Raw genomic sequence first — 54106 nt, 5'->3', positions numbered from 1 at the left:
TCTGGCGTTGACTTTTGGCACGCTGTTGAGTTCTCAAGGAACGGACGCTTCCTTTGTGCCTGTTTCACCAGGCTCTCCGGGCGCTTCCCTTCGGTGTTTCACACTCTATCAGGCCTTTTCCGTCCTCCGAACCGCTGCTTTTCTGCAGACATGCAGAAGCGCGCAATTCTTGAGTCGCGATCAAGACGCCAGGAGTGCCGCCCACCTCAACCGGACGCAGTTGATTGCGTCCTGGCTGTCCGGGGCAGGTCTCAGACAGTACAGCGCTGCTGTGGGCGAGGCAAATCGATTCAGCGTGACGCGCGGTCCGCAACCGGCGTCTCTCACGGGGAACCGTCAGTTCTTATGACTTACGCTTCTGAACGGTGCGCCGTCCAGGACAGGTAGTGACGGCGGCCTGATGAATCTCCACCCCTGGGAGGCTTCCCATGACCACCGTGACGTCCCCTCTTGCCGGACGCGCCATCGGACTCGCGGCTGTGCCCGACCCGGTGTTCTCCGGAGCGATGGTGGGTCCCGGTACCGCCATCGATCCGGTGCGTGAGCCGTCTACTGCTGTCTCGCCCGTGGACGGTGTTCTCGTATCGCTGCACCCGCACGCGTTTGTCGTCGTCGACTCCGAGGGGCACGGCGTGCTCACCCACCTCGGTATCGACACCGTTCAGCTCAACGGCGAGGGCTTCGAGCTGCTCGTGAACAAGGGTGACACCGTCGCCCGCGGCCAGGAGGTCGTGCGCTGGAACCCGGCCGCGGTCGAGAAGGCCGGGAAGTCGCCGGTCTGCCCGGTCGTTGCACTGGAGGCCACGGCGGACTCGCTCGGTGAGGTGCGCGAGGACGGCGACATCAAGGCGGGCGACCAGCTCTTCGCCTGGCAGTAGCCGGGCGCCGTCGCGTACGGCAGGTAGGACATCCACCGCGGCGGTTCGGCCGTCGCATCAACCGGAGACGGGTGCAATGGAGACAACGCTGCGAGGCGTCGGCGTGAGCCACGGTGTGGCCATAGGCGAGGTGCGGCACATGGGCACGGCGGTTCTCGAGCCGCCGGCCAAGCAGATTCCGGCGGACGAGGCGGAGCGCGAGCAGGGGCGTGCCCGTCAGGCCGTGGAAGCTGTTGCTGCTGACCTGATAGCGCGGGGAAACCTGGCGGGTGGCGAGGCGCAGGCCGTGCTGGAGGCACAGGCGCTGATGGCTCAGGACCCCGAGCTGATGGCGGATGTCGAGCGGCGGATCGCCGTCGGCTCCACCGCCGAGCGCGCGGTGTATGACGCGTTCGCCGCCTACCGGGCGCTGCTGGCGGGGGCCGGTGAGTACCTCGCGGGCCGGGTGGCCGACCTCGATGACGTGCGCAACCGGATCGTCGCCCGGCTGCTGGGTGTGCCGATGCCGGGGGTGCCGGACAGCGACGAGCCGTATGTGCTGATCGCGCGCGATCTGGCACCGGCCGACACCGCGCTGCTCGACCCGACGCTGGTGCTCGGGTTCGTGACCGAGGAGGGCGGGCCGACCAGCCACAGCGCGATTCTTGCGCGGGCGCTGGGTGTGCCGGCGATTGTCGCGCTCCCGGGCGCGGGTGAGCTCGTCGAGGGCACGGTCATCGCGGTGGACGGCAGCACCGGTGAGGTCTTTGTCGAGCCGACCGCCGAGAAGCGGGCGGCGCTGGAGCAGGCCGCGGCGGAGCGGAGGGCGGCGCTGGCGGCGTCGTCCGGTCCGGGTGCCACCTCCGACGGGCACAAGGTGCCGCTGCTGGCGAATGTCGGCGGTCCCGGTGACGTGCCCGCGGCGGTCGAGGCCGGGGCCGAGGGTGTCGGTCTCTTCCGTACGGAATTCCTGTTTCTGGACGACAGCAAGAACGCGCCGTCCGAGGAGAAGCAGGTCGATGCGTACCGCAAGGTGCTGGAGGCCTTCCCCGAGGGGCGGGTCGTGGTGCGGGTGCTCGATGCCGGTGCCGACAAGCCGCTGGACTTCCTGACGCCGGCCGATGAGCCGAACCCCGCGCTGGGTGTGCGGGGACTGCGGACCCTCCTCGACCACCCGGATGTGCTGCGTACGCAGCTCACGGCGCTGGCCAAGGCGGCCGAGGGGCTGCCGGTCTACCTCGAGGTCATGGCACCGATGGTGGCGGACCGGATCGACGCCAAGGCCTTCGCGGATGCCTGCCGGGAGGCTGGGCTGCGGGCGAAGTTCGGAGCGATGGTGGAGATTCCGTCGGCGGCGCTGCGGGCGCGGTCGATTCTTCAGGAGGTCGAGTTCCTTTCGCTGGGGACCAACGACCTGGCGCAGTACACCTTCGCCGCCGACCGTCAGGTGGGTGCCGTCGCCCGTCTGCAGGACCCCTGGCAGCCGGCGCTGCTGGATCTTGTGGCGGCTTCGGCGGAGGCGGCGAAGGCCGAGGGCAAGAGCTGTGGTGTCTGTGGTGAGGCGGCCTCCGATCCGCTGTTGGCGTGTGTGCTGACGGGGCTCGGGGTCACCAGTCTTTCGATGGGCGCGGCGTCGATTCCGTACGTACGGGCGACGCTGTCCAAGCACACGCTGGCGCAGTGCGAGCGGGCGGCGGCCGCGGCGCGTGCCGCGGACACCGCCGACGATGCGCGGGCTGCCGCGCAGGCGGTGCTCTCCGGGGAGTGATCACGCGCGGCGCGGTGCGTCGCAGGAGTGTTGATGGCCGTCCCGCCCTTGTGGCGGGGCGGCCATGGTGTTGTACGGAGCGTGGCGCGGTCAGCGGTGGTGGTGCGGGTCGGGTGGAGGTGTGAGAGGGAGGCCGGGGGCGTGGTCGACTCCGTGCTCGGGTGGGATCGGTTCGCCGGTGTCGGAGTCGGTGCAGTAGGCGGTGAAGACCTCGGCGGCGCCGAGGGGGCGCAGCCAGGAGTCGCCGAGGGACCAGCCGCGGACCGTGTCCCGGTCCCGGTCGACGGTGGCGGCGCGGTCGGCGGGAGCGGTGGTGGTCCGGGAGACGAGGCCGCCGGGGGTGCGCAGGGCGAAGCCGACGGCGAGGACCGTGCAGAAGACGAGGGTCTCGGATTCGGCGAGCCGGGGCCGGGCGCCGTCGGGGCTGGTGGCGTGCAGAACCGCCAGCAAAGAGGGCTCGCCGACCGCGACCGAGCAGACGAGGTGGTGGGTGCCGTCGCCGAGGGCGGCCAGGAGGTCCTGGAGGGCCTGGGTGGCGCGGGCGAAGGCGGCGTGGGCGAGGTCTTCGCCGCACTCCTCACAGCTGCCCGCGCGGGACAGGAGGCCTGAGGCGCGGTCCCAGGTCGCCTGGCGGTCGGCTTCTTCGACGAGTAACGGGAGCAGCTGGGTGAGCGGCTCGCCCTGGTAGGTCAGCGTGGCGCCGGTGCGGGCGACTTCGGCGGTGTAGCGGCTACGGCTGTCGGGGCGGTCCGGGTCCAGGGCGAGGTCCCCGCAGTATTTCTCGTAGGCGGCCGGGTCGAAGAGGCTGACGGTCGTGAGCACGCCCTGGGAGGCGAGGCCGCGCAGCAGGGTCTCCACCTGCCGGAGGTAGCTGCGGTGGTCGTCGAACGGGAAGGTGCGGTAGCGGCGCATGGCCGTGAAGTCCTGCTCGTCGGCCAGGACGGCGGCGCTGCTGGGGATTTCGCGGCGTAGTGCGCGGCGGGCGGTGGACGGGTCGGTGTGCCGGGATGTGGATGTCATGACTCCCCCTGAGTGAGATGCGCCGGCTCGGTGTGAGGTGTGGCGGCCGAACATCACTTGTCACTGAGAGTAATCGAGGGGTCTGACAATGCGCCGGGCGCCGGACCGGAGGGCGTGGGCACCCGGCGGTCCGGCGCGGCCGGGGCCTACTGCGCGCTGTCGGCGGCGGCGCGGTCGCGGGCCACCCGCTCGTAGAACCGGAGCAGTTCGAGGTTGTCGACGGAGCCGGGGTTGACGGCCTTGTCGAGCGGGGTGCCCTGGAGGAGGCGCTTGACGGGGACCTCGATCCGCTTGCCGGTGAGGGTGTGCGGTACGCCGGGGGCTTCGATGATGTCGTCGGGGACGTGGCGGGGCGAGAGCTCTTCCCGGATGGTCCGCTTGATCCGGTCGCGCAGGTCGTCGTCGAGGGCGGCGCCGGGGGCGAGGTGGACGAAGAGCGGCATCCAGTAGCCGCCGTCGGGAAGCTCCAGGCCGATGACAAGGGATTCGCGGATCTCGGGGAGCCGCTCGACGGCCTCGTAGATGTCGGCGGATCCCATCCGGACGCCCTGGCGGTTGAGGGTGGAGTCGGAGCGGCCGTGGATGACGACGCTGCCGCGGGAGGTGACGGTGATCCAGTCGCCGTGCCGCCAGACGCCGGGGTACATGTCGAAGTAGCTGTCGTGGTAGCGGGTGCCGTCGGGGTCGTTCCAGAAGCGGGTGGGCATGGACGGCATGGGCTTGGTGACGACGAGTTCGCCGACCTCGTCGACGGCGGGCTTGCCCTGGGGGTCCCAGGCCTGGAGGTCGGTACCGAGGCAGGCGGCCTGGAGTTCGCCGATGTGGACGGGGAGGGTGGGGACGGCGCCGGCGAAGCAGCTGCAGACGTCGGTGCCACCGCTGACCGAGGCGGTCCACAGGTCGGCGCCGCTCTCCGCGAAGCAGTCGTGCAGCCAGCGGAAGCCGTCCGGCGGGAGCGGGGAGCCGGTGGTGGCGACGCAGGTGATGGCGGAGAGGTCGAGGTCGCGGGCCGGGTGGATGCCGGCCTTGCGGCAGGCCATCACGTAGGCGGCGGAGGTGCCGAAGACGGTGGCGCGGGTGCTTTCGGCGACCCGCCACTGGGCGGCGATGTCGGGGTGGCCGGGGCTGCCGTCGTAGAGCACGATCGTGGACCCCACCAGGAGGCCGGCGACGAGGAAGTTCCACATCATCCAGCCGGTGGAGGTGTACCAGAAGAACCGGTCGTCGGGGCCGAGGTCGCAGTGCAGGCCGGTCTGCTTGAGGTGTTCGAGCAGGATGCCGCCCTGGGACTGGACGATGGCCTTGGGCAGACCGGTGGTGCCGGAGGAGTACAGGACCCACAGCGGGTGGTCGAACGGGACCTGCTCGAAGACCGGTTCGGTGTCGTTCGAGGTCAGGTCCGACCAGTTCAGGGCGCCTTCGGGAGCGGGGGTGCCGAGCAGCGGGATGTGGACGACGGCGCGCAGGGTGGGCAGTTCGGCGCGGAGTTCGGCGACGGTGTCGCGGCGGTCGTGTTCCTTGCCGCCGTAGCGGTAGCCGTCGACGGTGAACAGGACGACCGGTTCGATCTGCTGGAAGCGGTCCAGCACGCTGCGGGCGCCGAAGTCGGGGGCACAGGAGGTCCAGACGCCGCCGACCGCGGCGGTGGCGAGGAGTGCGACGACGGCCTGCGGGATGTTGGGGACGTAGGCGCTCACCCGGTCGCCGGGGCGGACGCCGAGGCGGCGGAGTTCGGCCGCCAGCGAGCCGACCTGGGCGCGCAGCTCCGCCCAGGTGACCGGGGTGGGCTCATGGGTCTCGTCGACGTACAGCAGCGCGGGGGCCTCGGCGCGGGCCGGGTCCTCGGCGGCCCGCAGGGCGTGCTCGGCGTAGTTGAGGGTGGTGCCGGGGAACCAGCGGGCGCCGGGCATCGCGCGGTCGGCGAGGACGGTCTCGTACGGGGTGGCGAAGCGGACGTCGAACCACTCCGCGGTGGCCTGCCAGAAGGCGGGGAGGTCGTCGACGGACCAGCGGTGGAGGTCGGCGTAGCTCGTGGCGGGGTCGCCGGGGGTGGGTGCGGGCGCGCCGTGGTGGGCGGCCGCCCAGGTGTGGAAGCGGGTGACCTGTGCGCCGGCGATGCGGTCCGGGCCTGGTTGCCAGAGGGGCTCCGGCTGCGGGGCGGACTGCGGTGCGGTGGTCATGATGCGGCTCCCGGGCGGTACGCGTCGTAGGCGTCGGGCGCACACGGTGGTGGGGAGGTCCCCCGGCCCCTTCTCCGGGCGTGTGCGCGTGACACGGCTTGCCTGGACGATGCCATGTGATCGACTTGTGCACCAGGGTGGGCTCCCCACATTCGGGGGGTGGCGGATGTGGTGCCGGCACGTCGTGCGGGCCGGTTCCGGGGCGCGTGGCGGGGACATACGGCGGGATTTGGCCATCGGAGGACGATCCGGGGGCCTGAAGGTGGCCGAGCGTGACCCCGTGCAGGTGAACGGCAGTTGAACGGTGCCCGCGCACCCGGCCGTCAATGGCAGGCTGACCGGCATGGACGGGCGGGATCTGGTGCGGTCGGTACGGATGATCACGGCACTCGGGCCGGCGCAGGGGCTCCGGTCCGTGCGGGCGGCGTGGCGGGCACGGCGGGCGGATGCGCTGGCGTTGCCGCGGCGCACCGCGGAGCGGGCGCGGGTGCCGGGGGCGGCCAGTGGCGCGGAGCCCCAGCCGGGCGGCGGGCTGATCCACTTCGCGCGGTCGTCGCTGCGGGTGCGGGTGGCCTCGGGCGGTGCGGTGTTCTGCGGCTGGGACGGCGCCGAGCCGGAGCCCTCGTATGCGCTGGCCGGGGCGTGTCCGGAGGTGGACGCGCGGGCGGTGCTGGAGCCCGATACCGAGGGCGGCTGGCGGGTGGTCTCCGAGCGGGTGCTGGTGGTGGTGTCCCGGCACGGCGCGGTGGAGGTGCGGACACCCGGCGGGGCGGTGCTGCGGCGGGAGTTGCCGCCGCGCTGGTGGGACCGTATGGGCGGGGAGGGTGCGGGCGGGCGGCCCGAGGGCGGCGGCGCCTCGCGCTGGGTGCAGCGGGCCGAGGTCGCGGCCGATGCCCGGTTCTTCGGGCTCGGCGGCCGGGCGCACGGGCCGCGGCTGCGGGACGGTGCGTACCGGTTGTGGAACACGGATCCGGGCGGTGCCTTCGAGCCGGGCGACGATCCGCTGTCGCTGACGATGCCGGTGCAGCTGGTGGTGGCGGACGCCGGTACGCATCTGGTCTTCCACGACAATTCGTGGGACGGCCGGGTGACGCTGCGCGAGGGCGCGGAGGGCGCGGGCTCGGGGCATGACCGGCCGGGCACCTGTGAGCTGCGGATGGACGGCGGCCCGCTGCGCTACTGGGTGCTGGTCGGCACCCCGGCCCGGGTGCTGCAGGGCTGGACGGCGTTGACCGGGGCGCCCGCGCTGCCGCCGCAGTGGGCGCTGGGGTATCAGCACGCCCGCTGGGGCTTCGGCGGCCAGGCCGAGGTGCGCCGGGTGTTGGCCGGCTACAAGGAGCGCGAACTTCCGCTGTCCGCCGTCCATTTGGACATCGACCATTACGACCGGCACCGGGTCTTCACCGTCGACCGGCAGCGCTATCCGGATCTGCCCGGTCTGGCGCGGGAGTTGCGGGCGGACGGGGTGCGGCTGGTGTCGATCGTGAATCCGGCGGTGAAGGCGGAGCCGGGGGACGCGGTGTACGAGAGCGGGGCGGCGGCGGATGCCTTTGTGCGGGACGCGCGGGGGCGGGAGGTGCGCGGGGTGGTGTGGCCGGGCGAGTCGGTGTACCCGGATTTCACCGATGCGCGGGCGCGCAAGTGGTGGGGGGCGCTGTACGGGGAGCGACTGGCGCAGGGCTTCGCGGGCGTCTGGCACGACATGAACGAGCCGGTCTCGTTCGCCGCGTTCGGGGAGCGGACGCTGCCGCGCTCGGCCCGGCATGCCCTGGAGGGCCGGGGCGGCGACCACCGGGAGGCGCACAACGTCTACGGCCTGGCCATGGCGCGGGCCGGCTTCGAGGGGCTGTGCGAACTGCGTCCGGCCGAGCGGCCGTTCCTCTTCTCCCGTTCGGGCTGGGCGGGAATGCAGCGCTACGGCGGCTCCTGGTCGGGCGATGTGGCGACGGGCTGGCCGGGGCTGCGCGCTTCGCTGTCGCTGGTGCTGGGGCTGGGGCTGTGCGGGGTGCCGTACAGCGGTCCCGATATCGGCGGGTTCTCCGGGGCGCCGTCCCCGGAGCTGTATCTGCGGTGGTTCCAACTGGGGGCCTGGCTGCCGCTGTTCCGTACGCATTCGGCGCTCGGGGCGGGGCGGCGGGAGCCGTGGGAGTACGGGATCGAGGTGCTCGAACACGCCCGTACGGCGCTGCGCGAGCGACAGCGGCTGCTGCCGTACTTCGGGACGCTGGGCCAGTTGGCGCGGCTGACCGGGGCACCGTACGTCCGGCCGGTGTGGTGGAACGCGCCGCGGGACCGGGCGCTGCGGGACTGCGAGGACGCCTTTCTGCTGGGGGATGCGCTGCTGGTGGCGCCGGCGCTGGCGGCGGGGGTGACCTGGCGGCCGGTGCGGCTGCCGCGCGGCCGGTGGTACGACACCGCGACCGGGCGGGCGTACGACGGTCCCGGGCAGGTGTGGGTGGAGGCGCCGCTGTCGCGGATTCCGGTGCTGGCACGGGCCGGTGCGGTGCTGCCGGTGACGGGGGCGGACGGCGGGACGGAGCTGGAGGTGTGGGCGCCGGCGGCCGGGCGCGGGGGCAACGGACTGGTGGTGCCGGACGCCGGGGACGGCTGGCAGCGGCCGACGGTGGAACGCTTCACCTCACGGCGGGAGGGCGACCGGGTGATCGTGGAGCGGCGGGACGGGGGCGCGGTGGGGTATCCGGTGCGGGTACGGGGGCTGGAGGACGGGGCGGAGGCGTAGCGGGCGGGCCGGGCCGGGCCGGGCCGGGGAGTAACGGGCAGCCACGTAACGGGGTGACAGGGGTGGGGCCGTGGCGCGTGGTGGGCCGGTTGCGCGGCGGACCGGTTGCGCGACGGGGCTTCCCCTGCGACTGCCGCGCCTGGTAAACGAGGGCCATGCCGAGACTTGCTGCCGCGCTGCGCGGCCTTGCTGCCGCTGCCGCCGCGCTGATCGCCGTCACCGCTGTCCCCTCGGGTGCGGCGGCGGGCGCCGCCCCGCACCGCCCGGCGCCGTCGTCGCATCCGGCCAACGACCCCAAGGCGCCCCGGGAGTTCGTCGCGCTGCGGGACGTGGACCCCACCATCATCCAGGAGATGCGCTACTTCACCCCGCACAACTTCATGGGGGTGCCGGTGACCGGCTACCGGGCGCCGACCTGCCTGCTGACCCGGGACGCGGCACGGGCACTGCACCGGGCGCAGCTCTCGTTCCTGCGCCGCGGATACACCCTCAAGGTCTATGACTGCTACCGGCCGCAGCGCGCGGTGAACCACTTCGTGGCCTGGGCCAAGGACCTCGACGACCAGCGGATGAAGGCCGAGTTCTATCCCCGGGTCGACAAGTCGACGCTCTTCCGGGACGGCTATATCGCGGAGAAGTCCGGGCACAGCAGGGGCAGCACCCTCGATCTGACGCTGGCGCGGCTGCCGGCGCTGCCCACCCGGCCGTACGTCCCCGGGGAGCCGCTGTCGTCGTGCTACGGCCCGAAGGCGTCCCGCTTCCCTGACAACGGGCTGGACATGGGGACCGGCTTCGACTGCTTCGACACGCTGGCGCACACCCTCGACCCGCGGATCAAGGGCACGCAGCGGGCGAACCGGCTGCTGCTGAAGGACGGCCTGGAGCGCGCCGGATTCGTCAACTATGCGAGCGAGTGGTGGCACTACACCTTCACACCGGAGACTTTTCCGGACACCTACTTCGACTTCCCGGTTGCCCGGCGGTCGCTCGTCCGGCACTGACCGGGCGCGCCGTTGACGACCCGCCCAGCGGGCCTGCCTCGTCCGCCGCGGTCGGTGCGTAGGACGCCAAGGAGGACCGGGGCGGACAAGGCCGCGGACAGCGCGGTGCGGGCGGCGGCGCGGGTGCGCGGGGCGTCCGCGGCCGTGAGCGTCATCGCACGCTCTCCTCCCGGTCGGGGCGCAGCAGCGCCGGGTGCAGCAGGCGGGCGTCGCCCGCACGGTAGAGGCGGGCGCGCGGGCCGCCACGGGCTCCCCCGCGGGCCGACGTCGCGCCGGTGGACTCCACGAATCCGGGCACGGAGAGGACCTTGCGGTGGAAGTTCCCCGCGTGCAGCGGGCTGCCCCAGATGGATTCGTAGACGCCGCGGAGCTCGACGATGGTGAATTCCTCCGCGAGGAACGCCGTGGCCAGCGGGGTGTATTCGATCTTTGCGCGGGCGCGGTCGAGTCCGTCGGCGACGATTTCCGCGTGGTCGAAGGCGAGCGGGAGTGGGGCCTGCGGAACGGGCTCCCCCTCCGCTGCCGCGTCGCTGACGGGCCGGGGCACGGAACCACCCCCGTCGATCCCGTGCCCCGGACCCTGCTCTGAGGGACGCGGCCGGGCCGCGTCCGGTTCGACGAAAGTCTGTGGAGTCACCCGTTCGGGATCCTGCGCCTCCGTACGGCCGCCGAGATCCAGTGCGGCGACCGGGACCCAGGCCGCGGACGAGGCGTCGCCGCCGCCCCGGGCGTCGGGGAGGTCGGGCGCGAAGGCGAGGTAGGCGACGGTGACGACGGGCATCCGCGGATCGCGGCCGGGATCGCCGTACGAGCCGAGCTGTTCGAGGTGGACGCGCTTCAGTTGCGTGGCGTCCAGCCCGGTCTCCTCGGCGAGTTCGCGGGCCGCGGCCGCATCGAGCGACTCCCGGCCGGCCTGGACGAATCCGCCCGGCAGTGCCCAGGAGCCCTGGAAGGGCCGGCCGCCGCGCTCGACGAGCAGGAGGTGCAAGGCCCCGGCGCGCAGCGTCAGCGCGACGACGTCGACGGTCACGGCGATCGCCGGGAACTCACACGGGTCGTAGGCCGCGAGGAACGCACTGTCGCCTTTGCCTCGCGCGGCGCCGCTCCCGTTGCCCTGCCGGTCCGTGTCCACGGCCGCCCCTCCCGACGTCATTCTCACTCTGAGTCTTTCTCGGAACGAGAACAACATAGCACCGGGTGTCGGCGGCTTCCAGGGCAATGCCGGTGGGTGCTACGGGAGCTGACGCACCGTCCGGGCGGCGTGCGCCGGCGCCCCGCCGTCGGCGTGCTCGGTGCCTGGCCGCCGGCGGTGGGTTCAGAGCCTGCCGCCGGCGGTGTCCGACGAGAGCCGCTGGGCGACGTACACCGGGATGACCGACAGGGCGATCAGCAGCGCGGCAAGCACATCGACGACCGGCGCCTGGTGGGGGCGGGCCAGGTTCTCGTAGATCCAGATCGGCAGCGTCTTGGTGCCTGCGCCCGCCGTGAAGGTGGTCACCACGACTTCGTCGAAGGACAGCGCAAAGGCCAGCAGGGCGCCGGCGAACAGGGCCGGGCGCAGCGCCGGGAAGGTGACGTACCGCAGGGTCTGCCAGGGACGGGCGCCCAGGTCGGCGGAGGCCTCGGCCAGTGACGGGGCGATCCTGCGGAGCCGGGCGGCGACGTTGTTGAAGACGATGACGACGCAGAAGGTCGCATGGCCGACGACGACCGTGAACAGGCCGAAGCCGATGCCCAGCGGGGCGAGGACGGTGCGGAAGGCGGCGTTGAGGGCGATGCCGGTGACGATGCCGGGCAGTGCGATCGGCAGCACGATCAGGAACGAGACGGTCTGCCGTCCGAAGAAGCGGTGGCGGTGTACGGCGAAGGCCGCCAGCGAGCCGAGGACCAGGGCGATGGCGGTGGCGCCGAGGCCCGCCCGCAGCGAGGTCCACAGTGCGTCGCGGGCGCCAGCGCTGTGCAGGGCGCGGCTCCACCACTCACCCGTCAGCGCGCGGGGCGGCCAGGCGAACGAGGGGTCGGCGTTGAGGGAGTTGAGCAGGACCAGGAGCAGAGGGAGGTAGATCAGGGCGAGACCGGCGGCCGTGACACAGCCGAGGACGATGCGGGCGGTGCGGGTGAGATGCATCCGGCTGCCTCCTTCAGGACCGGTCAGAGCGAGTCGAGCGCGCCGGCCCGGCGGACGGCGGCGAGGTAGCAGACGACGAGGGCGACCGGGACCGCGGAGAGCGCCGCCGCGAGCGGCAGATCGAGGGTGACCTGGGAGGCGATGACATTGCCCAGCAGCTGGGTGCGACCGCCGACGATCTGGACGGTGAGGTAGTCGCCGAGGGAGAGCGAGAAAGTGAAGACGGAGCCCGCCAGGAGCGCGGGCCGGACGGCGGGGGCGACGACGGAGCGCAGCGTGCGTACGGTGCCCGCGCCGAGGTCGGCGGAGGCCTCCAGCTGGTGGGCGGGCAGCCGTTCCAGGGCGGCGTGGACCGGCAGGATCATGTACGGCAGCCAGAGGTAGGCGAGCACGATCACGACGGCGGTCGTGCCGTATCCCGGGCCGTGCAGTCCGAGCGGGGCGAGTGCCGCGTTGACGATGCCGTGCTCGCCGAGCATCACCCGCCAGGCATACGCCTTGACCAGATAGCCGGCCCACAGCGGGGTCAGCACGGCCACCAGCAGGGCGCGGCGCAGCCGGCCGGTCGCCACCCGCGCCATGAAGAAGGCCATCGGCAGCGCGAGCAGCGCATCGAGGAGCGTGACGGCGACGGCGATGCCGAGGGTGCGCAGGGCGACGGTGCGGTAGACGGGGGTGGTGAGGATGTCGCGGAAGTTGTCGGTGGTCCAGGTGTGCACGACGTCCGACGTGAAGGGGTCGGTGGTCCAGAAGGCGGAGAGCAGGAGGACGGCGAGCGAGCCGAGGTAGGCGAGGACCAGCCAGAGGAGGGGTGGGGCGAGGAGCGCGGCGAGCCGGCCGCGGGCGCGGGGCTCACGGGTCGTGGCGGACACCCGGGCTCCCCCGCTCAGCCCTTGATCTCCGTCCAGGCGCGGGTCCACTCCGCATAGTCGGTGCACGTCACGTTCTTGCGGCCGTCGAGACACTGCGGGACGGGGGTGGTCCAGAAGTGGACTCGGCGGTAGTAGGCCTCGTCATCGGCGTGGTAGACGGCGCAGTGCCGGGGGTCGGCGGTCTCCTTGCAGGCCTTGGCGTTGGCGGGCGCCTCGCCGAAGTACTCGGCCACCTGGGCGTTCACCTTCGGGGAGACGATCCAGTTGAGCCACTTGTAGGCGCAGTTGGGGTGTGCGGCCTTGGCGGAGACCATCCAGGTGTCGGACCAGCCGGTCGCCCCCTCCTTGGGGAGGACGGCCTTGACGGGGGCCTTCTCCGCGGCCGCGGTGTTGGCGATGACCTGCCAGGTGGTGCCGATGACGCTGTCGCCGCCCTTGAAGGCGGTGACTTCCTTCTGGTAGTCGCTCCAGTACTCGCCGATCTGCTGCCGCTGCTTCTTCAACAGGGCCACGGCGGCGTCGAGTTGCTTCCGGTCCAGGGCGTACGGGTCCTTGATACCGAGCGCGGGACGGGCCTTCATGAGGTAGAGGGCGGCGTCGGCGATATAGATCGGTGAGTCGTAGGCGGTGACCTTGCCCGAGTGCTTCGCCGCGTCGTCGAAGACGGCTTTCCAGGAGTCGGGGGCCGGGGAGACCTTGTCGGTGCGGTACATCAGCAGATTGGCGCCGCGGCCGTGCGGGATGCCGTACATCTTCCCGTCCTTGGAGTTGAACGCGCGCATCTTCAGGCCGCTGAAGATGTCGCGGTAGTTCGGCACCAGACGGGTGTTGACGGGCGCCACGTCCCCCGCGGCGATCAGGCGCAGGGTGGCGTCACCGGAGGCGGAGACGGTGTCGTACTGGCCGGTCTTCATCAGCGAGACCATCTCGTCGGAGGTCCCGGCGGTCTTGGTGTTGACCTTGCAGCCGGTCTGCTTCTCGAAGGGGTGCACCCAGTCGGTCTTGGGGTCGTTGGAGCCGTCCTCGGCGTATCCGGCCCAGGCGATGATGTTGACCCGGCCCTCGCCCTTGCCGACGCTCTTCTGCTCGGCGGCTCCCCCGCCGCCCGTCCCCCCGCCGCCGGAGCCGCAGGCAACGGCCAGCAGCAGGACCCCGGCCGCCACGGCGGCCTTCCACGGATTCGCGTTGCGCATGGTGAACTCCCGCTGTCGCACGGCTGTCGAGCCCCGCCAGTATCCGGAAGCCGGCCGTCAGCCACCAGAGCGCGTCAGGCATCGGATGCGCCCGGGGGCGCGGTAAGACGATGCGTCAGCCGGGCACGGGAAAGGCGTCGTTGACGCTCCACAGCAGATGGACGGCCGAGCCCGGACGGGCGGCGTCCGGCGGATCCGTGGAGTTCAGCCGCAGTGCGGTGAGCTGGTCGTCGCCGCCGTCGAGCCGGACCACCACGCTCGTGTGGGCGCCGACGTGCACGATCTCGGTGATCCGGCCGGGCACACACCGCTCCCCCGGCCCCGGGGTACCGTCCGGGCCGTCGGGGGCGGCGATCCGGATCCGCTCGGGGCGGATGCTGTACGTGCCCGGGGAGCCGGTCACCCGGACCGCGGCCTGGTCGCGCAGCAGATTGGTGGTACCGATGAAGCCGGCGACGAATGCGGTGGCCGGACGGTCGTAGATCTCCAGCGGCGGGCCGGTCTGCTCGATACGGCCGCGGTCGAGGACGGCGAGGCGGTCGCTGAGCGTCAGCGCCTCTTCCTGGTCGTGGGTGACAAGGAGGAAGGTGACGCCGGTGGCGCGCTGGATGCGCTTGAGTTCGCGCTGCATCTCCTGCCGCAGCTGAAGGTCGAGCGCGCCGAGGGGCTCGTCGAGCAGCAGCAGACCGGGGTTGTCGATCAGGGCACGGGCCAGTGCGACGCGCTGGCGCTGGCCGCCGGAGAGCTGGGCCGGCCGGCGGGGGCCGTGGTCGTCGAGGCGTACGGTGCGCAGGGCCTCACGGGCGCGGGCGAGGCGTTCGGATGTGCGCACCCCGGCGACGGTGAGTGCGTAGGCGACGTTCTGCTCGACGGTCATGTGGGGGAAGAGCGCGTAATCCTGGAACACGGTGTGGACGTCGCGGCGGCTGGGCGGGAGTGCGGTGACCTCGCGGCCGGCGAGTTCGATGCGGCCCGAGGTGGGCCGCTCGAAGCCGGCGATCAGGCGCAGCAGGGTGGTCTTCCCCGAGCCGGAGGGGCCGAGGAGGGAGAAGAACTCCCCTTCCCTGAGGGTGAGTTCGGCGTTGTCGACGGCACGTAGCGGGCCGAACTCCTTGGTGACGGCGGTGAGCCGCACGGCGGGTGCGGCGGTCGTACGGACGGGACGGGCGTCGGTGCGGGCGGCTTCGGTCACGGGCGCTCCCCCTCGTGAACGGCTTGATCGCCCGGCGACTGTACCGGGGTTCCGCGCGGAGCGGCAGCGTGCCACACTCCTGACGTACCGTCAGTTCTGTGCTGGGTCGGTCTGCGGTCGGGGAGGGTCTGTGACACATACGCGGAAGCCGGTGGTGCCGGGGTGGTTCGATCAGGACGCGGCGGACTTCCGGCTGCTGGGGACGCGCTGCCGGGCCTGTGGTGCGGTGTTCTTCCCCCGCGAGGACGCCTTCTGCCGCAACCCCGGGTGCGGGGGCGACGAGCTGGCGGAGGTACCGCTGTCCCGGCACGGCACGGTCTGGTCGTACACCGACGCCCGCTATCGTCCGCCCGCCCCCTACGTCTCCGACCCGGATGCCGAGTGGCGGCCGTACCTCTTGGTCGCCGTGGAGCTGGCGGAGGAACGGATGGTGGTCCTCGGACAGGCCGCGCCCGGCGTCCGCGCCACGGATCTCACCGTGGGGACGGAGGTCGAGCTGGTGCCCGGGACCCTCAACGAGGAGGACGGGCACGTCTGGACGACCTGGCATTGGCGGCCGGGTGGGGGCGGGCGGGGGGATGAGGGGACGGGTGAGCCGGGGCGTTCGGTTGCTTCCGGAGACGGGGCTGTCGGGCCGGGCGCGGGGGCGGCCGGCGCAGATGCCAGGGCGGCCGACCCAGATGGCGGCCCGGACGCGAAAGCCGCCGAGCCCGGAGCCGTGCCTGGCGAGCCCGGAGCGGACTCCGCCCCGCCTGGAGCGAAAGCCGCCACCCCTGGAGCTGAAGCCGCCGGCCCCGGGCGGGAACCCGCATCACTACACCCGCCCACCCCCCGAAGGGGGGTGGGCGGCGGGGAAAAAACAAGAGGCGCGGGTGGGCGGCGGGTAAGGAGGAGCCCCGGAAGCACCGCACCCGGCGACGTGGCCGTGCTCGGCGCCGGTATGCACCCCTGGGGCAAGTGGGGGCGCAGTTTTGTCGAGTACGGCACGAAGGCGGCCAGGGAAGCGCTCGCGGACGCCGGCCTCGACTGGCGCGCCGTGCAGAGCATCGTCGGCGCGGACACGGTGCGCGGCGGTTACCCGGGCTATGTGGCGGGCGCAACCTTCGCCAAGGCACTGGGCTGGCAGGGCGCCCGGGTGACCAGCGTCTATGCCGCCTGTGCATCCGGCGCACAGGCCATCGGCACCGCGCGGGCGCAGATCCTGTCAGGGATGGCGGAGGTGGCCTTGGTGGTGGGCGCCGACGCCGCGCCCAAGGGCTTCTTCACCCCGGCGGGCGGCGACCGGCCCGACGATCCCGACTGGTTGCGGTTCCGGGTGCTGGGCGCCACCAATCCGGCGTACTTCGGGCTGTACGCGCGCCGCCGGATGGCGCTGTACGGCGATACGGCCGACGACTTCGCGCAGGTGAAGGTGAAGAACTCGGCGGCGGGCGCGGCCAATCCGTACGCCCGCTACCGCAAGCGGGTCACCGCGCGGGAGGTCGCCGCGTCGGCCGTGGTCTGCGATCCGCTGCGGCTGCTGGATATCTGCGCCACCTCCGACGGCGCCGCGGCACTGGTCCTGACCAGCATGGACTTCGCACGCCGGCACGGCGCCACGGATCCGGTCCGGATCCGCGCGGTCTCCACGGCCACCCCGCACTATCCGCGGACCGTGCTGGATCTGCCGGACATCGCCACCGACTCCGCGGCCGCCGTACCGGAGCCGGCGACCGGCTTCCGGGCGTCGATCGCACAGACCGCCTACGAGGAGGCCGGGATCGGCCCGGAGGATCTCTCACTGGCCGAGGTCTACGACCTGTCCACCGCACTGGAGTTGGAGTGGTACGAGGACCTGGGGCTGTGCAGCGCCGGTGAGGGGGCGAAGTTGCTGCGGGACGGGTCGACCGCGCTGGGCGGACGGCTGCCGGTGAATGCCAGCGGTGGTCTGGCCTCCTTCGGCGAGGCGGTGCCGGCCCAGGCCATTGCCCAGGTGTGTGAGCTGACCCGGCAGTTACGGGGGCGGGCGGGCGCGCGGCAGGTGGCGGATGCCCGGGTGGGGGTGACCGCCAACCAAGGGCTGTTCGGGCACGGGTCGGCCGTGGTCGCGGTGCGGTGAACACGGGCGGGGGCGCGGAGTGCGGTGCGGTGATCGCCTGCGCGGGCCGATGCCCGCGGAGCGCGGCGCCGAGGCGTCGTGGCGTCGTGGCGCACACCCCACTCCCGTGTCCCCCACGGCTCGCCCCGCCGGCACGGCGAACCCCCCTGCCGCGGAGCCCCGTTCGGGCCGTCGATGGGACACCACCGCGCCGGCCCCGGACGCCCCCTCGAACGTCGTGTGTGCCTCCCGCGACAGCGGTCCGTACCCTCCGGAAGGGTGCGTGAACAGTGCGTTAATCACACACCGTTCGCCGTTGGGGAGGGGCATGCTGCTCCCCGTGCCTGCCTGGACGGACCAGCTTCGATTCGCTTTCCAGCCCGTCGTGAACCTCTCGACCGGCTCGGTCGCCGCGCTGGAGATACTCGCCCGCCCCGAGGACGGTGCGGACGGCCCCGGCATCTTGGACTCGGCGCACCGCTGTCCTGATCTGGATGCCGAACTGGCGGCGCTCGCCGTACGGGCGGCCGCGGACCAGGAGACGCTGCTGCCGCTGCACATCAATGTCTTCGCCACCACCGTCGCCGAGCTGCCCCGGATGACGTCGCTGGGCAAGGCGGTCCACGATGCCGGCCGGCGGCCGTGGGAGATCACCCTCGATCTCGGCGGCCCGTTCACCCAGGTCCCACGCGCCGCGCTGCTGGAATCGGTGGCGGTGCTGCGCGACGAGGGCTACCGGATCTGTGCGGACGGTGTCGGGGACGGTGATCTGCCGCTGCGGCTGCTCGGCGAGCTCGCGCCGGACCTCGTCAAGCTCGACGCCGCGCTGTGCACCCGCCTGGACGCCGACCGGGGGCGGCAGGCCGCGGTGGCCGCCATGCGGGCGCTGTGCGAGCGGGTGGGTGGGCTGCTGGCCATCGAGGGAGTGGAAACCGAGCGGCAGTACAGGGCGGTGCGGGACGCCGGGGTCCAGCTGGCGCAGGGGTATCTGTTCGCGCCGCCCGCGCGGCGGCCGGCCACCGAGGTGTATCTGCCGGCCGCGCTCCCGCCCGCGCCGGGCGGCCCCGCGGCGCCCCGCCGGCCGGCCTCGGGGCCGCCGGTCGCCCAGTTCCTGCAGCCCGCCGCCCTGCTGCCGATGTCCGCGTCGGCGGGCGCGGTGCGCAGCCATCTGACCGGGTTCCCCGAGGTGTCGGGGGTGCTGCTGGTGGACGCCGACGGGGTGCCGGTCCGGGCGATAGACCGGGACCGGTTCTTGCTGTCGCTGTCCGGACGGTACGGGCATGCGCTGTACGCCGACCGGCCGGCGCTGCGGCTCGCGGACCGGCCGCGGACGGTCGGCGCGGACGCCACCGCCTGGCAGGTGCTCGATGTGATCGCCGAGGGGGACCGTGACCGTACCGGGGACGATGTGGCCGTGGTGGACGAGCGCGGTAGGTGCATGGGCGTGGTGCATCTCGCGGACATCGTGCGGGCGCTGGCCGAGACCCGGGTGGAGCAGGCGGCCCGGCTCAACCCGCTGACCCGGCTGCCCGGTTCGGACGAGGTCAACGGGGAGGTGGACCGGCGGATCGCGGAGGGCCTGGCGTTCTCCTTGAGCTGGCTGGATGTGGACGGTTTCAAGCAGGTCAACGATGGCGCGGGGTTTGCGGCCGGTGATGAGCTGATCCGTGCGGTGGGGCGGACGCTCGCGCAGGTCGCGGCGGGCGAGCCGGCCGGTCTGGTGGGCCATATCGGCGGCGACGACTTCCTGGTGCTGGCCGGGCCGGACGGCCTGGAGCCCTTCGCCGCGGCGCTGTTGGACGTGTCCTGGTCGGCGGGCGGGCGGCCGGTCACCCTGTCCCTGGCGACGGTGGTGTGTCCGCCCGACACCGTCACCGGGCACCGTGCGGCCGCGGCCGCGCTCGCCCCGCTGAAGAAGGCCGCGAAGGCGCTGCCGGGGGCGAGCTGGGTGCTGGGCCGGCCCGGCTCGGAGCGTACGGAGATCCGCCGCGGTGCCGCGGGCCGGGTGCCGGATCCGGCCGACGCTGCGCGCACCGCACCGCCCGGCCAGGAGGGCGTCGGAACCCGCGGGTGATGCGACGTACGGTCCGCTTCTCCGGCCGGCAGCCGTCAACATCCACAGCTGTGCGCGACCTTGACGCCCCCTCATCGCCGGTGAACACTTCCGGATGCCAGTCGGCATCGCCGCACTCAGGCACCCCGGCCGGGTGGCAGCGGCTGTCCGCTGCCCGCCGGTGGCACGCACCCTGCACGGAGGACCGGGGGACGTCCCCGGGCGAGGGCCAAGGAGCCGCCATGTATTCCAATGGGGACATCGTCGTCGGTGAAGTGATCGGCACCGCGATACTCATACTCTTCGGGGCCGGTGTGTGCGCCGCCGTCACCCTGCACTATTCCAAGGCGAGGGCAGCCGGCTGGGTCGTGATCGCTTTCGGCTGGGGCATGGGCGTACTGGCCGGCGCCTACACCGCGGCGCCGCTGTCCGGCGGCCACCTCAACCCCGCGGTGACGCTCGGCTCGGCGGTCGCGGGCGGCACCGAGTGGTCGAAGGTGCCGCTGTACATCCTGGCGCAGATGGTCGGTGCGGCGATCGGGGCCGTACTGGCCTGGGCGCTGTACTACGCGCAGTTCGCCGCCAACGCGGAAGAGGACAAGGCCCAGCCGACGCTGGGGATCTTCTCCACCGGCCCGGAGATCCGCAACCCGGCCGCCAACCTCGTCACCGAGATCATCGCCACCATCGGTCTGGTGCTGCCGCTGCTGTTCTTCGGCCAGAACAAGGGCATCGGCATCGGCCAGGTCCCCGGCGAGCACGCGGGGATCTACGGCTCCGGGATCAATGTGCTGCTGGTCGCCCTGCTGGTCGTCGGGATCGGGCTGTCGCTGGGCGGGCCCACCGGCTACGCCATCAACCCGGCCCGTGACCTCGGTCCGCGCCTGGTGCACGCCCTGCTCCCGATCCCCAACAAGGGTTCCTCGGACTGGAGTTACTCCTGGATCCCGGTGGCCGGGCCGCTGATCGGCGCGGTGCTGTCCGGCCTGGTCTACAACGCGGCGTTCTGACCGGTCCCGGAGCGTGTCCGCCCGACCGGCCCCGGGCCCGCTGCACCCACTCACCAGGACTTCAGGAGGCGTGACGGCATGACGGAGCAAACCGGGAAGACCGAGAAATATGTAGCCGCGATCGACCAGGGCACCACGTCGAGCCGCTGCATCATCTTCGACCACGGCGGGGCGATCGTCGCCGTCGACCAGCGCGAGCACCGTCAGATCTTCCCCAAGCCCGGCTGGGTGGAGCACGATGCCACCGAGATCTGGTCGAAGGTGCAGGCGGTGGTGGCGGGCGCGCTCGCCAGGGCGGGGCTGCGCGCGGACCAGCTCAGCGCGCTGGGCATCACCAACCAGCGGGAGACCACGGTCCTGTGGGACCGGGCCACCGGCAAGCCGGTGCACCACGCGATCGTCTGGCAGGACACCCGCACCTCCCGGCTGTGCGCGGAACTGGGCGGCGCGGACGGTCAGGACCGGTTCCGCGATGCCACCGGGCTCCCGCTGGCCAGTTACTTCTCCGGGCCCAAGGCAGCCTGGCTGCTGGACGAGGTGCCGGGGCTGCGGGAGCGTGCCGAGCGCGGTGAGATCGCGTTCGGCACCATCGACTCCTGGCTGATCTGGAATCTGACCGGTGGCACCGACGGCGGGGTGCATGTCACCGATGTGACCAACGCGGGCCGCACGATGCTGATGAACCTCGCCACCCTCCAGTGGGATCCGGCGATCCTGTCGGCGATGAATGTGCCGGCCGCGATCCTCCCGGAGATCAGGTCGTCGGCCGAGGTGTACGGCACGGCCGTGGGGCAGTTGCACGGCGTGCCGGTGGCGTCCGCCCTCGGCGACCAGCAGGCGGCCGTCTTCGGCCAGACCTGCTACGGCGTCGGCGAGGCCAAGAACACCTACGGCACGGGCTCGTTCCTGCTGCTGAACACCGGTAACCGCCCGGTCCCGTCCAAGAACGGGCTGCTGACGACGATGGGCTACCAGCTCGGCGGCGAGGCGCCGGTCTACTGCCTGGAGGGGTCCATCGCCATCACGGGCGCGCTGGTGCAGTGGTTCCGCGATCAGCTGGGCATCATCGCGTCGGCCGAGGAGATCGAGCCACTGGCGGCGAGTGTCCCGGACAACGGCGGGGCGTACATCGTGCCGGCGTTCTCCGGTCTGTTCGCGCCCTATTGGCGCTCCGACGCCCGCGGCGTGATCACCGGTCTGACCGGGTTCGTCACCAAGGCGCATCTGGCACGCGCCGTACTGGAGGCGACCAGCTGGCAGACCCGGGAGGTGGTGGACGCCATGTTCCAGGACTCGGGTGTGCGGATCACCCAGCTCAAGGTCGACGGTGGGATGACCGCCAACAACCTGCTGATGCAGCATCAGGCGGACGTGCTGGACGTGCCGGTGATCCGCCCGGTGATCTCGGAGACCACCTGTCTGGGAGCGGCCTACGCGGCCGGTCTTGCGACCGGTGTCTGGCAGGACCTGGACGAGCTGCGGTCCCACTGGAAGCGGGACACGGAGTGGACGCCGCGGATGGACGGGCGGACCCGGGACCGCGAGTTCGCCAACTGGCGCAAGGCCGTGGAGCGGAGCTTCGGCTGGCTGGCCGAGGACGGCTCGGCGGGGTAACGGCGCCGGCAGTGCGCAGACGTACGGCCCGTACCCCGGACGGCGGGGTACGGGCCGTACTTCCGCGCTCCGTCAGGGAACCGCGGGCTCCCGGCGGCGGGCGCCCGCCTCCATCGCATGCTCCACGACGGAGATCAGCACATCCCGCACGGAGTCCTTGAGGCGGGCATCACACAGCATCACCGGCACCTGGGGGTCCAGGTCCAGGGCGTCGCGTACGGATTCCGCCGGGTAGTGGTCGGCGCCGTCGAAGCAGTTGACGGCGACCGTGAAGGGCAGACCGCGCCGCTCGAAGTAGTCGATGGCGGCGAAGCTGTCCGCCAGCCGGCGGGTGTCCGCCAGCACCACCGCACCGAGTGCGCCCCGGGCCAGTTCGTCCCACAGGAACCAGAAACGGTCCTGGCCCGGGGTGCCGAAGAGGTACAGGACCAGCTCTTCGTTGACGGTGATCCGTCCGAAGTCCATGGCGACGGTGGTGGTGGTCTTGGTTTCCACCCCGTCCAGGTCGTCGATCGGCCGCCCCGCCTCGGTCAGCCGTTCCTCGGTACGCAGTGGCTTGATCTCGCTGACGGCACCGACCAGGGTGGTCTTACCCACCCCGAAGCCGCCCGCGACCAGGATCTTGAGCGTCACCGGCTCGACGGCGGCAGACCGTCGGCGGCGATCGGATCGCCCGAAGGCCATGGGATTCTTCTCCTGAATTGCCGTGTATACGGGTGGAGCTCACGTTTGATACCCGAGCGTCGGCGCACGGGGCAGCAGGTGCAAGGGAACGGTACAACGTGCTCAGCACGGCGCCCACTTGAGATGCGTCACGCCCGGGTCACGCCCGTGGGTCAGAGGTGGCCAACCTGCCCAAAACGGCGTCGTCAGAGGCCGTTGACACGGGTGGAGCCGATGCCGCGGGCACTGAGCGTGTGACGAGGGCCCCGGGCCGGTCGAGCAGTCCGAGCAGGCTCACAAAGCTGGACTCGACGAACGCACACAGCTCTTCATGGGCGTCCGGTTCCTGCACGGGCCAGTTGATGACCGCCTCCTCGGCGAACGCCATCCAGGCCCGGGAGGCCAGTTCCGTCCGCGGGGCGTCCGGCATGCCGAGCCGCCGCCGGCCGTCGCGCACCCGGTGGGCGACGGTCTCCCGGGTCGCACCGACGATGTCGGTGACGGCGGGGTGGCTGCCGGCGGCGCCGCGCACCAGGGCGAGATACACCTGCCGGTGTTCCAGGACGTACGCCACGAAGCCCGCGATGAGGGCCCGCATCCAGGCGACCGGTTCCAGCGAGCCGTCCGGTTCCATGGCGGCGGTGAAGCGGTCGCACTCGGTGCGGACCACCGCGCGGTAGAAGTCGCGTTTGGAGTCGAAGTAGTGGAAGAGCAGACCGCGGGAGATACCGGCCCGCCGGGCCACCTCGTCGGTGGACAGCTCGTCCAGGGAGCGGTCGGCGAGCATCTCCAGGCCGATGCCGACCAGTTGCTCCCTGCGCTGATCGGGCGTGAGGCGGGTGGTGCGCTTGCCGGACATGGCCGCAGTGTACGGCGGCGGGGCCGGGAGCGCCGTGGCGTCCCGGCCCGCCACGGCGTCAGGCGTACTGGCCGAGGTGGTCGAGGATCTTGGGTGTGACCGTGTCGGGGACCTCTTCGGGCAGCCAGTGACTGGCGCCTTCCAGGGCCTCGAAGCGGTACGGGCCGTCCACCCACTCCCCCGTGGACTCGGCCGCGCCGCGGCCCAGGGCGGTGTCCTCGCTGCCCCACAGGAAGAGGGTGGGGACGGCGATCCGGCCCGCGGCCACCGAGATCACCGACTCCGGGGCGCGGTACCAGTTCAGCGTGGCGGTCAGCGCGCCCGGGGCGGAGAGCCGGCGGACATTGCCCTCCACGAGGTCGGCGGGCACCTTGCCGGCGTAGGCGGCGCGCAGTCGGGCGGCGTCATCGGCGAGCAGCGCGGCCTCCGCGGCACCGTCATCGCGCCGGAAGAAGCGGACGTAGTCGAGGCGGTGGTGCTGGATGGAGTCCTCGGCGGCGGCCCGGTTGAGTGCGTCCGGGTGCGGGGTGGCCAGTACGGTCAGGGACTTCAGCCGCTCGGGGTGGGCGCCGGCCAGCGCCCAGGCGACCATGCCGCCCCAGTCGTGCGAGACGAGGTGGAAGCGGTCCGCGCCCTGGGAGCTCGCGAAGGCGAGGGCGTCGGCGACGAGTTCGGGCACGGCGTAGTCGGCGATCCTCGGCGGGCGGGCGCGCGGGGAGTAGCCCCGCTGGTCGACGGCGACGGCGCGGTAGCCGGCCGCGCCCAGGGCGGGGAGCACGGCGCTCCAGGAGTCGGCGAACTCGGGCCAGCCGTGCAGCAGCAGTACGAACTCCCCGTCGGCGGGGCCGCACGCGAGTGCGTCGTAGGTGTGCGGGCCGACCTGGATCTCCAGGTGTTCAACGGGTGCCGGGGTCTCGTCCGTGGCCATGGCGGCGGATCTCCTCCTGTTGACAATTGCTCAACAGGCACCGTACCCGGGGCACTCCCTGCGGTGCCCACCCCCATCGGGCAGCCGGCGGATCTGCGCCCTGCCGGCGGAGCGGTCTCCCGCCCGGAGCCGGCCGCGACGGCAGTGGCCGCCGCCCCGGAAGAAGCATCCGGAAGGCGGCGGCCACGTAACCGCTCGGCGGGTCACAGCGCGCGCAGGCCGTCGATCACCTCGCGCAGCACCTTCTCGTCCGGCAGCTCGGCCGGCGGCACCGGCCTGCTGACATGGACCAGCTCCGCATCCAGCAGATCCCCGATCAGGACCCGTACGACGCCGAGGGGCAGGTCGAATTCGGCCGCCAGCTCGGCGACCGACAGCGGCTCCTGCCGGCACAGCTCGACGATCTCGACATGCTCGGGCGACAGGCTCTGGTCGTCGACCGTCTCCTCCGCGCGGCTCTCGGCGATCACCAGCGCGATCAGATCGAGGCGCCCCTCCGAAGCCGTACGGGTGCGCCCGCGCGTCATCGCGTACGGCCGGACGACCGGGCCCGCGTCGTCGTCGAACCAGCGGGCCGCTTCCCGGTCCCGCGCCGCCCGGCGGTCCTGGTCGCTCATGCCGAAACCTCGCTTCGCTCGGCCTCGCACTCGCGCGGCGCGCACCGCTCGCTTCTTCGCTCGCCGCGCTCGCTCATGGCGTCACCGTCGTCGCGCTCAGGTGGAAAGGCCGGACCGGGGCGCCGTGCCCAGGTGCGTACCCACGCGCTTGACCAGCAGCGTCATCTCGTAGGCGATCAGCCCGACATCGGAGTCCGCGTCGGCCAGTACGGCCAGGCAGCTACCGTCGCCGGCCGCGCTGACGAACAGGAACGCCTCGTCCAGCTCGACCATGGTCTGCCGGACGTGTCCCGCGTCGAAGTGCCGGCCGACGCCCTTGGCCAGGCTGTGGAAACCGGAGGCGACCGCGGCCAGATGCTCGCCGTCCTCGCGGGTCAGGTCCTTCGAGGCGCCGGTGGCCAGCCCGTCACTGGAGAGGACCAGTGCCTTGCGGATGGAGCCGACCCGCTCGACCAGCTCGTCCAGGAGCCAGTTCAGCTCACCGGAGCCCTTCTCCGAGACCGATGCGGTGGAAGCTGCTGCCTTCGGTGCGGTCATGGACCGTCCCCTCCCGATGTGGTTCCTGGTGGTGCTGTGGTGCCCGTGTCGTTGCCGTTCTGCGGGGCGGTGTCACGGGCGTCCGGGTCTGTGATGTCCGGGCCTGTGGTGGTGTCCGGGATGGTGGTGGTGTCCCGGACCGTGCTGCCGGCCGCAGCCGCTTCACCGGTTGCCGGGTCCTCGCCCGGTGCCGTTCCGGTCCCGCGCCGGTCCTCGCCGTTGTCGCGGCGCCCGCGCTGCCAGCCGCGCTGGAGCGAGGCCATCCGGGCGCGGACCGCCTCCGCGTCACGGTCGTCCGCGGCCGGTGCGCTCCGCTCCGGTGTCTCGGCCTGCCCGGTGGGATCGGCCTTGAGCTGGGGCGCGAGGCTCGCCTGCCGTACCCGGCGGGGCAGCCCCTTGGCCGTGGTGGGCGCGGGTGCCTCGCGGTCCTCGGTGGGCCGGGCTCCGTCCGCGGCCGGGCCCTGCGGCGCGGCGGCCGACGACGACCGGGCCCCGGAGCGCTCGGCAGAGGAACCCCCGGAGCCGGAGCGCTCGGGGCGCGGACGGCCGGGGCCGGGACGCTCGGCGGCCCGCTTCCCGTGCGCGTCGCTGTCGTCGACCGTCCGGCCGTGGTCGGAGACCAGCACCGGCGGGCGGGGGCGGCGCGGCAGCGGTGCCGGCCCGCCGGGCGCCTGGTCCCGGGCCTGCTGGTGCTGCTCACCGTCGGGGACGGGCGGCACCGGTGCGATGCCGCGCGGGGCGTCGGGAGCGGCGGCGGGCCCCTTGCGGCCTCGCTCCCGCTTCCGGAAGACGCTGTCCTCGTCATCGGCCGGGCCCAGCTCGTTCGGGCCGAGCGGCGCCTCCAGTTCGACCGGTCCGTCGATGATGGCCGGGGCGCGCCGCTCCCGCTGGGGCGGCGGCGCCTGGGAGAGGGCGGCCAACTTGCCCGCCGCATGCTCCAGTTCATTGCCGACGGGGCCGCCGGGCAGGCCGTCCGCCGCGTCGTCGTCCTCCCGGCCGCCGACGGCGGTCTCGGTGAGGAGCGCCCCCGGGACGAAGACCACGGCGGTGGTGCCGCCGTACGGCGAGGGCTGCAGGGAGACCCGTACGTTCTGCCGCTGGGCGAGCCGGCTGACCACGAACAGACCGAGCCGGTCGGTGTCGGACAGCTCGAACTCGGGGGTCTCGGCGAGCCGGAGGTTGGCCTCCATCAGCAGATCGGGGGCCATGCCGAGACCGCGGTCGTGGATCTCCAGGGTGTAGCCGTTGGCGACCCGCTCGCCCAGGACCTGTACGGCGGTGTGCGGCGGCGAGAAGACGGTGGCGTTCTCCAGGAGCTCGGCCACCAGGTGTGTGAGGTCCGATACCGCGGGGCCGTCCACCGCGAGCCGCGGCAGCCGGCGCACCTCGATCCGCTCGTAGTCCTCGACCTCGGCGACCGCCGCGCGCACCACGTCCATCAGCTGGATCGGCTTGCGCCACTGCCGGGAGGGTGCCGCGCCGGAGAGGATGACCAGGCCCTCCGCATGCCGTCGCATACGGGTGGTCAGATGGTCGATCCGGAAGAGGTCCGCGAGTTCGTCGGTGTCCTCGGTGCGCCGTTCCATGGCGTCCAGAAGGGTCAGCTGCCGGTGCAGCAGGACCTGGCTGCGACGGGCGAGGTTGACGAAGACCTCGGAGACGCCACGGCGCATTTCGGCCTGTTTGACGGCGGCCTCGATCGCGGCCCGCTGGAGGGTGTGAAGTGCCTGGCCGACCTGGCCGGTTTCATCCGGGCCGAAGGCGAGCCGGGGTGCCTCGGTCTCCACATCGACCTGTTCGCCGGCCGCCAGCCGGCGCATGACGCTCGGCAGCCGTACCCCGGAGACGTCATGGGCGGCCTTGCGGAGCCGGATCAGGTCCCGGACGTGCCGGCGGCCGATGCGGAACGAGACGATGAGCGAGACCAGCAGCGCGGCGAAGCCGAGGACACCGGCGACGGCGGCCTTGAGCAAGACGTTCATGGCGACGGGGGCGACGCGCTCCTGGTAGCGGTCCCCGGCGTCCTTGCCCATCCGCTGGAGGTCGCCGAGCACCTTGCGTGCCGCGGTGTTCCAGCGCTCGGCGTTGACCGTATGCGGCCCGTCCTGGGCGCCGGCGGCGATCACCCGGTCCTCGTACGAGGTCAGCTCGCGGGCCTTCGCGGAGCGCCAGTAGTCCTCGTAGAGACCACGGTCCTTGGCGGGCAGGGCGGGCAGGCCGGTGCTGTAGAGGACCCGGCGTTCGGCGACCCGGTCGGACAGCGCGCGCAGGTCGCGCTTGCTCATGCTGCCGGAGGCCAGCACCGCGGACATCAGGGCGTCCTCGCGGGAGACCGCCTCCCGGGCCCGGGTGACATTGACCAGCGCCCGGGCCTGCTTGTCCATCTCGACGTTCTCCAGGGCGTGGAGCGCGGCGAGGAAGTCATAGCTGGGGTCGACCAGGGAGTTGTAGCTCTCCATGGCTTCGTCGCGGGAGACGGTGTTGTCCTCGATCTGGGCCCGCAGCGAGCCCAGTCCGCCCAGGGCCTTGAGGACGCTTTGCATCCGGTCGGCGTTGCCGGCGCTCAGGTCGTCGCGGATGTCACGCATGTCGATGTCGGCGCGCAGCTGGGTGACGGCTTCGTCGGTGGCCCGGGTCTGCCGGTGGAGCTGGTCGAGCGCATTGGCGCCGCGCCGGTCGGCGAGGTACAGCAGGCTCTGCCGGCGCTCCCGCTGGAGGGCCTGGATGACGTCCTCGACCGGATAACCCAGATTCTTCACGATGTTGCCGACGTCCAGCAGCTGGTTCGCCTCACGCCCGGTGATATAGGTCATGAACGCCCACATGGACGTCAGGGACACCAGCGGTACGAGCAGCAACGCCACGATCTTCCGGCGGACCGACTTACCGCGAAAGCGCATGGCCTCCCCTACGTCAACCCCGGCGCACGGGGGGTGGTGTTCCGTCAACAAACGGCGCGAGCCTACTACTGTCGGGTGACCTAGCCGAAGGCCTCTCCTGACGTCGGGGAAGCAACCGGGGCGGGATCATCATGAGTTGTCCACCGATTCCCGGACAACCCGCCCGCACTGAGGAGCCGGGCCCGCCTCCTCAGCATCCGGCAGCCTGCCGGAGGGTTGGCCGGTTTTGCTCTACCCCGGGTAACTCTGCGCGGCCCCGGTGCATGACCATGAGGAAGGACGGGGTGCGACGCCAGGGGCATTACCCGGCGAAATCCGGGCAGCCACCGAGGAGTCGGACACGCGGGGAGAGTACAGGGAGTGTGACGCGTTCATGGACACCGGCAGAGAGCCGTTGTGGCAGGAGGAGCCGGCGGTCCGGCGCCGGATGGCGGATCCGGTGCGTACCGCAGCGGTGCGCGCCGTCATCATCGTGGCACTCACCCTGGTTCAGGCCATGGTGGCGTTCCTGAGCACCCTGGCGGGCTCCTGGCTCGCGTTCCCCGCCGTGCTCAGCACCGTCGCCAGCACCGTGGTCGCCACCTGGGCGGTGCTGGATGTCTGGGTGACCCGTCAGGTGTGGGTGCAGCGCAACGGGGTGCAGTCGCAGCCGAGCAGTACAGCCCGGGAACTGCGCCGCGAGCGTCGCCGGGCGCGCCGGCAGCAGCGCAGGGAATCGCGGGAGGGCTCGTCGAGGATCGACCGGGCGGCCGCCTGAACGAGCTGGCGGGCCGGGCGGTTCCCCGGAGGACTCCTGGCCTTCCGGGACCCCGCGGACCGTCCGGGCTCCGGGGGAACCGAGGAACCGCGCTCGGCTTCGGACGGTCACGGCGCGCTCGCCGTGACCGGGTATTTACGCCACCGCCTCTTCCCGTACGGCGGGCCGGACATGAATCATGCCGTCCAGGACACTGACCTCGTGCGTGCGCACCGGCCGGCGGGCCGGCAGGCAGGTCGGAGCCCCGGTGCGCAGGTCGAACAGGGCCGCATGCAGCGGGCATTCGACGAAGCAGCCCTCGACCCAGCCGTCGGAGAGCGAGGCGTCCTGATGACTGCAGGTGTCGTCGATGGCGTAGTAGCCGCCCTCCGCATGGAAGACCGCGATGGCCGGTGTGACGTCGTCGATCTCGATCCGTACGGACTCGCCCTCTGGCAGGTCCTCGATGCGGCAGATGGGAATCATCTGGCCCCCCTCTCGCTGATCGGTATCATGTGTTCTGAATAACGCATCGCAGAGCGCGATGCGCAACAGAATCCAAGCCGGGAAGCGAGCCGTCAAGGGCTTCCCGGCAGATGCCCTCAGACGTGCCCCACGGGGGCCACCGGGTGGTGACACAAAGACCCATGTCGAACACGAGCGATACGGCAGACGACCGGTCCGAGGAACGGCGCGGCGGGGCGGGATCCGTCCAGTCCGTGGACCGGGCGGTGAGCGTGCTGGAGATCCTGGCCAGGCTGGGCGAGGCCGGGGTGACCGAGCTCTCCGAGGAACTGGGCGTCCACAAATCGACCGCGTTCCGGATCCTCGGGGTGCTGGAGAACCGCGGGCTGGTGGAGCAGGAGAGGGACCGCGGGAAGTACTACCTGGGCGCCGGGGTGCTGCGGCTGGCCGGCGCCGCCGCGATCCGGCTGGACATCTCACAGGAGGGCCAGCCGGTGTGCCGCGCGCTCGCCGAGGACACCGGGGAGACCGCCAACATCGCGGTGCTGGACGGTGATGCGGCGGTCAACATCATGCAGGCCAGGGGCTCCGCCGCGGTCACCGCGTACAACTGGCTGGGCCGCCGCACCCCGCTGCACGCCACCGCCAGCGGCAAGGTGCTGCTGGCGCATCTGCCGCCGAAGCGCCGGGAGACCCTGGCGACCCGCAAGCTGCCGCGGTTCACCGAGACCACCCTGACCACGGCGGCCGGTCTGCGCGAGCAGCTCACCGCCGTGCTCGCGGACGGATTCGCCTGCACCAACGAGGAGTTGGAGATCGGGCTCAATGCGGTGGCGGCACCGGTCCGGGCGCACGACGGCGCGGTGATCGGCGCGATCGGCGTCTCGGGCCCCGCGTACCGGATGGAGCGTCATCTGCTGCCGGAGCTCGCGGAGCGGTCCGCGAAGGCGGCCGCGGAGCTCTCCCGCCTGATGGGGTACGCGGGTTGAGCCCGATAGCGAAAAATCCCCCTTGACGGATCCCTGACCCGACTTCCAGCATGTCTCCTATAGCGCAACCCAGCGCACTATAGGCAACAGGGAGACAGAGGTGGAGCGTCCTCCACCGCTGTCCCCGCTCCTCGCACCGCGCACCACTCCAACCCCTCACAGGCATCCGTGCCACCTCACGCGTGCTACCCGCCCTGCCGCCCCGCAGGCGCTGTTTTAGGAGTGAGACATGCCGCACGAAGCCCGCGCCGTCGTCGCCCTCAAGAAGGGCGCCCCCGTCGAGGTGCTGCCGATCCTCGTACCCGATCCCGGTCCGGGCGAAGTGCTCGTGACCGTGCAGGCCTGCGGGGTGTGCCACACCGATCTGCACTATCGCGACGGCGCGATCGGCGACGACTTCCCCTATCTGCTCGGCCATGAGGCGGCGGGGGTCATCGAGGCCGTCGGCCCCGGTGTCACGGACCTGGCGCCCGGTGACTACGTGGTGCTGGCCTGGCGGGCGCCCTGCGGACAGTGCCGTGCCTGCCGTCGCGCCCGCCCCTGGTACTGCTTCGCCTCCCGCAACGCCGCCCAGCCGATGACCCTGCTGGACGGTACGGAACTGACCGCGGCGCTGGGCATCGGCGCATTCGCCGAGAAGACCCTGGTCGCCGCCGGGCAGGCGGTGAAGGTCGATCCCTCGGCACGCCCGGAGGCCGCGGGCCTGATCGGCTGCGGGGTGATGGCCGGGTACGGCGCGGCCGTGCACACCGGAGGGGTGGGCAGCGGGGACACCGTCGCCGTCATCGGCTGCGGCGGCGTCGGCAACGCCGCGATCGCGGGCGCCTCACGGGCCGGCGCACGACGCGTGATCGCCGTCGACCTCGACGACGGCAAGCTGGACGCCGCCGAGCGGTTCGGCGCCACCGACACCGTCAACTCCCGTGGTACGGACCCCGTCGAGGCGGTCCGCGCGCTCACCGGTGGCCACGGCGTCGATGTGGTGATCGATGCGGTGGGCCGCCCGGAGACCTACCGGCAGGCGTTCTATATGCGCGATCTGGCCGGCACGCTGGTCCAGGTCGGCGTGCCCGACCCGGACATGCGGATCGAGCTGCCGCTCATCGACCTCTTCTCACGCGGCGGTGCGCTCAAATCGTCCTGGTACGGCGACTGTCTGCCCAGCCGCGACTTCCCGGTGCTGATCGATCTGTTCCTGAGCGGCAAGCTCGACCTGGAGCGGTTCATCAGCGAGACGATCGCCCTCGACGACCTCGAACCGGCCTTCGCGAAGATGCAGCGCGGGGAGGTCCTGCGGTCGGTGGTGGTGGTCTAGCGCGGTGCCTCCCGGCTCCGCCCGACTCCGCCCGCAGGCCTCGGCGCCCTGATCATCCGGCGGCTTCGTCCGCCTGCTCCCCGGGGACCGGATCCTCCGGGCGGCGGTACATCCGCGTCGCCGTGATCTGGCCGTGCACCGCCTCACCGGACGGGTCCGGCTGCGGCAGGCCCGGCCGCAGATGCTCCTCGACGCTGATGTACTTCAGCCCGGCCCGCAGGTCCGCGTCATTGCGCAGCCGGATGACCAGCGGGAACTCGGCGAGCGCCGTGGTGTCGAAGAGGCCGGTGGTGTACAGCAGCTGCACGCCCAGCGCGTCGGCGACGGCGCGCTGGAGCTCCAGCAGATAGGTCGCGTTGGCGCGGCCGATGGGGTTGTCCAGGAACAGCGTGCCGGCGTGCCGCTGCTTGTCCCGGCCCCGGTCGTTGCTGCGCAGCGCCGCCATCGTGCAGTACAGCGCGATGGCCGCGGTCAGCAGCTGCCCACCGGAGAAGACATCGCCCATCTGCCCGACCGGCACCCGCTCGGCGCGCAGCACCGCGTCCGGCTTGAGGATCTCCACGGCCACCCCGCGCGGCTGCAGCGCCGCGCCGACCCCCCGCAGCAGCAGGGACATCCCGTCCCGCCGCAGATCGCTGTTCTTCTTGACGGCCGCACGGGTCGCCTCGTCGATCACCTCACCGAGCCGTTCGGCGAGCGTGGCCTGGTCGGGGTCCTCGAAGCGGATCCGCAGGAACTCCTGCCCGGACCACTCCCCCAGCCCCTCGGGCAGCCGGGACAGCCGCTGGGCGGAGCGCAGTGTCGTCAGCGACGACTCGACCAGCCCGCGCAGCCGGTCGACGATGGAGTCGCGGTTGCGCTCCAGCTGCTCCAGCTCGTCGCTGAGCACCCGCAGCCGGGGCGCGAAGGCCTCCGCCCACTTGGCGGCATGGTCCGGCAGGGCCGCGGCGGGCAGTTCGCGGATCTGCTGGCGGGCGGGGGTGCGGACCTGTTCGTAGCGGGTGGAGTTGGCGTGCCGTACGAGGATGTCGCTCGCCTCGCGCACCGCGGACTCGGCGGTGGAGAGGTCGGCGGCACAGCCGCGCAGCGAGCGGCGGGACTCGGCGGCGGCCTGCCGGGCCTCGGCCAGCCGGCCGGCGTACGGCTCGGTCCGCCCGTCCGCCGGGTCGTCGGCGTCCTGGTGGTCACGGAGCAGATCACGCAGCAGGGCGGCGGTCTCGTCGAAGCCGCCCGCGGCGTCCTCGGCGGCGCGGTGGCCGCGCAGCAGCTCCTCGTGCCGATCGCGGGCGGCCTCCAGCGCCTCGGCGGCGGTGGCCAGTTCACCCGAGGCGGTGCGCAGCAGCTCCTTGGCGCGGTCGGCGTCCTTGGGCACCAGCTCGTCCGGCAGCTCGGTGTGTGTCTCGCCGTCGGTGGGGGCCAGCCGCTCGGCCTCACCGCGCAGCCGGCCGAGCTGTTCACTGGCGGCCGAGGCGCGGGTCTCCAGCATCTGCACCAACGATTCGGCGCGGGCCGCGGCGGCCTGCCGGGACGGGCCGTCGGCGGCGTCCGGGCTCTCCAGCAGCGTCTCCGCGCGGGTGCGGACCTTGTTGGTGAGGCGGTTCAGCTCGGCCAGGGCGGCGCTCTCGTCCCCCTCGGCGCGGGCCTGTTCGGCGCGCAGATCGGCGCCGACGCCGACCTTCTCGTAGAGCTGGGAGGCGGCGCGGTAGGCCTCGCGCAGCGCCGGCAGTGAGGCGCTCGCGCCCTCGGGGGCCTCCCCCACGTCATCCGGTACGCCGGCGATCTCGGCGCGCTCGGCGCGCAGTGCGCGGGCGGTGCGCCGGGCGTCGTCGGCGGCCCGCTGGGTGGCCCTGCGGTCCTCGTCGGCGGCCCGCGCGCGGTCCACGCACTCCTCGGCCCGGGCCTCGAACTCGGCCGCCTCATCGACGAGTTCACGCATCCGGGACTGCCAGGAGGCACGCTCCCGCAGCCGGTGGGCGAGCCCGGCCAGAAGGTCGGCGGCGCGGCGGGCGCGCTGGGCGGCCTCCTGGCGCTCGTCGCGCACCCCGGTGGCCTCGGCCGCGACCTCGTCGGTCTCGGCGCGGGCGGTACGGGCCCCGGCCAGCTCGGCGGCGGCCTCCTCCGCAGCCGTACGGGTCTCGTCCGCGGCGGCGGCCAGTTCACCGAGGCGGCCGGCCGGGCAGCCCGCACGCCACGATCCGAGCCGGGCGGCCAGCGCACGGTCCCCGGCGAGCCGGGCGGCCAGCCCCCGGATCTCCTCGTCGCGCTCTATGGCGCGCGCCCGCAGCGCCTGGCGCTCCTCGTCGGCGGCGGACTCGTCGTGCATCGCCGGGTTCGGCGTTACGAGGAAAACGCTGTAGACGCCGGAGTCCCGCTCGTCAGCGGCGGGCGTGGGCGCGAGCAGCGCGGCCGCGGTGCCGACCGCGACGGCAGAACGCGGCAGCAACGCGGCCTGGGCGAGCACCTCGCGGGCCCGCGCATGGGTGTCCGGGTCCGTGATGATCACGCCGTCGACGAGCTCGGGGCGGGCGGCGAGCACCCGGGTGTGGTCGGCGGGGTCGACGGACTGGGCCAGATAGCGCCAGCCCGGCAGCGCGGGCACGCCGTGCTCGCCGAGATACTCCACGGCAGCCAGCACATCGGGGCCCGGGGGCAGCAGGCCGCCGTCGCCCAGCGCGCCGAGGATCCGGGCGTCGTCGGCGGCGGCCGTGCGCAGGTCGAACAGCTGCCGTTCGGCGGCGGCGACGCCCTCCTCCAGCAGCTCGTGCAGCTCGTCGGCGTTGCGGTCGAGTTCCTCGGCGGTGAGCGGGCCGCCGGAACGGCGCGGGGCGGCTCGTTCCGTGCCGGGCGTGGCCGTACGGGGGCCGGGCACGCCGAGCGACTTGGCCTCGGCCTGCGGGAGTCCCAGGAGGTCGGCGAGCCGCTGCTCGGCGCCGATGGACTCGGCGGCCCGGCGCTCGGCGTCGTAGGCGCGCCCGGCGGCCTGCGCGGCGTCCTCGGCGCGGGCCGCCGCCAGCTCGGCGGCGGAGTGCCGGGCGGTGGCCTCCCGGGCTTGGTCGGTGGCCTGCCGGGCGGCCTCACGGGCCGAGTCCCAGGCCTCAACGGCGGTCTTCTCGGCGTCCGAAGCGGCGAGCGCGGCACGGGCCGGGTCGGCGTCGGGGGCGCTGTCGTCCAGCCAGCCGGCCCGGACGGCTTCGGCGGTCTCCTCGGCAACTTCGGCCAGCCGCTGCTTGAGGTGGTCGGCCTCACTGCGGGCGCGCTGGGCGTGGGTGGCGGACGTGGTGGCGTCGCGGTGCGCGGACTCACCGGCCTCCTGCAGGGCGGCGGAGCGTTCCTCCTCCTCGTTGGCGACCTGCTCACCGGCCTCGGCCGCGGCATGCAGGGCGCGTACGAGGTCGGCGGCGGCGGTGGCCCGGGCGGCGAGCGCGGGGGCGGCGTCCCGCTCGGCCTCGCGGATGGCGACGGCGACCCGCGCGGCGCGGTCGGCGGCGGCGCGGTGCCGCAGCGCGGTCTCGGCCGCCTGCCAGGCGCTGTGGAGCGTACGGGCGTCGTTCAGCTCGCGGCGCTGGGCGGCGGCGTCCTTCTCCGCGGCGGCCAGCGCCAGCGAGGCGTGCCGGTAGGCGAGTTCGGCGGAGACCAGAGAACGGCGCTCGCGGACGCGCTCGGCGTCGGTGACGCGATGGGCCGCGGCGGCGACCTGTTCGGCCAGCTCGGCGGCGCGGCCGCGCTCTTCGGTACCGCGGGCGTGGAGCCGCTGGGCGAGGCCGCGGGTGCGGCGCTCGGCGCCCGCATGCACCTCGCGGGCGCGCTCGCGCTGCTCGGCGGCGTCGGCGATACGGGAGAGCAGGTCGAGGGAGCCGGCCGTGAAGTCCCGCTCGGCGGTGAGCTCGGCGCGCCGGCCGAGCTTGTGGGCGAAGCCGTGCACCAGGTCGGCGAGGCCGTCGGTGTCACGGGTGTCCGTGACGGCGCGCAGCAGCAGGTCGGTGAAGTCCGAGTCGTTCTTGACCGCGAACAGGCCGGCCGCCTCACCCTCGTCGGCGTTCATCTCCCGCTGGTAGCGGAAGAGCTCGGGGTCCAGACCGAGCGCGCCGAGGTGTTCGTTCCAGCGTTCGTGGATCTCTTCCCAGACGACGTCGAGGTTGGGGTAGTGCTTGCCGGCCTCGGTGAGGACGTCGCGGAAGCCCTTCATCGTGCGCCGGCGGCCCTGGGCTCCGGAGCTGCCCTCGCCGCTCTCCTGGCGGGGACGGACGACGGTGGCCTCGGCGACGGGGAGGGAGTCCAGGCTCATACCGGGGCCGGGCCGGAAGCTGTACCAGGCCTCGGCGAACTTCCGGGGGTCGTTGGAGACCTGCCGGCCGCGCCACTCGCTGACCTTGCCGACGACCACGCTCTCGCCGGTGAGGACGTGCTGCCACTCCAGGGCGACATGGCCACAGTCGTCGGCGAGCAGGAACTTGCGCAGGACGCCGGAGCTGGCGCCGCCGAGGGTGTTGCGGTGGCCGGGCAGCATCACCGAGAAGATCAGTTTGAGCAGGACGGACTTGCCGCCGCCGTTCTCCAGGAAGAGCACACCCGCCGGTGCCGGGCGGCGCGGCGGGCCGACCGGTTCGTCCTCGAAGAAGTCCGCCTGGGCCGGGGCCGGTTGGGGCACGGGCGCACCGACTCCGCGCAGGTCCAGCACGGTGTCGGCATAGCGCGCACCGGCGGGCCCGATGGAGTAGAGGCGGACCCGGGACAGCTCGTACATGGCGGACTCTCGTTGTCGTGTCGGGAAGGGGCGGTGCTGCTCCCCCGCCCCCTCCCCCTCCTCCCCCTTCGGGGGGAGGGGGCGGGGGTGGGTTCGGGGGTGGGGGGGGGAGCCGGGGCGGTGGGAAGGTCGGTCGGAGCGGAGCGGCAGGTGGTCGTCGGTCGGGGCGGTCAGCGGCCGGTCGGCCGGAGCGGAGCGGGCGGTGGTCGTCGGTCGGAGCGGAGCGGCAGGTGGTCGTCGGTCGGAGCAGTCGGTGGTCGTCGGTCGGAACTATCGGTGGCCGGTCGGCCGGAACGTCAGTGGTCGAAGGGCCGGCCCGTCATCCGGAGTGGAAGGGCAGTCCGGCGTCGGAGACCAGGTCGAGGTCGTCGGTGTCCTCGCCCGGCAGCAGCGCGGCACTGCCGTCGGCGACGGGGACGATGCCCAGCTCCAGCAGCTCGGCCATGGCGGCACTGCCGGCCATGTCGCGGACCTGGAGCTGATAGCGGGCGGTGGTGCGGTAGGCGCCGCCGGAGTCGTCACCGGTGCGCTGGAGGAAGCCGGAGTCGACGAGGAAGGTGACGGCCTTGGCGATGATGCCGGTGGTCGAACCGGCCAGCCGGCGGGCGTCCTTGGTGGCGCCGGTCGCGCTGCGCCGCGCGTAGACGCGCCAGGCGGATTCCAGGCCGGGGGCGTCGGTGGCCGGGTCGGTGTTCTCGCCCTCCTGCTCGGCGCGCTCCTCCAGGCGGCGGCAGGCCTGCCGGACGAAGGCGTCGACGCCGTTGACGGTGATCCGGCCGATATAGCCGTCGTCGGCGAGGTCTTCGGGGCGCGGGAAGGCCAGTGCGGCGACGGCGAGATGGGCCAGGCCGTGCAGGAAGCGGTCGGCGGAGTCGGCGGAGGCCCGACGCGCATAGTCACCCATCCGTACGGCGAAGACGGAGTCCTCGTGGGCGGTGACGGCCATCCCGGCGCGGGTGGAGACCTCCAGGACGACCAGCCCGAGTCCGGTGGCGACGGCGTCGGCGAGCCGGGCGAAGGCGGGCTCGTCGCGATAGCGGCGCAGCAGTTCGCCGTATTCGGCGTCGCGGGCGGGCAGCAGCTTGGGCTGGAGGCCGAAGGAGACCAGCCGTGCGGCGTCGGCGGTATCGGCCGGGGTGAGGGAGGGGGGCCTCCCCTGCTCATGGGGGTCCCCCCGCTCGAACGAAGCCGGGGGTGGGGGAGCAGCCGAGAACTCGGGGGAGGGCCCCGCCGCGGCCGGCTCGGCGTCGGCGGTGGGCGCGACCCGGCCCGGTTCACCGGGCCCGGACGCCGGGTCCGGCTGCGGCGCCTCGTCGTACTGGGTCACGGAACTAGCTCCTTGCGGGGGACGGTCTCGGAAATCTCTGGCCGGCACGGCCGCGGGCGGCCACCCGGCACGCCGGGGCCCTGCCGGACCGGGCGCGCCATGCCGTTCGCCGGCCGCCCGCCCCGGGTGTGGGACACCATCACGCCACCTCCGAGCGGCCCGCGGCCATTCCGGCGGAGTCCAGCAGGGCGGTGCCGACGATGAGGTCGGCGCCGCCGAACTCGGGGTCGGTCAGCTCGGTGCCGTCGTCGACGGCGAACAGGAGCTGCTGCTCCCCCTGGCGGTACGCCGTGCCGACCGGCGGGCTGGCGGCGTGTACCGCCAACAGGGCGACGAGGTAGGGGAGTTCGGGATCGCCGCGGCGCGCCTCGGCGAGCAGTCCGGAGAGCCTGCGGGGGGCGTCGGCGGGCAGATCGAGCAGCGCCATCGCGGCGTCGAGCTGAGCCTCGCTGAAGCGGCTGTCGTCGGGCGTCGTCACCAGATCGGGCTCGGGCATCTCGGCACCGAGGTGCTCGCGCTCCACGGGCGGGGTGAGCAGCACCTCGACGAGATCGCCGACCCGGACGGCCGAGGGCGTGCGCAGGCCCGTGCCGTGGGCGAAGAAGGCGTCGGTGACGCGGATGGCCCGCTCGGCGGGGAGCGGCAGCAAAGGGGCGACGAGCTGCCCGTACAGGTCGAGTCCGGAGCGGGCGGCGGGGGTGGCAAAGGCCTGGCGGTCCTGCTCGGCGCGGAAGAGCGGTCCGGCCTCCAGCAGGCGCGACTGGAGCTGGGTGTGGCGGCGGATGCAGTCCTTGACGATGTCGACGAGCTCGGCGGCGCGGCGCTTGTGTTCGGGCTCCTCGGTCTCGTCACGGGCCTTGCGGATGTTCGTCAGGATGGCGTTCTCGTGGCGGTAGCGGTCCGCGACGTGGTCCAGCGCCTCATTGATCATGTCCGGGACGGTCTCCAGCCAGTCCACGGCGCGGACGTTGCGGCGGGTGGCGTCCAGGGTTCTGCGCAGCGTCTCGGCGTACTGCACGGTGCGGTAGCGGGCCTGCTCGGCGGCGAGCTGGGCGTCGGCCAGCCGGCCACGGTTGATCAGCACCTCCAGCTTGACCTCGGCGGCGATCTGCGCGCTGGTGACGTCCGTGTCGAGCGCGCCGACCAGGACGTTGACCGCTTCGTCGGTGGCCCGCAGGAAGACGCTGCCGCCGGCGCCCGGGACCTCCTCGATGAGCTTGAAGTCGTAGTCGCGGCGGACATACCGGCCGTCGGTGTTGAAGGTGCCGTAGACGGCCCGGAAGCCGCGGTCCACGCTGCCGACATTGATCAGGTTCTCCAGCACCCAGCGGGCCACCCGCTCGTGCTCACCCGTGGGACGGCGGGAAGCCTGGGCGGCGACCCGCGGGAGCACCTTCGCCACTATCTCCTCGTGGTCGGCGCCGGTGTCGAAGTCCATGTGGAGGGTGACGAGATCGATGACGGCGAGCGCCACCTCCGCCATGGCGTAGACCCCGTACTCGCCCGCGAGGTTGGCCTTGCGCACGTCGAGGTCGTGCAGCGGCGCGGTGCACGCCAGGGCGCGCAGCCGACGGGCCAGGCCCTCGTCGGCTGCCGGGCCCGGCGCGGGCCGGTTCGGGCCGTTGAGCTGGGGCGCAGCGGCCCCCGGGGCGGGAAAAGTCACGTCGCACAGAGTAGGCGCTCGCACTGACAACGGACGAAACGGCGCGGATCCGCTCATGGGTGGAACCGCTGGTGGATCCGTTGACGGAGCACTCGCCGGGCCGGCGCGTCAGTCTACGGCGTGGCCCGCGGCGAGCGGCCGCCAGGTCCGGTGGCCCCCGGTGCCGGTCCGGTGCCGCCGCTCAATGGGTGGCCCCTCCGGCGACGCGGAGGTCGGTGCGGGTGTGCGCGGCGGTGACCGCGATCTCCCGCAGGGCCCGGGCGACCGCGTCGGCCGGCAGCGACGGCTGGGCGCGGTCGACGACCTGCTCCGGCGCGTAGGGCACATGGACGAACCCGCCGCGCACGCCGGGCAGTTCGGTGGCGATGAGGTGGGCGAGGCCGTAGAAGACGTGGTTGCAGACGAAGGTGCCCGCGGTGTTGGAGACGGAGGCGGGCAGCCCGGCGGCGCGGACGGCCGCCACACATGCCTTGACCGGCAGGGTGGAGAAGTACGCTGCGGGGCCGCCGGGCACGATCGCCTCGTCGACCGGTTCGGCGCCCGAGACGTCGGGGATACGGGCGTCGTCGACGTTGATGGCGATGCGTTCGACGGTGATGTCGGGGCGGCCGCCCGCCTGGCCGACGCACACCACTATCTCGGGGCGGGTCTCCTCGATCGCGGCACGCAGCACCGCCACCGACGCTCCGTAGACGCAGGGCAGCTCGACGGCGAAGGCCTCGATGCCGGCGGGCGGTTCGTCCGCGGCGGCGCGTACCGCCTGCCAGGAGGGGTTGGTGGATTCGCCGTCGAAGGGTGCAAATCCGGTCAGCAGTACCCGGGTCATACGGTCATCCTCGGTGCGGTGCGTCCGGCGTCGGAGGCAGCGAGCAGTGGTCGGGGGCACCGTGCCGCGGAGTGCGGCACGGCGCCCGGAGCCGGTTCAGAAGGCGAACAGCGCCATGATCAGGATGTTGCAGCCGAGCAGTACCCCCGCGGTGGGCAGCTGCGCCTTGATGGGCCCGTACTGGTCCTTCAGTTCCAGCAGGGCCGCCGGAACGATGTTGAAGTTGGCGGCCATGGGCGTCACGAGGGTGCCGCAGAATCCGGCGAGCATGCCGATGGCCAGGACGGCGGCGGGGTTACCGTCGAAGTGGCCTATCAGGACCGGCCAGCCGACGGCGGCGGTCATCACGGGGAAGGCGGCGAAGGCGTTGCCCATGATCATGGTGAACGCGAACATGCCCACGCAGTAGACGACGACCGCGATGTAGAGCGAGTCCTCGGGCAGTACGGAGCTGGCGAGCTTGCCGACCTGGGCGCCGACGCCGGAGACCTGGAAGATGGCGCCCAACGTGGCCAGCATCTGCGGCAGCAGCATCGCCCAGCCCATCGCCTCCAGCATGGAGCGGCCGGACTGCACGGGCACGGAGACCCGCTTCTCGCGGAGCATGATCATGCCGACGACGAGGGCGACGACGGCCCCGATCCCCAGGCCCAGAATGGTCTCGCTGCCCTCCTGGAGGACCGGCTTGCCCCCGAAGGACAGCTGCTTGACGCCGATGGCGCATGCCATGGCGACGGCCGGGATGGTGAGCGCCGGGACGAACAGCTTGTTGCCGAGCTTGGCGGCGCTGGCGGCGCGCTGCTCCGGGGTGGTGGTGCGCGGGGTGCCGCGCCCGGTGAAGCCGAAGCCGGCCAGGCAGGCCATGACGAGCACCGCGACGCCCAGCGGTTCGGCCGGCGCCTGCTTGGTGACGACCCAGCTGCTGTAGATGAAGCCGGCGCCGATCAGACCCCAGAAGGCGCCGGTGCCGAAGCGCTTGGGGTTGCTGCGGTCGGTGACCATCTGGGAGGCCATCACCAGGAAGCTGAGGCCGACCAGCCAGTAGAACCACTCTGCCTTGATCACTGGGCGGCCTCCGCTGCGGCGGTGTTGTGGACGTTGGCGGTGAGCAGCTCGCGTTCCAACTGGCGGTCCAGGCGCAGTAGTCGCCAGCCGTGGACCACGAAGGCGCACAGCGCGGTGGGGATCGCCCACAGCGCGAGTTGCAGGGGTTCGAGGTGGGTCCCGTAGGTGGTGTTGACGAAGCCGGTGATCAGCAGGATCGAGCCGACGGCGAGAAAGACGTCCTCGCCGAAGAAGAGGCCGATGTTGTCCGCGCTGGCGGCGAACGACCTGACCTTCTCCCGTGTCCGCTCCGGGAGTTCGCCGTACTTGCGCTCGGCAGCTCCCTCGGCCATCGGGACGGCGAGCGGGCGCACCGTCTGGGCGTGGCCGAAGACATTGGTCAGCCCGACCGCGGCACCGATCTGCCGCAGACCGAGGTAGAGCGCCAGGAAGCGTCCCGTGGTGAGCCGGGCGAACCGGGCGATGAGGCGACGGGCCTGCTCCTGGAGGCCGTAGCGCTCCAGGAGGCCGATGACCGGAAGCGTGATCGCGAAGATCGTCACCGCCCGGCTGCCGGCGAAGCCGTCACCGAACGCCGCGAGCACCTTGCCCGGCGACAGCCCTCCGAGGAGGCCGGTCGCGATACCGGCCACCCCCACGACCAGCAAGGGGTTGCGTTTCGTGGCGAAGCCGATCACGACCACGAGCACGCCGAGGAGCACGATCATGGATCCGCCTTCCGCGTACGGGGACCCACTCGGGTCCGCGAGGAGATGAAGAGATTGCAGCGGAGGCTAGGCGATTGTTCAACGATCCGACAAGGGGTCTGCGGGGACGGATCTCAAGCCGCCCCCACAGCACCGCTCGTGGCGGACCTCGCGGCGACCCCCGCCGCGGATCTCACCCCTCCGCGATGCGCTGCGCGTACGCCCCCGACAGCTGACTGCGCGAGTCCTCCAGGTACGACAGCAACAGCCGCTCGGCCTCGGCGGCATCGCCCGCCTGCAGCGCCTCGACAATCTGGCGATTACGGGTCAAATAGGGCGCATGGAAGCGCCGGGGGTCGGCCATGACATGGAAGACCAGCCGGAGTTCGGCGAGCACACCCCGCATCAGCTCATCGGTGCGCGGGCTGCCCGCCAGGGCCACGACTCCCTGGTGAAAACGGATATTGGCGGTGGCCAGCGCCTGCCACTCCCGGCCCCCGGAGGCGGCCTCGCCGGCCTGTACGGCGGCCTCGATCGCCGCGATGGCGTCGGTCGCACCGGTGCCGTAGGGCCCCTGCCCCAGGCCCCGTACCGCCGCACACTCGACGAGCATGCGCACCCGGTAGATGTCCTCCAGGTCCTCGACCGTCACCATCCGGACGAACACCCCGCGGTTGAGCTCGTGCACCAGCAGCCGCTCGTGCGTCAGCAGCCGGAACGCCTCCCGCAGCGTGTTGCGCGAGACGCCCAGCGCGCCGCCGATGCTCTCCTCCGAGAGCCGGGCGCCGGGCGGGAAGTAGCCCTCGGTGATCCGGTCGCGCAGGATGTCGGCGACCCGCTCGGCCGTGCTGGAGCGCCCCAGCAGGGCGCGGTCCCCCTCCAGATCCGCGACCTCGGTGAGCCGCCACTGATCGCTCTTCGCCGCTCCGCCCGCCATACCGCTCCCCGCTCTCGCGCCGTACCGGGCGGCGATCGAGGCCGTCCCGGTGTCGTGTGAGCGAAAGTCAATCCCAGATGAGGGAACAAAACAACGCATCCCCTCTCGGATGCAGTGCACCTCTTGTCGGATCGTTCAACGATCCCGTACGTTGTCCTCCATGCCGGTCGGCTCGAGTTGCCCTCGGGGGCGAGTCACTACGGATACGGGCCGGCCGGCCCGGAACGCCCCCGCCCGCCCCTGCCCGCTAACGGGCCGCCGCGCCTGCGCCTCACGCCCGCCCGGCACCGAGCACCTCTGGAACGGACACACATGAGCGAGCGCAGCGAGCAGCCCATCGTGGAAAGGTGCCCGCCGCGCGCATGCGGGGCCGAGCGGAGCGAGGTTCCGGCATGACCGGCGGCGCGGCGGCCCCTCCCGTCATCGACCTCAACGCCGACCTCGGGGAAGGCTTCGGCCGCTGGCAGCTCACCGACGACGAGGCCCTGCTCTCCGTCGTCACCAGCGCCAATGTCGCCTGCGGCTTCCACGCCGGCGACCCGGCCACGATGCGCCGGGTGTGCGAACTGGCCGCCGAGCGCGGCGTGGTCATCGGCGCCCAGGTCTCCTACCGCGACCTGGCCGGTTTCGGCCGCCGCACGATGGAGGTACCGCCGGACGAACTGTCCGCCGAGATCACCTACCAGATCGGTGCGCTGGAGATCTTCGCGCGCGCCGCCGGCGCCCGGGTCGGCTATGTCAAACCCCATGGCGCGCTCTACAACCGCTGTGTCCATGACGGGGAACAGGCCGGTGCCGTCATCGACGGCATCCTCGCCGCGGGCGGCGGACTGCCGGTCCTCGGCCTGCCCGGCTCGCGGCTGCACGAGGCCGCCCGGCGGGCCGGACTGCCCGTCGTCGGTGAGGCCTTCGCCGACCGCGCCTACACCGACGAGGGCACCCTCGTCCCCCGCCGTGAACCGGGCGCGGTGATCCACGACGCCGACGCGGTCGTCAAGCGGGCCCTCGGCATGGCCCGCGACCACACCGTCACCTCCCGCGACGGCCGGCGCATCGGCATCACGGCCCGCTCACTGTGCCTGCACGGCGACACCCCCGGCGCCGCGGACCTCGCCCGGCGCGTACGGTCCGAGCTGGCCGCGGCCGGCGTACACCTGCGGAGCTTTGCATGAGGCCGCTGCCGGTCGGTGAACACGGCCTGCTCATCGAGCTGGACAGCGCCGAGGAGGTCGAGGCGCTGCACGCCGAACTGCTGCGCCGGGCCGCCGACGGCGCCCTGCCGCCGCTGCGCGAGATCGTGCCGGCCGCCCGTACGGTGCTCCTGGACGGCCTCGCCGACCCCCGCGGGCTGATCGCCGAGCTCGCCGCCTGGGACATTCCCCCGCTCACCACCGGCGACCGGCCCGCCGTGGAGATCCCGGTCCGCTACGACGGCCCCGACCTCTCGGATGTCGCCGCCCTGTGGGACTGCACCCCCGACGAGGTGGTGCGGCGGCACTCCACCACGGAGTTCCATGTCGCCTTCTGCGGCTTCGCCCCCGGCTTCGGCTATCTGACCGGACTGCCCGAGCCGCTGCACGTACCGCGCCGGGACACTCCCCGTACCAAGGTCCCGGTCGGCTCGGTCGCCCTCGCCGGCCCGTACACCGGCGTCTACCCGCGCTCCTCCCCCGGCGGCTGGCAGTTGATCGGCACCACCGACACCGTCCTGTGGGACCCGCGCCGCGAACCCGCCGCGCTGCTCACCCCCGGCACCCGTGTCCGTTTCGTCCCGCAGGAGACCACCCGATGACCGACCGCGCCTTCTCGGTCGTCCGGGCCGGTGCGCTCACCACCGTCCAGGACCTCGGCAGGCCCGGCCATGCCCACCTCGGTGTGCCGCGGGCCGGCGCCCTCGACGAACCCGCGCACCGCCTCGCCAACCGCCTGGTCGGCAACCACCGTTCCGCCGCCACCCTGGAGACGACGCTCACGGGCTGCGCCCTGCGGGTCCGTACCACCACCACCGTCGCCGTCACGGGCGCGCCCTGCCCGGTGACCGTCGACGGCCGCCCCGTCCCGTGGGGCGCACCGGTCCGCGTCCCGGCGGGCGCCGTCCTGGACGCGGGGCCGGCCACCCACGGGCTGCGCTCCCACCTCGCCTTCGCCGGGGGCATCGACACCGAACCGGTCCTCGGCAGCCGCGCCGCCGATCTGCTCTCCGGTCTGGGCCCCGACCCGCTCACCGAGGGCACGGTCCTCCCGCTGGGCGACCCGCACGGCCCGCCGGCCACCGCCGATGCCATCCCGCACCGCGGCCCGGTGACGGAGCTCCTCCTGCCGTTCCTGCCCGGCCCCCGCGACGCCTGGTTCACCGACGCCGGTCTGCACACCCTCACCACCGGCCGCTTCCGCGTCTCCCCGGCCAGCAACCGCATCGGCCTGCGCACCGAAGGCCCGCCCCTGGAACGCGCCCGGACCGGCGAACTCCCCAGCGAGGGCATGCCCCTGGGCGCCCTCCAGGTCCCGCCCGACGGCCTGCCGGTCCTCTTCCTCCACGACCACCCCACGACCGGCGGCTACCCGGTCGTCGGTGTCGTCCCCGAGCGCTTTCTGGCGCCGGCGGCCCAGGCCGTACCGGGGACACCGGTACGGTTCCTCCGGATGCGCTAGGGCACGTCCGCAGCGACGCCCTGGCCGACCGGGGAACTCGCAAGGCGCACCGCGTTGTTCTGGACGCGGTGCAGCAACTCCCGCAGCTGATCGCGTTCAGCGGGGGTGAAGCCGTCGTACAAGCCGTCCTCGACGCGTTCCTGTACCGCCCACAGCGCGGCGATGGCCTGCTCCCCCTCGCGTGTGATCGTGACGTCGTCCTGGCCTTGCGTCACATAGCCGCGGTCGCACAGCGGTGCCAGCAGTGCCTGCAACTCGTCCGTGCCCACGCCGACATCGCGGCGCAGCTGCTCCAGCGGGGTGCTGCGCTCGCAGGCGAGCACCATCAGCAGCACCGCCTGGGAGCTGTCCAGGTCGCCGATCCGGCGCAGGTGGGCATCGAATGCCTGCCGCACCAGGTGAGCGGCCGCGGTGAGGTTGCGGCCGAGGGTGTCGCGGATCCGGTCGGTCAGCATGGCCAGGATCGCCTTCATTCGTAGTTCGTAGATGCTGATGCCGGCGGCCACCCCGACGTTGAGTGATTCCACCGCACCGGCCATCGGGATCTGTACCACCAGATCGGCCGCGGCCAGCGTGGCCGCGCTGACGCCGTCCGTCTCGTTCCCGACGACCAGCGCCACCTTGCGGCCGCGCAGGGGGGCCATCGACTGGAGATGCGTTCCCCGGGGGCTGGTCACCACGATCTGGAAGCCGGACTCCCGCAAGGAAGCCAACGCGCCGCCGGGATCGGCGAATCGGCGGACGCGGCAGCCGAGCACGGCGCCTCGTGCCGCGTCCAGGACCCGCCGGGAGGACAGATCGGTCGTCTCATCGGTGAGCACGACGTCCCGCACGCCGAGCGCGCGTGCGGTCCGCACGATCGTCCCGAGATTTCCGGGGTCGGCGACCTGCTCGCACACCACGGCGAAGTCGCCGTAAGCGTCCGCCACCGGGGTTTCGGCCGGCAGCGCAGCCACCGCCAGCCAGTCGACCGGCTTCCCACCACCGGTGACCTTCCGCAGCAGCCCGTCCCGCACGGCGTGCACGCCCACCCCGGCAGCGGTCAGCTCCGCATGCAGCGCGGGATCGTCCGCACCCGCCGAGCGGAGTACGTACTCCGGAGCGGTCCCGGCGGCCAGGAGCTGCCGGATCAAGCCCGGACCTTCGATCAGGCAGCGTCCGGCGGCGATCCGTCCGGAGCGGGTGGCCAACGTCCGGGCGGCGGCAATCCGCACGTCCTTGATCGAATCGATGAGCTCCATGGCCGACCAGACTATCGATGCACCGCGCGGGGAGGATGCCCAGGCCCGCGTGGCCGGTCCGTCAGCCCTCCTCCGCCGCCCCGTATCCGCCGCCGCCCGGTGTGCGCAGCACCAGCACATCGTCCACGCCGACGTCCGCCGTGTCGCAGCCCGCCAGCTCCTCACACGAACCGTCCGCCCGCTCGACGGAGTTGGCGCCCAGCGCACCCGGGGCGCCGCCCGCCATGCCGTACGGCGCGATTCTGCGGTGGTTGGTCAGCAGGGCGACGGTCATCGGCTCCAGGAAGCGCAGCCGGCGCTCGACGCCGCAGCCGCCGTGCCAGCGCCCCGTGCCGCCGCTGCCGGAGCGGATCGCGAAGCTGTCGACGCGGACGGGGTAGCGCCACTCCAGCACTTCGGGGTCGGTCAGCCGGGAGTTGGTCATATGGGTCTGCACGGCGTCCGCACCGTCGAAGCCGTCGCCCGCGCCCGAACCGCTGGCGACGGTCTCGTAATACTGCACCCGGTCGTTCCCGAAGGTGAGGTTGTTCATCGTGCCCGAGCCCTCGGCCTGGACACCGAGCGCGGCGTAGAGCGCACCGGTGACCGCCTGGGAGGTCTCCACATTGCCCGCGACGGTGGCGGCCGGAAAGACGGGGGCGAGCATCGAGCCCTCCGGGATGCGGACCTCCACGGGCTTGAGACAGCCGCTGTTGAGCGGGATGTCGTCGGCGACCAGGGTGCGGAAGACGTACAGGACGGCCGCCATCACCACCGAGCTGGGCGCATTGGCGTTGCCGGGTTGCTGGGGCGAGGTGCCGGCGAAGTCCAGTACGGCGCTGCGGGCGGCGCGGTCGACGGTCAGCGCGACCCTGATCTCCGCCCCGCTGTCGGTCTCGTAGCGGCAGCTGCCGTCCGACAGCTGCGCGATGATCCGCCGCACCGATTCCTCGGCGTTGTCCTGGACGTGCCCCATATAGGCCTGGACGACATCCAGCCCGAACTGCTCAGTCATCCGCCGGAGTTCCTGGATTCCCTTCTCGTTGGCGGCGATCTGGGCGCGCAGGTCGGCGAGGTTGGCGTCCGGTGCGCGGGACGGGTAGGGCCCGGCGGCGAGCAGTTCGCGGGTCGCGCGCTCGCGCAGCTCGCCGTCGCGCACCAGCAGCCAGTTGTCGAAGAGGATGCCCTCCTCCTGGATGGTGCTGCTGAAGGCGGGCATCGAGCCCGGGGTGATGCCGCCGATCTCGGCGTGGTGGCCGCGGGAGGCCACCAGAAACAGCAGCTCGCTCCCGTCGGTGTCGAAGACAGGGGTGACGACAGTGACGTCGGGGAGGTGGGTTCCCCCGTGGTACGGGTCGTTGATCGCATACACATCGCCCGGCCGCATCTCGCCGCCGCGGCGCCGCAGCACCTCCTTGATGGACTCCCCCATCGAGCCCAGGTGCACGGGAATGTGCGGGGCGTTGGCGATCAGATTGCCGTCGGCGTCGAAGAGGGCACAGGAGAAGTCGAGGCGCTCCTTGATGTTGACGGAGTGTGCGGTGTTCTCCAGCCGGAGGCCCATCTGCTCGGCGATGGCCATGAAGAGGCTGTTGAAGACCTCCAGCATCACCGGGTCGGCCTCGGTGCCGACCGCGACCCGGTCGGTGCGCGGCCGGGCCCGGGTCAGCAGGAGGTGCCCGCCCTCCCCCATGGCCGCCTGCCAGTCCGGGTCGAGGACCGTGGTCGCGTCCTCCTCGGCGATGACGGCCGGGCCGGTGAGGGTGTCGCCGGGGCGCAGGTCCGTACGGCGGTAGAGGCCGGTGTCCTGCCAGCTGCCTCCGGCATACATCCGTACCGTGGCGGCAGGCGCCAACTCCCCTTCTCTGCCGCCGGACTGCGGCTCGTAGCCGCCCGCGCCGCCGGCCGCGCCCAGCGCCTCGACCGACACCGCCTCGGCCACCAGCGGTTTGTCCATGGTGAAGGCGTAGCGCTCGCGGTGTGCCCGGACGAATTCCGCGGTCATGGTGTCGGCGTCGGCGAGCGGGACGCCGATGGTGGAGTCGGTCCCGGCGTAGCGGATCAGTACCCGGGCGCGGGTGGTGACCGACGCGTCCGGCACCCCGTCGTCGAGGAGTTCGCGCCGGGTCTGTCCGGCGAGACCGTCGCACACCTCGCGCAGCCGGCCGAGGGCCGCGGGGTCGGTGAACTCCGCCTCGACGGCCTGCTCGCGCATCGCGGTGGCGTCGGCGACGCCGATGCCGTACGCGGAGAGCACCCCGGCCAGCGGCGGGACGAGCACGGTGTTGATGCCCAGCGCGTCGGCGACCGCGCAGGCGTGCTGGCCGCCGGCGCCGCCGAAGCTGGTGAGGGCGTAGCGGGTGATGTCGTGACCGCGCTGGACGGAGATCTTCTTGACGGCATGGGCCATGTTCAGCACCGCGATGTCGAGGAAGCCGGCCGCGACCTCCTCGGGGCCGCGGTCGTCCCCGGTCTCGGCTGCGGCCCGCGCGGCCAGCTCCGCGAAGCGGGTGCGGACCACCTCGGCATCCAGCGGCCGGTCGCCGTCCGGCCCGAACACCGCCGGGAAGTGGGCCGGCTGGATGCGGCCGAGCATCACATTGGCGTCGGTGACGGTGAGCGGTCCGCCGCGCCGGTAGCAGGCCGGTCCCGGGTCCGCGCCGGCCGAGTCGGGGCCGACCCGGTAGCGGCGGCCGTCGAAGTGCAGTACGGAACCGCCGCCGGCCGCGACGGTGTGGATGTTCATCATGGGGGCGCGCATCCGTACGCCCGCGACCTCGTTGCCGAAGACCCGCTCGAACTCCCCGGCGTAGTGCGACACATCGGTGGAGGTGCCGCCCATGTCGAAGCCGATCACCCGGTCATGGCCACCGCCCGCCTCGGCGGCCGTACGCACCATGCCGACGACGCCACCCGCGGGACCGGACAGCACCGCGTCCTTGCCGCGGAAGTGTGCGGCCTGCCGCAGTCCGCCGTTGGACTGCATGAACATCAGCCGGATACCGGGGAGCTGGGCCGCGATCTCGTCGACGTACCGGCCCAGGATCGGGGAGAGATAGGCGTCGACGACGGTGGTGTCACCACGCGGCACCAGCTTCATCAGCGGGCTGACCTCGTACGAGCAGCTGACCTGGGAGAACCCGGCCTGCCTGGCCAGCTCGGCGACGGCCCGTTCGTGGTCGGCGTGGCGGTAGCCGTGCAGCAGGACGACGGCGGCGCTGCGCAGGCCGTCCGCGCGGGCCCGGATCAGCGCCCGACGGACCTCGTCGACGTCCAGCGGCCGGACGAGTTCGCCCCGGGCGCCGATCCGCTCCGGTACCTCGATCACCCGGTCGTAGAGCGCCTCGGGCAGCACGATCCGCCGGTCGAAGATCCGCGGCCGGTTCTGGTAGGCGATGCGCAGCGCGTCCCGGAACCCTGCGGTGGTCAGCAGCAGGGTCGGTTCGCCCTTGCGCTCCAACAGGGCGTTGGTGGCGACGGTGGTGCCCATCTTGACGACGGAGACCCGCTCGGCGGGCACCGGTTCGTCCGGGCCCAGCCCCAGCATCATCCGGATGCCGGCCACCGCGGCGTCCCGATAGCGCTCCGGACGGTGCGAGAGCAGCTTGCCGGTGACCAGCCGTCCGTCCGGTCTCCGGCCGACGACGTCCGTGAATGTGCCACCGCGGTCGATCCAGAACTCCCAGCGTCCGGTCATCCTGCCATTGTCGCAGCGCCCTTCACCGTCGCGGCGGCTTTCCTCGCAGAGGCGCCGTCCGGCTCGGTCAGGGCGGCGAGCGCGGCCCGCGCGGCGTGGTCGGCCGCGGCGTCCAGCAACCGTCCGGAACCCACCAGTCCGTGCCGGCACTCCTGGAGCGCCAGGCCGAGCAGGCCGGGCAGCAGATCCGTGCACCGGTCGGCGACCCAGCGGGTGCCGCGGGTCGCCATCCACCGGGCGGATCCGGCACGGGTCGGCGGCGGGCCGTCGAGGGTGAGCGCGGGCGGCGGTCCGACGGGCAGGCCGGCGGCGGCCAGCGTCGCGTGGAAGCCGCGGGCCAGCAGCCGGTGGCCGCGCTCGCTGGGGTGCAGCCGGTCCACGCTCCAGGAGGCGCGTTCGGCGACCCAGGGGTACTCGGCGAGGTGCAGATGAACGCCCTGGTACCGCGCGGACACCGCATGGACGACGGTGTTCACGGCGCGCATCCGGCGGGCCAGCGGACGCGCCAGCGGCGCCGGCAGCCCCAGCATCCGGCCCGGATCGGGCAGACATGCCGTCAGCACCACGGCCCCGTCGGCGCTCAGTGCGCCGTGCGCCCGGTCCAGCGCGGCCGCGACCCGCTCGATGGCGAAGGCCGCGCGCAGGGTGTCGTTCGCCCCGATGACCAGAGAGGCGAAGCGCGGCCCGAGCTCGCGCGCCGCGGGCAGCTGCCGCTCGGCCAGCTCCGCCGCCAGCGCCCCGCTCCGTGCCAGGTTGACCAGCTCCACGCCGCCCGGCCGCTCGCCCAGCGCCCCGGCGAGCAGGGCCGCCCAGCCGCGCCAGCCGCCGCCCGGTACGGGGTCACCGAGCCCCTCGGTCAGCGAATCGCCGAGCGCGACGAAGCGGGCCGGGGAACAGCCGCCGCCCGCCGTCTGCCCCGGTATCACCGCCCCCTCGGCACACACCGTCACCACCCGCCCCGCGGGCCGGCCGGGGACGGCGAGAACGGGGCGGCGACCGGCCTGCCGAGCGGTGCGGACGCGTCGTGCGCCGCCAGGAAGGCCTCGACGGCGGGCTGCCAGCCGTAGCCCTCGGCACGGCGACGGGCGGCGGCGCGCCGGGCGGGCTCGGGCCGGGCCAGGACCCGCTGGACCGCATCGGCGAACGAGGGCCCGTCGTCGAGCGCCGTATCGCCGCCGCTGCCGACCAGCCCCGCCAGCGCCGACGCCGCACTGGCGACGACCGGCGTGCCGCAGGCGAGCGCCTCCAGGGCGGCCAGCCCGAACGTCTCGGCCGGGCCGGGCGCCAGCGCGACATCGGCGCCGGCCTGCAGCGCGACGAGCCGGGACCGGTCCGCGAGATGCCCGAGGAACGCCACGGGCAGCCGCTCGGTCCGTGCCCGGGCCTCCAGGCGTGCCCGCAGCGGCCCGTCACCGGCCACCACCAGCGTCGCGTCGACCCCGCGCCGGCGCAGCTCCGCCAGCGCGTCCAGCGCCCGCCCCGGCCGCTTCTCCTGGGACAGCCGGGAGCAGAGCAGCAGCAGAACCTCCGCCCGGCCCGCCCAGCGCCGCCGCAGCGCCGCGCTGCGGCAGTCCGGATGCCGGACGGCGAGGTCGACACCGAGCGGAGCGCGCACCACATTGCGCACACCGGCCCGGGTGAACTCCGCCGCCGCCCATTCGGTGGTGCACACGACCCGGCTGTAGGCGTGCGCCGTACGGCGGTTGAGCCGGTCGGCGGCGGCGCGGGCCAGCGGCCGGGGCACACCCCAGGTGCGCAGCACCCCGTCCACGCTCTCGTGCGAGACCATCACCGCGGGGATCCGTGCCCGGCGCGCCCACTCCCCCGTCCAGCGCAGCGTCGTCCGGTCGGAGACCTCCAGCCGGTCGGGGGCCAGCGAGTGCAGCAGCCGTTGGAGCCGGGCGCGGTCGGTCAGCATGCGGTAGCCACCACTGCCCGGCAGCTCCGGCCCCGGCAGGGTGATCACCCGCCCCTGCGCGGTGACTTCGTCGCGCGGGCCGGCCGTCCCGTCCGCCCCTGGCGGTCCGGGCACGATGAGCACCGGCTCGTGCCCGGCGGCCCGGTAGCCCGCGCCGAGTGCGCGCAGCGCGGTGCGCAGTCCGCCGGAGGCCGGGGTGACGAAGTTGGCGATCCGGACGATCCGCAGCCCCGCCCCGGGGGCGTGTCGCGCGTTCATGCCGCCACCGCCGTCCGGTCGCTGAGCACGGCCTCGTAGTGGCCCAGGAGCTGGTCGCCGACCGCCTCCCACGTACGGTCCGCGACGGCCCTGCGGGCCGCGGCGCCGTACCGGGCGCGCAGCTCGGCGCTGCCCGCGAGCAGGCGCACCGCGTCCCGGAACGCGCCGCCGTCGCCCGGTGTCACCAGCAGCCCCGTACGGCCGTGGTCCACCAGGTCGAGCGGACCGCCCGCCCGCGGCGCGACCACCGGCACACCGGAGGCCATCGCCTCCTGCACGGTCTGGCAGAAGGTCTCATACGGCCCGGTATGGACGAAGACGTCCAACGAGGCGTAGAGCCGGGCGAGTTCGTCACCCGTACGGCGGCCGAGGAAGCGGACCCCGGGCAGTGCGCTGCGCAGTCCGGCGGCGCTGGGGCCGTCGCCGATGACGACGGTGCGTACGCCCGGCAGCCGCGAGGTCTCGGCCAGCAGCCGGACGTCCTTCTCCGGTGCGAGCCGTCCCACGTATCCCACCAGTAGCTCGCGCCCCGCGGTCAACGAGCTGCGCAGCACCGCGTCGCGCCGCCCGGGGTGGAACCGTTCGGAGTCGACGCCGCGCGGCCACAGATGGACCCGTGGCACCCCGTGCTCGGTCAGATCCAGCAGCGCCGCACTGGAGGGCGCCAGGGTGCGGTCGGCGGCGGCGTGCACCGCCCGGATGCGCCGCCAGGCCGTGGCCGCGCCCCCGCCGAGGTAGGTGCGGGCGTAGCGGCCCAGATCGGTCTGGTAGACGGCGATCGCGGGCACCTGGCGGCGGGCGGCGGCCGCCATCCCCCGGGCGCCGAGCACGAACGGGCTGGCGAGGTGGACCAGATCGGGGCGGTGCCCGTCGAGCGCCGCGGACAGCCGGCGCCCGGGGAGCGCGATCCGCACCTGCGGATAGCCGGGCAGCGGCATCGAGGGCACCCGGACGACGGGGCAGGGACTCTCGTGCGTACCGGCGGCCGGCGACGCGCCTGCGAGCGGTGCGACAACGAGGGGATCGTGGCCGCGCCGGACGAGGTGCCGGGCGGTTTCCAGGGCGCAGTGGGAGACGCCGTTGACATCGGGCGGGAAGGATTCGGTGACGAGGACGACACGCATACCGCTGTTCTCGGCGCGCCGTGCGTGGAGGGGGCCAAGGGGATCTTTCCTGCCGGAGAACGTCCCATGACCGTCCTCTGCGCTTGGCCTGCTTCCCACGTTTTCGGCTGTCCCGCCGCGGTGATTGCTCGCCGTTCGCCGCCCGCTGCGCGGTGCGCTCGCCGTTGCGCCTGCGGCGGGCGTTGCCGCTGCGCGGGGCTGTCGGGGTGCGGGGCTGTCGGGGTGCGGTGACGGGCCTCCGCGGGTGGGGTGCCGGACTGCTTCGCTTTACGTCC

General features: G+C 73.0%; 40 protein-coding genes and 1 pseudogene. 15 read left to right on the top strand and 26 right to left on the bottom strand.

Annotated elements, in window-relative coordinates; genetic code table 11:
• The first annotated feature begins 428 nt into the window (after positions 1 to 428).
• The gene (locus ACWGI6_RS33770) at positions 429 to 878 is read left to right on the top strand and encodes a PTS sugar transporter subunit IIA (RefSeq protein WP_453271036.1); all 450 of its coding nucleotides are present in this window, start codon (positions 429 to 431) and stop codon (positions 876 to 878) included.
• Positions 879 to 954: 76 nt separating this feature from the next.
• Positions 955 to 2625 (top strand): phosphoenolpyruvate--protein phosphotransferase, encoded by a 1671-nt coding sequence (gene ptsP / locus ACWGI6_RS33765; protein ID WP_393909773.1) that lies wholly within the window; start codon positions 955 to 957, stop codon positions 2623 to 2625.
• A gap of 90 nt (positions 2626 to 2715) precedes the next feature.
• Here the strand turns inward: ptsP and ACWGI6_RS33760 are convergent, their stop codons facing one another.
• Together ACWGI6_RS33760 and ACWGI6_RS33755 are read right to left on the bottom strand one after the other, a co-directional pair.
• Positions 2716 to 3645 (bottom strand): hypothetical protein, encoded by a 930-nt coding sequence (locus ACWGI6_RS33760; RefSeq protein ID WP_453271035.1) that lies wholly within the window; start codon positions 3643 to 3645, stop codon positions 2716 to 2718.
• A gap of 146 nt (positions 3646 to 3791) precedes the next feature.
• On the bottom strand, positions 3792 to 5825 hold the full coding sequence (locus ACWGI6_RS33755; protein WP_453271034.1) for an acetoacetate--CoA ligase: 2034 nt from the start codon (positions 5823 to 5825) through the stop codon (positions 3792 to 3794).
• Between the two features lie 343 nt (positions 5826 to 6168).
• Here ACWGI6_RS33755 and ACWGI6_RS33750 point away from each other — a divergent pair, with 343 nt between their 5' ends.
• Both ACWGI6_RS33750 and ACWGI6_RS33745 read left to right on the top strand, forming a co-directional pair.
• A complete protein-coding gene (locus ACWGI6_RS33750) occupies positions 6169 to 8565 on the top strand; it encodes a glycoside hydrolase family 31 protein (RefSeq protein WP_453271039.1) in 2397 nt (798 codons plus the stop codon).
• 155 nt (positions 8566 to 8720) lie between these two features.
• Positions 8721 to 9566, top strand: a complete 846-nt coding sequence (locus ACWGI6_RS33745; protein ID WP_453271033.1) for a M15 family metallopeptidase — start codon at positions 8721 to 8723, stop codon at positions 9564 to 9566.
• 151 nt (positions 9567 to 9717) lie between these two features.
• Here ACWGI6_RS33745 and ACWGI6_RS33740 read toward each other — a convergent pair whose 3' ends face one another.
• The 5 genes from ACWGI6_RS33740 to ACWGI6_RS33720 all read right to left on the bottom strand — a co-directional run bounded on the left by ACWGI6_RS33740 (position 9718) and on the right by ACWGI6_RS33720 (position 14951).
• Positions 9718 to 10698 (bottom strand): NUDIX hydrolase, encoded by a 981-nt coding sequence (locus tag ACWGI6_RS33740; RefSeq protein WP_453271032.1) that lies wholly within the window; start codon positions 10696 to 10698, stop codon positions 9718 to 9720.
• 183 nt (positions 10699 to 10881) lie between these two features.
• On the bottom strand, positions 10882 to 11694 hold the full coding sequence (locus ACWGI6_RS33735; protein ID WP_453271031.1) for an ABC transporter permease: 813 nt from the start codon (positions 11692 to 11694) through the stop codon (positions 10882 to 10884).
• A gap of 23 nt (positions 11695 to 11717) precedes the next feature.
• Positions 11718 to 12566 (bottom strand): ABC transporter permease, encoded by an 849-nt coding sequence (locus ACWGI6_RS33730; RefSeq protein ID WP_393909766.1) that lies wholly within the window; start codon positions 12564 to 12566, stop codon positions 11718 to 11720.
• Positions 12567 to 12580: 14 nt separating this feature from the next.
• On the bottom strand, positions 12581 to 13759 hold the full coding sequence (locus tag ACWGI6_RS33725; RefSeq protein ID WP_453271030.1) for an ABC transporter substrate-binding protein: 1179 nt from the start codon (positions 13757 to 13759) through the stop codon (positions 12581 to 12583).
• Positions 13760 to 13874: 115 nt separating this feature from the next.
• On the bottom strand, positions 13875 to 14951 hold the full coding sequence (locus tag ACWGI6_RS33720) for an ABC transporter ATP-binding protein (protein WP_453271029.1): 1077 nt from the start codon (positions 14949 to 14951) through the stop codon (positions 13875 to 13877).
• Positions 14952 to 15081: 130 nt separating this feature from the next.
• On the opposite strand from ACWGI6_RS33720, the pseudogene ACWGI6_RS33715 reads away from it, so the two are divergent.
• The 5 genes and pseudogenes from ACWGI6_RS33715 to glpK form a co-directional block, all read left to right on the top strand.
• A pseudogene (locus ACWGI6_RS33715) lies at positions 15082 to 15516 on the top strand (Zn-ribbon domain-containing OB-fold protein); the annotation flags it as partial.
• A gap of 354 nt (positions 15517 to 15870) precedes the next feature.
• Positions 15871 to 17049, top strand: a complete 1179-nt coding sequence (locus tag ACWGI6_RS33710) for a lipid-transfer protein (RefSeq protein ID WP_453271038.1) — start codon at positions 15871 to 15873, stop codon at positions 17047 to 17049.
• Between the two features lie 319 nt (positions 17050 to 17368).
• Positions 17369 to 19102: a bifunctional diguanylate cyclase/phosphodiesterase gene (locus ACWGI6_RS33705; protein WP_453271028.1), complete on the top strand. Its 1734-nt coding sequence runs from the start codon at positions 17369 to 17371 to the stop codon at positions 19100 to 19102.
• A gap of 221 nt (positions 19103 to 19323) precedes the next feature.
• Positions 19324 to 20091: an MIP/aquaporin family protein gene (locus ACWGI6_RS33700; protein WP_453271027.1), complete on the top strand. Its 768-nt coding sequence runs from the start codon at positions 19324 to 19326 to the stop codon at positions 20089 to 20091.
• Positions 20092 to 20169: 78 nt separating this feature from the next.
• Positions 20170 to 21705, top strand: coding sequence for a glycerol kinase GlpK (gene glpK / locus ACWGI6_RS33695; protein WP_453271026.1), 1536 nt, complete (start codon positions 20170 to 20172; stop codon positions 21703 to 21705).
• 72 nt (positions 21706 to 21777) lie between these two features.
• Here the strand turns inward: glpK and ACWGI6_RS33690 are convergent, their stop codons facing one another.
• From ACWGI6_RS33690 to ACWGI6_RS33665, 6 genes are all read right to left on the bottom strand, one after another.
• Entirely contained in the window at positions 21778 to 22389 is a 612-nt protein-coding gene (locus ACWGI6_RS33690) for a GTP-binding protein (RefSeq protein WP_453271025.1), read from the bottom strand.
• A gap of 139 nt (positions 22390 to 22528) precedes the next feature.
• Entirely contained in the window at positions 22529 to 23227 is a 699-nt protein-coding gene (locus tag ACWGI6_RS33685; RefSeq protein WP_453271024.1) for a TetR/AcrR family transcriptional regulator, read from the bottom strand.
• 58 nt (positions 23228 to 23285) lie between these two features.
• On the bottom strand, positions 23286 to 24155 hold the full coding sequence (locus ACWGI6_RS33680; protein WP_453271023.1) for an alpha/beta fold hydrolase: 870 nt from the start codon (positions 24153 to 24155) through the stop codon (positions 23286 to 23288).
• Positions 24156 to 24358: 203 nt separating this feature from the next.
• Positions 24359 to 24772 (bottom strand): DUF742 domain-containing protein, encoded by a 414-nt coding sequence (locus ACWGI6_RS33675; RefSeq protein WP_453271022.1) that lies wholly within the window; start codon positions 24770 to 24772, stop codon positions 24359 to 24361.
• A gap of 96 nt (positions 24773 to 24868) precedes the next feature.
• Positions 24869 to 25309, bottom strand: coding sequence for a roadblock/LC7 domain-containing protein (locus tag ACWGI6_RS33670; protein ID WP_453271021.1), 441 nt, complete (start codon positions 25307 to 25309; stop codon positions 24869 to 24871).
• Entirely contained in the window at positions 25306 to 28209 is a 2904-nt protein-coding gene (locus ACWGI6_RS33665) for a nitrate- and nitrite sensing domain-containing protein (RefSeq protein WP_453271020.1), read from the bottom strand. Before ACWGI6_RS33665 ends, ACWGI6_RS33670 begins: the two co-directional genes overlap by 4 nt.
• A gap of 259 nt (positions 28210 to 28468) precedes the next feature.
• Here ACWGI6_RS33665 and ACWGI6_RS33660 point away from each other — a divergent pair, with 259 nt between their 5' ends.
• Positions 28469 to 28966 (top strand): hypothetical protein, encoded by a 498-nt coding sequence (locus ACWGI6_RS33660; RefSeq protein WP_453271019.1) that lies wholly within the window; start codon positions 28469 to 28471, stop codon positions 28964 to 28966.
• A gap of 135 nt (positions 28967 to 29101) precedes the next feature.
• On the opposite strand, the gene ACWGI6_RS33655 is transcribed toward ACWGI6_RS33660, so the two are convergent.
• A complete protein-coding gene (locus tag ACWGI6_RS33655) occupies positions 29102 to 29431 on the bottom strand; it encodes a bifunctional 3-phenylpropionate/cinnamic acid dioxygenase ferredoxin subunit (protein ID WP_393909754.1) in 330 nt (109 codons plus the stop codon).
• Positions 29432 to 29592: 161 nt separating this feature from the next.
• On the opposite strand from ACWGI6_RS33655, the gene ACWGI6_RS33650 reads away from it, so the two are divergent.
• On the top strand, positions 29593 to 30399 hold the full coding sequence (locus ACWGI6_RS33650; protein WP_393909753.1) for an IclR family transcriptional regulator: 807 nt from the start codon (positions 29593 to 29595) through the stop codon (positions 30397 to 30399).
• 229 nt (positions 30400 to 30628) lie between these two features.
• Positions 30629 to 31714 carry an S-(hydroxymethyl)mycothiol dehydrogenase gene (locus ACWGI6_RS33645; protein WP_453271018.1) on the top strand — a complete coding sequence of 362 codons (1086 nt, stop codon included), beginning with the start codon at positions 30629 to 30631 and terminating at the stop codon, positions 31712 to 31714.
• Between the two features lie 52 nt (positions 31715 to 31766).
• Here ACWGI6_RS33645 and ACWGI6_RS33640 read toward each other — a convergent pair whose 3' ends face one another.
• The 7 genes from ACWGI6_RS33640 to ACWGI6_RS33610 form a co-directional block, all read right to left on the bottom strand.
• Entirely contained in the window at positions 31767 to 36458 is a 4692-nt protein-coding gene (locus ACWGI6_RS33640; protein WP_453271017.1) for a hypothetical protein, read from the bottom strand.
• A gap of 319 nt (positions 36459 to 36777) precedes the next feature.
• Positions 36778 to 37785, bottom strand: a complete 1008-nt coding sequence (locus ACWGI6_RS33635; protein ID WP_453271016.1) for a hypothetical protein — start codon at positions 37783 to 37785, stop codon at positions 36778 to 36780.
• A 139-nt stretch (positions 37786 to 37924) separates the two neighbouring features.
• Positions 37925 to 39448 (bottom strand): hypothetical protein, encoded by a 1524-nt coding sequence (locus tag ACWGI6_RS33630; protein ID WP_453271015.1) that lies wholly within the window; start codon positions 39446 to 39448, stop codon positions 37925 to 37927.
• A 181-nt stretch (positions 39449 to 39629) separates the two neighbouring features.
• Positions 39630 to 40274, bottom strand: coding sequence for a pyroglutamyl-peptidase I (gene pcp, locus ACWGI6_RS33625; RefSeq protein WP_393909748.1), 645 nt, complete (start codon positions 40272 to 40274; stop codon positions 39630 to 39632).
• Positions 40275 to 40370: 96 nt separating this feature from the next.
• Entirely contained in the window at positions 40371 to 41339 is a 969-nt protein-coding gene (locus ACWGI6_RS33620) for a DUF979 domain-containing protein (RefSeq protein ID WP_453271014.1), read from the bottom strand.
• Positions 41336 to 42046: a DUF969 domain-containing protein gene (locus ACWGI6_RS33615; protein WP_453271013.1), complete on the bottom strand. Its 711-nt coding sequence runs from the start codon at positions 42044 to 42046 to the stop codon at positions 41336 to 41338. The genes ACWGI6_RS33620 and ACWGI6_RS33615 overlap by 4 nt, the downstream gene beginning before the upstream one ends.
• 172 nt (positions 42047 to 42218) lie before the next feature.
• Entirely contained in the window at positions 42219 to 42962 is a 744-nt protein-coding gene (locus ACWGI6_RS33610) for a GntR family transcriptional regulator (protein WP_453271012.1), read from the bottom strand.
• A gap of 392 nt (positions 42963 to 43354) precedes the next feature.
• Between ACWGI6_RS33610 and ACWGI6_RS33605 the strand changes: the two genes are divergently transcribed.
• From ACWGI6_RS33605 to ACWGI6_RS33595, 3 genes are read left to right on the top strand one after another with little or no spacing between them, the layout of a single operon-like run.
• Positions 43355 to 44134 carry a LamB/YcsF family protein gene (locus ACWGI6_RS33605; RefSeq protein WP_453271011.1) on the top strand — a complete coding sequence of 260 codons (780 nt, stop codon included), beginning with the start codon at positions 43355 to 43357 and terminating at the stop codon, positions 44132 to 44134.
• A complete protein-coding gene (gene pxpB / locus ACWGI6_RS33600; protein WP_393909743.1) occupies positions 44131 to 44754 on the top strand; it encodes a 5-oxoprolinase subunit PxpB in 624 nt (207 codons plus the stop codon). The genes ACWGI6_RS33605 and pxpB overlap by 4 nt, the downstream gene beginning before the upstream one ends.
• Entirely contained in the window at positions 44751 to 45614 is an 864-nt protein-coding gene (locus tag ACWGI6_RS33595; RefSeq protein ID WP_453271010.1) for a 5-oxoprolinase subunit C family protein, read from the top strand. Before pxpB ends, ACWGI6_RS33595 begins: the two co-directional genes overlap by 4 nt.
• Here ACWGI6_RS33595 and ACWGI6_RS33590 read toward each other — a convergent pair.
• From ACWGI6_RS33590 to ACWGI6_RS33570, 5 genes are all read right to left on the bottom strand, one after another.
• The gene (locus ACWGI6_RS33590; RefSeq protein ID WP_453271009.1) at positions 45611 to 46855 is read right to left on the bottom strand and encodes a TrmH family RNA methyltransferase; all 1245 of its coding nucleotides are present in this window, start codon (positions 46853 to 46855) and stop codon (positions 45611 to 45613) included. The genes ACWGI6_RS33595 and ACWGI6_RS33590 overlap by 4 nt on opposite strands.
• A 61-nt stretch (positions 46856 to 46916) precedes the next feature.
• Complete coding sequence (locus tag ACWGI6_RS33585) at positions 46917 to 50531, bottom strand: hydantoinase B/oxoprolinase family protein (protein WP_453271008.1); 3615 nt, start codon at positions 50529 to 50531, stop codon at positions 46917 to 46919.
• Complete coding sequence (locus ACWGI6_RS33580; RefSeq protein WP_453271037.1) at positions 50528 to 51454, bottom strand: SGNH/GDSL hydrolase family protein; 927 nt, start codon at positions 51452 to 51454, stop codon at positions 50528 to 50530. The genes ACWGI6_RS33585 and ACWGI6_RS33580 overlap by 4 nt, the downstream gene beginning before the upstream one ends.
• A 23-nt stretch (positions 51455 to 51477) precedes the next feature.
• On the bottom strand, positions 51478 to 52707 hold the full coding sequence (locus ACWGI6_RS33575; RefSeq protein WP_453271007.1) for a glycosyltransferase: 1230 nt from the start codon (positions 52705 to 52707) through the stop codon (positions 51478 to 51480).
• The gene (locus tag ACWGI6_RS33570; protein WP_453271006.1) at positions 52704 to 53831 is read right to left on the bottom strand and encodes a glycosyltransferase family 4 protein; all 1128 of its coding nucleotides are present in this window, start codon (positions 53829 to 53831) and stop codon (positions 52704 to 52706) included. The genes ACWGI6_RS33575 and ACWGI6_RS33570 overlap by 4 nt, the downstream gene beginning before the upstream one ends.
• Positions 53832 to 54106: the final 275 nt, after the last annotated feature.

The sequence above is a fragment of the Streptomyces sp. NPDC054786 genome, assembly GCF_053611685.1.
Note: the sequence above shows the minus strand (reverse complement) of the source record. Positions and strands in the feature narration are given on the sequence as shown.

Excerpts from the sequence above, each read along its gene's own strand:
- ACWGI6_RS33665 (WP_453271020.1), bottom strand. The coding sequence starts at position 28,209 with ATGCGCTTTCGCGGTAAGTCGGTCCGCCGGAAGATCGTGGCGTTGCTG.
- ACWGI6_RS33680 (WP_453271023.1), bottom strand. The coding sequence starts at position 24,155 with ATGGCCACGGACGAGACCCCGGCACCCGTTGAACACCTGGAGATCCAG.
- ACWGI6_RS33645 (WP_453271018.1), top strand. The coding sequence starts at position 30,629 with ATGCCGCACGAAGCCCGCGCCGTCGTCGCCCTCAAGAAGGGCGCCCCC.
- glpK (WP_453271026.1), top strand. The coding sequence starts at position 20,170 with ATGACGGAGCAAACCGGGAAGACCGAGAAATATGTAGCCGCGATCGAC.
- ACWGI6_RS33595 (WP_453271010.1), top strand. The coding sequence starts at position 44,751 with ATGACCGACCGCGCCTTCTCGGTCGTCCGGGCCGGTGCGCTCACCACC.
- pxpB (WP_393909743.1), top strand. The coding sequence starts at position 44,131 with ATGAGGCCGCTGCCGGTCGGTGAACACGGCCTGCTCATCGAGCTGGAC.
- ACWGI6_RS33605 (WP_453271011.1), top strand. The coding sequence starts at position 43,355 with ATGACCGGCGGCGCGGCGGCCCCTCCCGTCATCGACCTCAACGCCGAC.
- ACWGI6_RS33770 (WP_453271036.1), top strand. The coding sequence starts at position 429 with ATGACCACCGTGACGTCCCCTCTTGCCGGACGCGCCATCGGACTCGCG.
- ACWGI6_RS33585 (WP_453271008.1), bottom strand. The coding sequence starts at position 50,531 with ATGACCGGACGCTGGGAGTTCTGGATCGACCGCGGTGGCACATTCACG.
- ACWGI6_RS33610 (WP_453271012.1), bottom strand. The coding sequence starts at position 42,962 with ATGGCGGGCGGAGCGGCGAAGAGCGATCAGTGGCGGCTCACCGAGGTC.
- ACWGI6_RS33575 (WP_453271007.1), bottom strand. The coding sequence starts at position 52,707 with ATGAACGCGCGACACGCCCCCGGGGCGGGGCTGCGGATCGTCCGGATC.
- ACWGI6_RS33570 (WP_453271006.1), bottom strand. The coding sequence starts at position 53,831 with ATGCGTGTCGTCCTCGTCACCGAATCCTTCCCGCCCGATGTCAACGGC.
- ACWGI6_RS33725 (WP_453271030.1), bottom strand. The coding sequence starts at position 13,759 with ATGCGCAACGCGAATCCGTGGAAGGCCGCCGTGGCGGCCGGGGTCCTG.
- ACWGI6_RS33745 (WP_453271033.1), top strand. The coding sequence starts at position 8,721 with ATGCCGAGACTTGCTGCCGCGCTGCGCGGCCTTGCTGCCGCTGCCGCC.
- pcp (WP_393909748.1), bottom strand. The coding sequence starts at position 40,274 with ATGACCCGGGTACTGCTGACCGGATTTGCACCCTTCGACGGCGAATCC.
- ACWGI6_RS33735 (WP_453271031.1), bottom strand. The coding sequence starts at position 11,694 with ATGCATCTCACCCGCACCGCCCGCATCGTCCTCGGCTGTGTCACGGCC.
- ACWGI6_RS33615 (WP_453271013.1), bottom strand. The coding sequence starts at position 42,046 with ATGATCGTGCTCCTCGGCGTGCTCGTGGTCGTGATCGGCTTCGCCACG.
- ACWGI6_RS33650 (WP_393909753.1), top strand. The coding sequence starts at position 29,593 with ATGTCGAACACGAGCGATACGGCAGACGACCGGTCCGAGGAACGGCGC.
- ACWGI6_RS33675 (WP_453271022.1), bottom strand. The coding sequence starts at position 24,772 with ATGAGCGACCAGGACCGCCGGGCGGCGCGGGACCGGGAAGCGGCCCGC.
- ACWGI6_RS33750 (WP_453271039.1), top strand. The coding sequence starts at position 6,169 with ATGGACGGGCGGGATCTGGTGCGGTCGGTACGGATGATCACGGCACTC.
- ACWGI6_RS33670 (WP_453271021.1), bottom strand. The coding sequence starts at position 25,309 with ATGACCGCACCGAAGGCAGCAGCTTCCACCGCATCGGTCTCGGAGAAG.
- ACWGI6_RS33655 (WP_393909754.1), bottom strand. The coding sequence starts at position 29,431 with ATGATTCCCATCTGCCGCATCGAGGACCTGCCAGAGGGCGAGTCCGTA.
- ACWGI6_RS33590 (WP_453271009.1), bottom strand. The coding sequence starts at position 46,855 with ATGGAGCTCATCGATTCGATCAAGGACGTGCGGATTGCCGCCGCCCGG.
- ACWGI6_RS33700 (WP_453271027.1), top strand. The coding sequence starts at position 19,324 with ATGTATTCCAATGGGGACATCGTCGTCGGTGAAGTGATCGGCACCGCG.
- ACWGI6_RS33760 (WP_453271035.1), bottom strand. The coding sequence starts at position 3,645 with ATGACATCCACATCCCGGCACACCGACCCGTCCACCGCCCGCCGCGCA.
- ACWGI6_RS33755 (WP_453271034.1), bottom strand. The coding sequence starts at position 5,825 with ATGACCACCGCACCGCAGTCCGCCCCGCAGCCGGAGCCCCTCTGGCAA.
- ACWGI6_RS33640 (WP_453271017.1), bottom strand. The coding sequence starts at position 36,458 with ATGTACGAGCTGTCCCGGGTCCGCCTCTACTCCATCGGGCCCGCCGGT.
- ACWGI6_RS33690 (WP_453271025.1), bottom strand. The coding sequence starts at position 22,389 with ATGGCCTTCGGGCGATCCGATCGCCGCCGACGGTCTGCCGCCGTCGAG.
- ACWGI6_RS33685 (WP_453271024.1), bottom strand. The coding sequence starts at position 23,227 with ATGTCCGGCAAGCGCACCACCCGCCTCACGCCCGATCAGCGCAGGGAG.
- ptsP (WP_393909773.1), top strand. The coding sequence starts at position 955 with ATGGAGACAACGCTGCGAGGCGTCGGCGTGAGCCACGGTGTGGCCATA.